The following is a 57,377-nucleotide window of genomic DNA, read 5'->3' on the forward strand; positions in this document are numbered from 1 at the left end:
GGCCGCAGTCAAGAAGGCTGTTGCCAAGAAGGCGGCTCCGGCCGTCAAGAAGGCCGCAGTCAAGAAGGCTGTTGCCAAGAAGGCGGCTCCGGCCGCCAAGAAGGCCGCAGTCAAGAAGGCTGTTGCCAAGAAGGCAGCTCCGGCCGCCAAGAAGGGCCGCCGCTAAACCGGCAGACATCAGCCCGGATTCAGTTCCGGCAGGGAACGCGCCGTGGATCATTTGATCCGCGGCGCGTTTCTCGGTCTGGCCTGACTAACCCCGCGCCAGCGGGCTGCCGATGTGGTCAGCGGCCACGAGGGTGTCGTTCGCCAGTGTCAGCACCCAGGTGCTGCCCTTTCGATTTCGTGACTTGTCCGGCCGCACACCATCACGGTCGCACCACCACGCGATGAGGTCTGGGATCACCTTGCCCTGGGTACAGATCACCGGTGTTGCATCGGACTTCGCGATCTCGGCCAGCCGCAGGCGCCCAGCCTCGGGGTCATCGGCGTAGGCCTCCTCGGACAACGTGGGCTCGTCGGTGATCATCACACCCAACTCCTCGGCCATCGGCTCGAGCGTTTGGTGACAGCGCGTGCGCGGGGCCGCGTGGAGATCGGTGGCGCCGAACGCCAACAACAGCCCGACCAGTGACTCGGCCTGCGCCCGGCCTCTCTTGTCGAGCGGTCGCTCGTTGTCGTTGCCCTTGTAGCGGGCCTTGTTGCCTGCGACGGCGTGCCGAACGATCAGCACGGTTCGAGTGTTGGCTGGATGCTTGGCGAAGCGCCGCAGCACCTTCCGATCGTGCGGGTACTGAAGGCGCTTCATCGCCGCGCTGACCGGCAACCAGAGCAGTTCGTCGACCTCCGAGTTGGGCACGAACTCTCCGCCCAGCGCGCGAGCCGCCCAGTAGCGCACCCTCTTGGTGTTCTGCTCCACGGGATAGCTCACCGACGCCAAACGTCTGCCGAGCTCTGCGGCGTAGCCGGTCTCCTCCTCGACCTCGCGCACGGCGGCGACAGGCTCGGTCTCGCCGGGATCGAGCTTCCCCTTGGGTAATGACCAGTCGTCGTAGCGAGGTCGGTGAACGAGAGCGACCTCCACCGCGTCGGTGGCCGCACCGTCAGCCGTGCTGGGCCGCCACAACACCGCGCCAGCGGCGGGTATCGCGACGCCCGAGCCGTCCTTGCCGGTGGCCCCAGACTTCTTCGACACCTCTACTCCTGCAGGTCATCAGGGGCCGCTGGAAGCCACGCTCCCAGGCCGGCCCTAGGCCACATCGCCACGTCACCGCTGACGGTGACGCTCCATCATCGACACCTGGTGATCGCGAACCGTCTGGCCCGCGAGCGGCAATGCCGTCCAGCGGCCGTCGGTACCGAGTTCCCAGCACCTGGTTGCGGGATCCATCGCCGACTCGAACATGTCGTTGAGCTGAGCGGTCAACCTCGGATCCTTCACCTGTGCCATGACCTCGACTCGACGGTCGAGATTACGATGCATCATGTCGGCACTGCCGATCCAGAACTCATCGATGGCGCGGAAGTGAATAATTCGCGAGTGCTCTAGGAAGCGGCCCAGAATCGATCGCACCGAGATGTTCTCGGAGAAGCCGGGCTCACCGGGGCGCAGCGCGCAGATCCCGCGCACCACGACCTCGACGCGCACACCGGCCTGCGATGCCCGGTACAGGGCGTCGATCACCTGCTCGTCCACCAGTGCGTTGGCCTTCAACCTGATCCGGGCCTCGGCGCCGTCGCGATGCGCGGCGATCTCGCGGTCGATGCGCTCGATGATGCCCTTGCGCACACTGTGCGGCGCGACCAGAAGGTTGCGGTAGGAGACCTTGCGGGAGTATCCGGTCAGCGAATTGAACAGATCGGTCAGATCGGCGCCGATATCGGGTGAGGCCGTCAACAGGCCGACATCCTCGTAGAGTCGCGCCGTCTTCGGGTTGTAGTTGCCTGTGCCGATATGGCAGTAGCGGCGGATCGTTGAACCCTCGCGCCGCACCACCAGGCAGGTCTTGCAGTGCGTCTTGAGCCCGATGAGGCCGTACACCACGTGCACGCCGGCCTGCTCAAGTGCGCGAGCCCACTTGATGTTGGCCTGTTCGTCGAAGCGGGCCTTGATCTCCACAAGGGCGACCACCTGCTTGCCCGCTTCGGCCGCGTCGATGAGGGCGTTGACGATGGGGGAGTCGCCGGAGGTGCGATACAGAGTCTGCTTGATGGCCAGCACGTTCGGGTCCGCCGCGGCCTGCTCGATGAAGCGCTGCACGGTGGTTGAGAACGAGTCGTATGGGTGGTGCACGAGGACGTCTCCGTCGCGCAGGGTCGAGAAGATGCTCTTGGGTGTCTCGCGTTCGCCGAATGCAGGCGGTGTGGCGGGCACGAACGGTGGATCCTTGAGGTCGGGTCTGTCCACGCCGTAGATCTGCCATAGCGACGAGAGATCGAGCAGGCCTGCCACCTCGATGACATCGCCAGGGTGGACGTCGAGTTCGCGCAGCAGAAGCTCGAGCATGTTCTCGGTCATGTCGTCGGCGATCTCGAGGCGCACCGGTGAGCCGAACCGCCGCCGCGCGAGTTCTCGCTCCAGTGCCTGCAGCAGATCCTCGTCGCGGTCCTCCTCGACCTCGAAGTCCGCGTTTCGGGTGATCCGGAAGGCGTGATGCTCAACGATCTCGAGCCCCGGGAACAGCACCGAGAGGAACGCGGCGATCAGTTCCTCCATGGGCAGGAACCGCGCGCCGCCGGGCTCGTCCTCGCGCGGACGGAGTTCGACGAAGCGATCGACGTTGTCGGGCACCTTGATTCGGGCGAAGTGCTGACCACCGTCATCGGGGTGTTTGACCGTGATCGCCAGGTTCAGGCTGAGCCCGCTCACGAACGGGAACGGGTGGGCCGGGTCCACCGCCAGCGGTGTCAACACCGGGAACACCTGCTCGTGGAAGTAGGTGGACAGGCGCTGGCGCTCGGATTCGTCGAGCTCGCTCCACGTGACGATGGAGATGCCCTGCTCGGCGAGCGCGGGCCGGATCAGCTCGCCGAAGACCTTGGCGTGCCGGGTGGCGATCTGCTGGGTCCGCTCACCGATGCGGCGCAACTGCTCACGCGGTGAGAGACCGTCGGCGGAGCGGACGGACAGCCCCATCTCGTCGCGACGCTTGAGGCCGGCGACTCGCACCATGTAGAACTCATCGAGGTTGGAGGCGAAGATCGCCAGGAACTTGGCGCGCTCCAACAGGGGCAGTGACGGATCTGCGGCCAGCGAGAGCACGCGCGCGTTGAAGTCGAGCCAGCTCAGCTCCCGATTGAGGTACCGGTCGTCGGGCAGTCGATCGAGTTGGTGCGTCGTCGCGTCCGCGGTGGCGGCGGGCGGCACGTTGGGGGCCGTGCTTCCCGACAACCACTCGGTATCGGCGATTCGGGTCTCGGCGTCGGTCACACCACCGATCATCCCCCATGGTCCACACGCAGTGCTAGGTGTGCGGAATCACCGATCGCCGCCCGGCACCTCCAGATCGGCGACCGTCCGCTTCGTCGCGGTGCCGACACCGAGCCGCAGCGCTGCCGCAAGATCCTCGGGAGTGTCGATATCGCAACGCAATCCGGGCCACTCCCTGACGAGTGCTATCGCGCCCGAATCCTCATGCCGCCGTGCGGAATTGGAGCCGAATCTGGGATCGAGCGGAACTCCGAATGCGAACAGTGCGGCGGTACCGCTGCCGTGTCGGTCGCTGACGAAGCTGCGCGTGTTGGCACGGGCAGCTGTGAGTGCCTGTGCCAACTCGCGTGCCTGCAGTGCGGGTAGATCACCCTGAAGGACGGCCACGTTCGGCGTCGTTTCCCGTACGGCCGCCTCGGCCGTCGTCAGCGCGGTGTTGAGCGGGTCCGGGTGTCCGTCGGGCGTCGGATCCGCGACGATGCGCGCGCCGAGCCTGCGCGCGGCGTCCGCCGCGGCCGCATCGGGTGTCACGACGGTGATAGTGCTCACGGCGGGGACCGCAGCGGCCGCCGTGATGGTGTCGACCAGCATGGCCAGCACCAGTGCGCTTCGGTCCGGGGCGGGGAACACCGGGGTGAGTCTCGTCTTGGCATGAGACAGTCGCTTGACCGCGATGATCACCCCGACGTCGGTCGAGGCGCGGGCCGTGTTGCCGCTCATGCCTGCCATCCTGCCAGTAGCGCGGTGATGAGCGGTCACGCGAAGAACAATGTGCCAGGAGGCTAGATTTGTTCCCGTGGTCGAAGCGGCAGTGATGGGTGCGGGAGCGTGGGGGACGGCGCTCGCGAAGGTCCTCGCGGATGCGGGGAATGACGTCAGGTTGTGGACGCGGCGTCCTGAGCTGGCCGACGAGATCAACGGCACTCGCAGGAACTCGGCGTATCTCGGCGACGTCGAGCTGCCCACGGGCATCCGCGCCACCAGCGACCCAGCCGACGCGCTGCAGGGCGCGTGCACGGTCCTGCTCGCCGTACCGTCCCAGACGTTGCGCGGCAACCTCGAGGGGTGGCGCGGGCACATCGGCGACGACGCCACGCTGGTGAGCGTGGCCAAGGGCATCGAACTGAACACGCTCATGCGTATGAGTCAGGTCATCGTCGCGGTCACCAATGTCACCCCGGACCGGGTCGCGGTCGTCACGGGCCCGAATCTCGCCAGTGAGATCGCCGATGAGCAGCCCGCGGCGACGGTGGTCGCGTGTACGGACTCCGGCCGCGCCGTCGCACTTCAGCGCGCCTTCTCCACCGGGTACTTCCGGCCCTACACCAATGCCGACGTGGTCGGCGCCGAGATCGGTGGGGCCTGCAAGAACGTCATCGCCCTCGCATGCGGCATGGCGGCGGGTGTCGGGCTCGGGGAGAACACCGCGGCGGCCATCATCACCCGCGGCCTGGCGGAGATCATGCGGCTGGGTATCGCGTTGGGTGCAAAGGGCGCAACTCTCGCCGGTCTCGCCGGCGTGGGCGACCTGGTCGCCACGTGTACGTCACCGCATTCGCGCAACCGCGGCTTCGGCGAGCGCCTTGGCCGGGGCGGCACCATGGAATCGGCATTGCTGGCCGCGGGCGGGCACGTCGCCGAGGGTGTGACGTCGTCTGAGTCGGTGCTCGCCCTGGCATCGAGCTACGACGTCGAGATGCCACTGACGGACGCGGTGAACCGGGTCTGCCACAAGGGGTTGTCCGTCGACGAGGCCGTTGTACTGCTGCTGGGACGCAGCACGAAACCGGAGTAGTGATGGACGGCCGCTATGGGGACTCCACGCGCAGCGTGACCGCATCCGGCGCGCCAGCGGTCCCTGGCGACACCGTGACACCGCCACCGGTGCCCGCAGCCGCCTATCACTTATCGGCGGACGAGTCGGCGCCGCTGGACTACTACGGTCGAGCGTCCAATCCCACCTGGCGGCTGCTGGAATCGGCGCTCGCCGCTCTCGAGAGCGCCACCTCGGCGTTGGTGTTCGGTTCGGGAATGGCTGCGATCACGTCTGTGCTGCGGGTGCTCGCCAAACCCGGTTCCACGCTCGTCGTGCCCGCCGACGGCTATTACCAGGTGCGACGATATGCCAGCGAAAACCTTGCGGCACTGGGAGTCACCGTCATCGAGGCGGCGGCCGCCGACATGTGCGCCGCGGCGCAGAGCGCGGATGTGGTGTTGGTCGAGACCCCTGTGAATCCCACCCTCGATGTCGTGGATCTGTACCGCCTCGCGAGCGTCTGCCGTGGCAAGGGTGCGGTACTGGTCGTCGACAACACCGCGCCGACTCCGCTTGGCCAGCAACCACTCTCGCTGGGCGCCGACCTCGTGGTGGCCAGCGCCACCAAGGGGCTGTCAGGGCACAGTGATCTGGTCGCCGGCTACGTCGCGGGCAGCCAGCCCGCGTTGATGGCGGCGGTCGAACGCGAGCGACTGCTGGCGGGCGCGATCCTGGGACCCTTCGAGGCGTGGCTGGCGCTGCGCAGCATCGGCACCGCGGGGCTGCGCTTCGAACGGCAGTGCCACAACGCGATGGCGGTCGCCACCATGCTGCGGGCGCACCCCGCGGTGCGCGCCGTGCGGTACCCCGGGCTGCCCGACGATCCGTCTCACGATGTCGCACGTGCCCAGATGAAGCGCTTCGGTTCCCTGGTCGCCATCGAACTCGCCGATGCGGCTGCCGTGCACGCCCTCGCCGAACGCAGCGCGCTGCTGGTGGCGGCGACCAGTTTCGGCGGCATCCACACGTCAGTCGACCGACGGGCGCGCTGGGGCGACCCGGTGAGCGAGGGTTTCGCGCGGCTGTCGATGGGGATCGAGGACACCGATGACCTGCTTGCCGACCTCGAGCGGACGCTCCCGTCGTCCTGACCCGGTAGCCTCTCTAGGTTGTGACTGCCCGCACCCGCGTCGCCGTCGTCTACGGCGGACGCAGCTCAGAGCACGCGATCTCCTGCGTTTCCGCAGGCAGCATCCTGCGCAACCTCGATCCAGAGAGGTTCGAGGTGGTCGCCGTCGGCATAACGCCGGAGGGGGCCTGGGTGCTCACCGACGGTCGGCCCGAGACCCTCGCGATCACAGACGGCCACCTTCCGCAGGTGAGCGCGAGTTCAGGCGCCGAATTGGCTCTGACCGCCGATCCGGCCCGACGCGGACAGCTGCTGTCCGTGGGTGAGGGCGCGGGGGAGATGCTCGCCGCCGTCGACGTGGTGTTCCCGGTTCTGCACGGCCCCTACGGGGAGGACGGCACCATTCAGGGCCTGCTCGAACTCGCCGGAGTGCCCTATGTCGGGGCCGGAGTGCTGGCCAGTGCCGCGGGAATGGACAAGGAGTTCACCAAGAAGCTCCTGGCCGCCGAGGGCCTTCCGATCGGCGATCAGGTGGTGCTGCGGTCCGGTGACCAAACGGTGCAACTCGAGGACCGTGAACGCCTCGGCCTGCCCGTGTTCGTCAAGCCCGCACGTGGCGGCTCGTCGATCGGCGTCAGCCGCGTGACGGCGTGGGACCAGCTTCCCTCGGCCATCGAACTTGCCCGCAGACACGACCCGAAGGTCATTGTCGAGGCGGCCATCCCGGGACGCGAACTCGAGTGCGGTGTACTCGAATTGCCTGACGGCTCAGTCGAAGCCAGTACCGTCGGCGAGATCCGGGTGGCTGGGGTGCGGGGCCGGGAGGACGCGTTCTACGACTTCGAGACCAAGTACCTCGACGACGCCGCGGAACTCGACGTGCCCGCCAAGGTTGACGACGACATCGCCGACGAGATCCGGCAATTGGCGATCCGGGCGTTCCGCGCCATCGACTGCCAGGGGCTGGCCCGCGTCGACTTCTTCCTCACCGACGACGGACCGGTGATCAACGAGATCAACACGATGCCCGGGTTCACCACAATCTCGATGTACCCCCGGATGTGGGCCGCGAGCGGAGTCGACTACCCGACGCTGCTGGCCACCATGGTCGACACCGCGATGGTCCGCGGCACAGGCTTGCGCTAACGCACCGGCGGGCCTGAGCGGAGCGACCCGGGAATCAGCGGAGCGGGCCGGGTTTGATCGGCACTTCCGGCATCGCGCTGGCGATGGCTGACGAGATCAGCTGAATCGGGGTTGGTCCCGAGCCGTCGGGCAGCGTCAGGGCGACGTAGACCGGCCGGTCCACCGCGATCCAGGTACTGCGGTCCTGCTCGCCGATGCGGAACCAGTCCACATCGTCCACGGCCTGCACCGGCGTGCCCGCCACGAAGTCGACAGGCCGCTCCAAGCCACAGCGCAGGACGACCGGCTCCGGTTGAGACTCGCTCTGCCACGCGGCGGCGCCGACGGGTGCGGGATCGACGAGCGTCGCGCGCTGGTACTCACCGAGGCTCTCGGGCAGCGCATCGTGCAGGGCCCGGCACGCGTCGTCGTCGGCCTGTGGCGCGGGCACCCCTGCGAGGGCCACGGGGCGGGGCTGCTCGGGTACCTCCCGGACCGCCGCGACGACGAGCAGGGCGACCACCGCGAGCGCGGCGACGGCCAGTGCGGCGATCATCAGAGCCCTTGGCGGTCCATCGTGTTCGTCGGGTCCGTTGTCGGTCACCAGGCAACTCTAAGACGCGGCTAGGGCAGGGCTCCGCCGGCCACCGGACAGGTCAGGGTGCGGGTGATGCCGGTCACCTGCTGCACGCTCGGCGCGATGGTCGACGTCAACTCGGCCGCGGTGGCGGCGCCTATGCGCACGATGACGTCATAGGGGCCGGTGACGTATTCGGAGGACAGCACCCCGGGCAGGCTCGCCAGCGTTTCGGCGACGATCTCGGCGCGACCCACCTCGGTCTGGATCAGCATGAAAGCCTCGACCACCCGCTGTCACCTCCGTGTCGCTGCATAGACTCCACGCCGCAGGGACCAAAGGTACCGCAGGTCGCGCCGGTGTTCAGGGCAGGAAGATCGCACGCGGGAGGACATATGAGCGACGACACAGACGGCGGCACGCCGACATTGGCAGGCCTCGGCGAGTTCGGGGTCATCGACCGGCTGGTCGCCGATCGCCGCCAACCGAGTTCGGTGGTGGTCGGACCGGGTGATGACGCTGCGGTGGTGACTGCCGCCGACGGTCGTACCGTCGTGTCGACCGATATGCTCGTGGAGGGCAGACACTTCCGGCTCGACTGGTCGACACCGCATGACATCGGCCGCAAGGCCATCGCTCAGAACGCCGCGGATATCGAGGCGATGGGCGCGGTCGCAACGGCGTTCGTGGTGTCCTTCGGCGCTCCGGGGGACACAGCGGCCGAGGACGCGCTTGCTCTGTCAGACGGCATGTGGGCGGAGGCGGACCGCAGCGGCGCCGGGATCGCCGGCGGCGACCTGGTGACGGCGCCGCAGTGGGTGATATCGGTGACGGCGCTGGGGGACCTCGCCGGCCGCGCGCCCGTTCTGCTGCGGGGTGCCCGACCGGGGGACACACTGGCCGTGGCAGGGGATCTCGGCCGGTCCGCCGCGGGCTATCAGGTGTGCCTCACGGGCGCGGGCCGTGTGGACGACTCCGGTAGTGAAGCCGACTTCGAGGACCTGCGTCGCAGGCATCTCGTGCCTGAGGTGCCCTACGGGCAGGGTCGGGCCGCCGCGGATGCCGGAGCCACCGCGATGACCGACGTCTCCGATGGACTCATCGCCGACCTCGGGCACATCGCCGACGCGTCAGGTGTCGGGATCGACGTGGCGACGGCGGCGTTGGCGGCTGACCACGACGCTCTGGCCGCGCTGGCAACGGTGACGGGTCACGACCCATGGGCGTGGGTGCTCGGCGGCGGCGAGGACCATGCGCTCGTCGCGACGTTCCCGGCAGCGCCACCGGCGGGATGGCGTCGTATCGGGGTGGTTCTCGACGGCCCCGCCCGCGTGCTGGTCGACGGTTCGGCGTGGCGCGGAAGTCCGGGCTGGCAGTCGTTCTGATCGTCGCCACCAGATAGGTTGACCCACCATGACCGCGCGTCCCCTTCACGAAGTCGTCGAATCGGGCTGGGCCCGTGCACTGCAACCCGTGGCCGGTCGCGTCGCCGAGATGGGGGAGTTCCTGCGCGCCGAGATCGCCGCCGGTCAGGGATACCTCCCCGCGGGCGAGAACGTGCTGCGCGCGTTCACGTTTCCATTCGACGAGGTGCGGGTGCTGATCGTGGGTCAGGACCCGTACCCGACACCGGGCCACGCGATCGGGTTGAGCTTCTCGGTCGCGCCCGACGTGCGTCCGTTGCCGAGGAGCCTGACCAACATCTTCAAGGAGTACGCCACCGACCTGGGCCACCCGGCGCCGTCGACGGGGGATCTGACGCCATGGTCACAGCGCGGCGTGATGATGCTGAACAGAGTGCTCACGGTGCGCCCCGGCACACCGGCGTCGCACCGGGGTAAGGGGTGGGAGGCGGTGACCGAATGCGCGATCCAAGCGCTAGTGGCGCGTCCACAGCCGCTTGTCGCGGTGCTGTGGGGACGCGATGCGGCGACACTGAAGCCCATGTTGAGCGGTGAGCGGTGCGCGACGATCGAGTCGGTTCACCCGTCGCCGCTCTCGGCGTCGCGAGGATTCTTCGGATCGCGGCCGTTCAGCCGAACCAACGAGCTGCTCACCCGGTTGGGGTCAGAGCAGATCGACTGGCGACTGCCGTAGCTCGGCGTGCAGAAGAGCAGGCGCCCAGATGTCGGGCGCCCAGCTGTGGGGCACTTAGCCCCGGGCGACCTTGCCGGCCTTGATGCAGGACGTGCAGACGTTGACGCGCTTCTTGTTGCCGCCCGGGCGGTCCACGGCGCGCACCGTCTGGATGTTCGGGTTCCAGCGACGGCTGGTCCGACGGTGAGAGTGCGACACGGACTTACCGAAGCCAGGGCCCTTGTTGCAGATATCGCACACGGCAGCCATCTCGAACTCCTCAATCAGTACTTGGGGGGTCAACAACCGCAACGCGGGTGACCCAACAACCTGACCAGGATACCGGGCGGCCCGGTTATCGCCAAAATGGCTGTCACGGCCACCGCTGCGGACACCGACGCGCGTGGTGGTGTCAGCGACCGAGGTTAGGCTCAACCCCACCGCGAAGTGTTGGAGGTGGCATGTCGGGTCGTCTGCTGGATGCGGCCGCCTTGCGTGCCTGGGCTCACTGCGCACTCGACGGACTGGTCGCGCACACGGACGAGATCAACCGGCTCAACGTCTTCCCTGTCGCCGATGCCGACACCGGCACGAACATGCTGTTCACCATGCGTTCGGCATGTGTCCAGGCAGACGCACCCGAGGTGGGCGATGACCCGACGGCCGTCATCGCGGCGCTGGCAGACGGCGCACTGCGCGGCGCGCGCGGCAATTCCGGGGTGATCCTGTCGCAGATCCTGCGCGGGCTCGCGGAGGCGACCGCCGAGGCCACCCCCGAATCCTCCGGTACCCGCTCAACCCTGGACACCGCCGCGTTGCGTGCAGGTCTGCGGCACGCCGTCGAGCTGGTCGTCGCGTCGGTGGGCGGAAGCGTCGCGGGCACCATTCTGTCAGTCCTGCAGGCCGCGGCGAGTGCCGCCGAGTCCGTCGCCGCAGAGGGCGCCGACCTGGCCGTGATGGTCGTCGCGGCATCCGATGCGGCGGCGGCCGCCCTGGAAGCGACCACACAGCAACTCGACGTGCTCGCCGCAGCCGGCGTGGTGGATGCGGGAGGCCGCGGACTACTGGTACTCCTCGATGCGATGACTGCCACCGTGACCGGTCAGGCGCCGCACCGCCGTGCCTATGGGGGCGCCTCGGCCGAGTTCACGGGAGCTGCCCCCACTCCGCGGTCCGTCGGGGCGCCGCCGCAGTTCGAGGTGATGTATCTGCTGAGCGGATGCGATCACGCGGGCGTTGAAGCACTCCGCAAGCGTCTCGAGAGTCTCGGTGACTCCGTGGTGATCGCCGCGTCGGGTGCGGGCGGAGACACCGCGGCGCAGTACTCGGTGCACGTCCACGCCGATGACGGTGGTGCTGCCATTGAGGCGGCGCTTGACCTCGGTACGCCAAGTCGTATTCAGGTGACCGCGCTCTCGGCTGGTTCGGCCGGCCGGCCCGCGGGGGTCTGGAGCCGAAGCCGGGCTGTGCTCGCGGTCACCGACGGGGACGGGGCGCGGGAACTGTTCGCCGGCGAGGGGGCTGGGGTGCTGCAACCCGACGGACAGGGACCCGTCACAGCGCACGATCTACTGCACGCACTCATCGACACCGGGGCCGGGCAGGTCATGGTGCTGCCCAACGGTTATGTGGCCGCGGAGGAACTGGTCGCAGGCTGCACGGCGGCCATCGGATGGGGTATCGACGTCGTCCCGGTGCCGACTGGATCCATGGTGGCGGGTCTGGCCGCGTTGGCCGTGCACGATCCCGCCCGCGAGGCCGTCGACGACGGCTACACCATGGCGCGCGCCGCAGGCGGGGCCCGGCTCGGTTCGGTGCGGCTGGCGACGGAGGAGGCGCTGACGTGGGCCGGGGCATGCAAGCCCGGTGACGGTCTCGGCATCGCGGGTGACGAGGTACTGATCGTCGGTGATGACGTGGTCGCCGCGGGCGCGGGGCTCATCGACCTCCTGCTGGTCTCCGGTGGTGAACTCGTCACCGTTCTCACTGGCGTCGACGTTGGCGCCGACGTCGGACCGGCACTGCAGGAACACGTCCATCGCCAGCATCTCGGCGCCGAGATCGTCATCTACCACACGGGACATCGCGGCGACGTGCTGCTGATCGGAGTGGAGTAGACGTGGTTGCGCTCACCGACGCCTTGACGCACGTGATCGGCGCCAAGTCGGCGAAGGCCCTTGAGGAGCACTTCGGCATCGTCACCGTGAACGACCTGCTGCGGCACTACCCGCGCAAGTACAGCCACGGCATGTCGGTGCTCGGTGACGACGGGGAGCTGCCCGAGGAGGGCGAGCACATCACTTTCGTCGACACCATTGCGCGCGCCGACATCCGGTACACCAACCGGCAGCCGAGGCGTGAGTACCTGGTGGTGACGCTGCGCGACCGCAACCCCAAGGTGACCGCCACCTTCTTCAACGCCAAGTACACCAAGAAGACGCTCGTGGAGGGCACCCGACTGATGCTGTCGGGCGAGGTCGGATTCTTCAGGGGTGCCATGCAGTTGACGCATCCGGCGTTCCTGATCCTCGAGGGAGCGGGCCAGGGCAGAGGTTCGAAGAATCTGGCGACGATCGCTGCGTCATCGAAGACGGACGACGGCGAACTCGACATGTCGGCGTTCGAACGGGACTACTTCCCGATCTATCCCGCCAGCGCCAAGGTGCAGAGCTGGGATATCTACGCGTGTGTCCGCCAGGTCCTCGACGTGCTCGACCCCATCGATGATCCGCTGCCGGAATCGATTCGGGAGCACTGGGATCTGATGTCGGAGGACGAGGCACTTCGTGCCATCCACCTCGCCGAGAGCCCCGACGACAGGGAACGCGCCACCGAGCGCCTGGCGTTCGACGAGGCCGTCGGCCTGCAGTGGGCGCTGGTGGTGCGCCGCAACGGCGAACTCGGCGAGACGGGCCCGCCAGCCCCTGCGCGCGGCGGCGGTGTCCTGGCCGCACTGGGCGAGCAGTTGCCGTTCGAACTGACCGCAGGCCAGCGCTCCGTGCTGGAGGTGCTCTCGGCCGAACTGGCCGACACCAAACCGATGCATCGGATGCTGCAGGGTGAGGTCGGCTCCGGCAAGACCATCGTGTCGGTTCTCGCGATGGCGCAGATGGTGGACAGCGGATTCCAGTGCGCCCTGCTGGCTCCCACCGAAGTGCTTGCGGTCCAACATGCCCGGTCCATCCGCCAGGTCCTCGGCCCGTTGGCCATGGCCGGTGAGCTCGGGGGTGAGGCGGGCGCCACCCGGGTGGCCCTGCTCACCGGATCGATGACCGCACAACAGAAGCGGCGAGCGCGTGATGAGATCGCCTGCGGTGACGCGGGTATCGTCATCGGAACGCATGCGCTGATCCAGGACGATGTCGAGTTCCACAATCTCGGTCTCGTCGTCGTCGACGAGCAGCACCGCTTCGGCGTCGCGCAGCGGGATCGGCTGCGCGCCAAGGCCGCCGGCGGTATCACGCCGCATCTTCTGGTGATGACCGCCACGCCCATCCCGCGTACGGTCGCGTTGACCGTCTACGGTGACCTCGAGACATCGGTGCTGCGTGAGCTGCCGCGTGGGCGCCAGCCCATCTCCACCAACACGATCTTCATGCGCGAGGAGCGCCAGAGGTCGTGGCTGGGAAGGGCATGGCTGCGCGTTCGCGAGGAGGTCGCCGCGGGGCGCCAGGCGTACGTGGTGGCCTCCCGTATCGACGAGGCCGACGACGACGGGGCCGCGCCGGGCCAGGACGGGAAGGCGCCGCCCGGGCCACCCCCCAAGACCGTCATCGAGATGTACGAGGGGCTGCGGGGCGGCGAGCTGGCCGGACTGCGCCTTGGGCTGATGCACGGCAGGCTCTCCGGTGACGAGAAGGATGCGGTGATGTCGGCCTTCCGCGCCGGTGACATCGACGTGCTGGTGTGCACCACCGTGATCGAGGTCGGCGTCGACGTGCCCAATGCCACCGTCATGGTGGTGATGGACGCCGACCGGTTCGGTATCAGCCAGCTGCACCAGTTGCGGGGGCGCATCGGTCGCGGTGAGCATCCGAGCCTATGCCTGCTGGCCACCAACATGCCGGAGGGTTCCAAGGCAGGCACGCGCCTGCGTGCGGTCGCGGGCACGCTGGACGGATTCGAGCTGGCTGATCTCGACCTCGCCGAGCGGCGTGAGGGAGATGTGTTGGGGCTCAACCAGTCCGGTAGGCCCATCACGCTCCGGCTGCTGTCCCTGGCCGAGCATCGCGAGGTCATCGAGGCGGCGCGCACGTTCGCCCAGTCGGTCTATGCGGAGGATCCGAGGCTGGTGCAGCATCGGGGACTTCAGGCCCTCGCCGCCCCGTTCACCGACACCGAGCGCGTCGAGTACCTGGACAAGGCGTGAAGCGGCTGGCCTGGCTCACGGCGGCGGTGATCCTCTCGGTGGCCGTCGCCTATCAAACGGTGGCCGCCTCTCGCGAGCGCTCCGAGATGTTCGTCGCGTCGGCCGATATGCCCACCGTCACCGCCGGTGCCGACGTGCTGGCTGGTGTGGCGGTGATCCCGACCCGCACCCGTGGCCACGACTACCGCCGGGCCGCGTTCGGCGAATCGTGGACCGATGACAACAGCGCGCCCGGCGGCCACAACGGGTGCGACACCCGCAATGACATCCTCGACCGCGACCTCGTCGACAAGGTCTACGTCGCCATCAAGCGGTGCCCGAGCGCTGTGGCCACCGGGGCGCTGCATGACCCCTACACCAATGCGGTGATCTCGTTCACGCGTGGCAATCAGGTGGGCGCGTCGGTGCAGATCGATCACCTCGTCCCGTTGGCGTTGGCGTGGGATCTCGGCGCCCGGGACTGGACCGACGAGATGCGGGTGCGGTTCGCCAACGACCCGGCCAACCTGCTGGCGGTCGCGGGCGGCGCGAACCAGGACAAGGGCGATTCCGAGCCCGCCGACTGGATGCCGCCCAATCAAGCCTTCTGGTGCCAGTACTCGGTGCAGTTCGCCGACGTGCTGCGCGGATACGGGCTGCCGATCGACCAGCGCTCGGCGGTGGTGCTGCGCGAGGGTGCGGCGACGTGCCCGGTGGGCTGAGCAGACATCGGCTGCCTCGACTGCGCGCGGAGCGCCTGCGGGACGGTGGACTGCGGCTAGATTGTGGGAGACGGCCGGGAGGTAGGGATGCAGCAGCGAGGATTCGGTGACCTCGAGGCAACTGTCATGGAACGGGTGTGGGACCGCGAGGACGGCGTGACCGTTCGCCAGGTCTTCGAGGAGCTGGCCGACACACGTCAGATCGCCTACACGACCGTGCTCTCGACGCTGGACAACCTGCACCGCAAGGGCTGGGTGAGGCGGGAACGCGAGGGCAAGGCGTACCGGTACTGGCCGATGATGACGCGGGAGGAGCGCTCGGCCAACCTGATGCGCGCGGCGTTCAGCGATGGCGGCGACCGTGAGGCGGTTCTCGCGTTCTTCGTCGAGCAGATGACCGCCGAGGAGTCCGCTCAGTTGAAGGCGGCGCTTCGGGAGAAAGCGGCACCGCGCCATTCCGACAGCCCCAAGCGGCGTCGATGACAACCGCTGCCTGCCTGTTGGTCTACGCAGCCATGGTGACGTGGTTGTCGCCGCCGCTGCTGGCACGGCTCACTCGCCGTGGCATGAGCCCGCGACTCGGTGTCGCCGCGTGGTTGACGGCCATCGTCGGAGCGCTGCTCGCATGGACGGCGGCGATCACGCTCATCGTCGTGACGGGCCTGCGCGGGCTTGAGGGTTCCTCGGCAGTGGTGCTGTGCCTGGAACTTCTCGGTATGCCCGAACGAGTGGCGACTCCGGGACGCTTGAGTTTGGCGGTTCTCATCATTGCGGGCCTGGTGATCTCGACGGTCGTGACGGTGAAGGTGAGTAGATCGGTGCTGGGCTCGCGGTCGCTGAGTCGAGAGCACGCTCACGCCGCCCGAATCATCGGAGTGCCCACCGGGCGGCCCGACGTCTTCGTGGTGCCCGCCGCGCGGCCGGCCGCGTACTGCGTTGTGGGCCGGCCGAATGCCATCGTGGTCACCACGGCGGCAATGGAGGCGCTCGACGACTCGCAGCTCGCGGCGGTGCTCGCGCACGAGGACGCCCACATCTCCGGGCGGCATCACCACGTCGTGATGGTGTTGCGCGCGCTCGCAGGCAGCCTGACGCGTCTGCCGCTGTTCACACGCGGCGCCGCGGCGGTCACCGAACTGTTGGAGATGTGTGCCGATGACGCGGCGGTCCGTCGTCACGGCACGACATCACTCGTGGCGGGGATGGTCATGCTGGCCGGCCCACTACCGGTGCGCACCGGAGGTCTTGCGGTCGCCGCCACAGCAGTGGCCGCGCGTGCCAACCGGCTACTGGACCCGGTGCACAGCGGGACGCGTTGGTGTCACCAGGCGTTGGTGGCGGCCACGATGACCGTGACGGTCACCGCGCCCATCGTGATCAATGTGGTCTGTCACCACTGATCTCGCTACACCGTGGCGTTGCCCTTGCGCCACTGCTCCCACGGGATGTTCCAGTCGCCGAGGCCGTCGGTTCCGGACAGGGTGGACCCGACGGTGTTGATGACCTCGACGATGTCACCGCGTCTGGTGTTGTCGAAGAACCACCGGGCGTTATCGGGACTGACGTTGAGGCATCCGTGGCTGACGTTGGCACGACCCTGGCTGCCGACCGACCATGGCGCTGAGTGGACATAGATCCCGCTGTAGGACATCTGGGTGGCCCAGTTGACCTCGGTGCGGTATCCATCGGGGGAGTTCACCGGCACGCCGTAGGTCGAGGAGTCCATGACGAGGAACGAGGACCGGTCGCCGATGATGTAGGTGCCGTTATCGGTGGGGGTCTTGTTCTTGCCCATCGAGATTGGCATCTGCTTGACCACGTCCCCATTCACTCGGACGGTCATTGTCTTGGTGGCGTCGTCGGCGGTCGCGATGACCTCATCGCCGATCGTGAAGCGGCTCGCGACGTCGTCCTGACCGAATAGGCCGTCACCGAGATGAGCGCCATATGTCTTCACCGCAACCTCGACTGTTGTTCCGGGCTTCCAGTACTGCGCTGGGCGCCAGCGGACTTCGCGGTTGTTCAGCCAGTAGAAGGCACCTTCGACCTCAGGCGTGGTCGTGACCGTGATCGCCTGCTGGGCTGCGAGGCGGTCGGGGATGTTCTCGTCGAAGCGCACCGCGATGGGCTGTCCGACGCCGACGACCGCACCGTCGGTGGGAACCACGTAGGGCATGGTCAGGTTCTCCGGCGAATGCGTCTCGAACGTGGCGCTGGTGTGAGTCACACCGCCCAGACCCGACGCCTCGGCGTTCAGGGTGTACTCCCGGTTGTAGCCAAGCGGTTCCGCGGAGCGCCACGTGACGCCGTCGGCGCTCAGCTCGCCCCTGACCTCGCGGCCCTCCTCGTTGACGAGGCTCACTGCGCCCAGCACACCCCCGCCTGCGCTGACGGTGACTGGCGACTCGACGGGGACACCGATGGCACCGTCGGTGACCGACGTCTGCAACTCGGGGATGAGTAGATCGTCGTAGGGGGTGCCCTTGTCGATGATCGACTGGGGTTCCGACGGCGGCGGGGGCGTAGCGGTTCCGCACGAATTCAGGCCAAGCACCACGACGGTGATCGTCATCAGTGCCGCCGTCGTCCACCAGATCCCGCGTCGGCGCCGGATCGCCGAGGGGTGGCCAAGCCTCATGAGAGTCATCCCGTCGCTCGCCGAACATCAGTTGCGCTACCATCCTACGTAGTCACTACGTAGATGCAGGTCCGGCGCACTGCACACAGACATGAGCTTGGGAGAGAACTCTTGCTGCGAACACGTACCGGCCGGACGCTGCTGACAGTGGTCGCGATCGCCGTCATCGCCGCAATCACGGTCTTCCTCCTCGTGAGTCGAGGCGATTCCGATACGGCCGGCGAGCCGTCGGCGGACTCGGCCCCCGGGCAGGTGGTCCGTGAGAACAGTCATCGACTGAACGACGCTCCCGACGCTGCCGTGACGTTCGTCGAGTTCCTGGACTTCGAGTGCGAGGGATGCCGGGCGGCATACCCACTCGTCGAACAGCTGCGCGCCGAGTACGGCGATCGCGTCGAGTTCGTCCTGCGCTACTTCCCGCTGGGTGGGCACTTCAACGGCGAGCGCGCCGCGCGAGCGGTGGAGGCCGCCGCGCAGCAGGGGCAGCTCGAGCCCATGTATCACAAGATGTATGAGACTCAGGCGCAGTGGGGGGAGAAGCGCACGCCTGCCGACGACGTGTTCCGCGGCTTCGCATCAGAACTGGGCCTGGACATGGCGGCGTTCGATGCGGCGTACAACGACCCCGCCACACTGCAGCGCATCCGCCTGGACGTCAATGACGGCGAGGCGCTCGGCGTCCAGGGCACCCCGACGTTCTTCGTCAACGGCGATCAGGTGCCGGTGCAGAGTCCGGACGATCTCCGCAATGCGATTGAGAACGCGCTTCAATAACGTCGACACGCGTCATCGAACAGTCTCGTGCAGCGACTACCGTGCTACGACTACGTGGTAGGCCCGTGGATTCGCGCGGTGTCGCAGCCGAAGTGGGGTGCCAGCCAATGCTCGTGCGTGTGCTCGCAGTGCTTTCCAGCGTTGTGGTGCTGCTGATCGGCAGTGCGACAGTGCAACCCGTCGCGACCGCGGCATGTGCTGCCTCCGACACCCAGTGTGGGTTGCGCGAGCGCATCGCGGAGGCCGAGCAGTACGTCGCGACGCGGCCCGGCACCGTTGGATTCGTGTTGCGCGATCGAGTGACGGGTGCCAAGTACCGCAGCGCTCATGCCGCCACTCCGATCTGGACGGCATCGACTATCAAGCTGGCGATGGTCGCCGACCTGCTCACGCGTGAGCGGGCCGGTGCGATTCGGCTCAGTGACGCCGACCGACGCCTCATGGTCGCGATGCTGCAGAAATCGGATAACGCGGCAACTGACACGCTGTGGGCGCGCTACGGCGGAACCGATGGTGTGTTCAACGCGAACTTCCCGCGCTATGGGATGCCAAATGTGCGCCCTGTGCCCGGATTTGGCGACGTGTTCCCATATTGGGGCTTTCAGAAGGCCACGGCCGATGACTTCGATGGGCTGATGAACTACGTGTTGACCGGTTTGGCGCCGGCCGACGCCGCCGCGGTGGTGGCGGAGATGCAGCGAGTCGACGGTCAGCAGCAGTGGGGAGTCTGGGGCGCAGGCGCTGCGATGGCGCCGGGCAACAAGAACGGGTGGTCGCAGGAGGAGGGTGGTTGGGTGGTCAACACCGTGGGCTTCGCCGGGCCCGCCCAGCGCTACACCTTGGCCGTCATGAATGCGCTAGGCGATGAGGGTGGCTATGACGACGGTGTCACCACCACGACGCAACTCAGCCGAATACTGCTCGCGCGAGGTTAGTGCCGCGAGCCGTACGTCGGGGTTCTGATTGACTTTTCACGGGCCGCGGGCTTCTAATGGTCAGCGCGCAGAGGTCCTGCGGTAGCAGCGGGTTGCACGATGAGAGCGAGGTGAGCGGCACATGCCGGACGACAGTATCAACGGACGGAGTGGGGCCTCCCTCGCGGAATCCACCCGTCCGGGTCCACGCTGACCTTGGCCTAGGCGTCGATCGACACATGTCGATCGCCCCTCGGACTCATCTGATCTCCAGCCGCACCCCCGAACCAATGGGGGATGTTGCGGCGTCATCACACATGCCTCGACCGGTGCGGTCGGCGCACCCCTGACCTGTGCTCGCACACGCCCGGGTTCGGGCGAAATCTGTCTAACCTCAACATGATTGGAGCATCGCCATGCCCACGTTGACCAAGCGGTCCGAAACCACCCGTCGGGCGCCGAATCTGGAACGGCAGGCGATCTGGTTCACGGTCGCGTTGTATCTGCTCATCAGTGCCGGACTGCTCGCGATGCACTACGCCCACCCGCAGCGCGAGGTCGGCTCGTCGTCGAACTCACCGGCGCACTCGACATACGGCCAGTAGGCGGCCGATCGCGCCGCCACACCTTCGGAGGACATCTCATGCAAACACCAGTGACCACCGACCGATTCGACACCGACGTGCTGCGGCGGGTCTGGATCCAGTTGCCGACATCCGATGCGGACGCGGCAGCAGAACTGCGCGGGCGTCTTGGCGTCGACTTCGCAGCGGCACGGAGCCGAGTCTGGGAGACCGACAACTTCATCTACCTGCCGGTTGTGGTGAACTTCAAACGCGGCGACACCATCGACCGCGCCACGATCGTGTTCGCCCTCGGCGCTGACGTTGTGGTGACCCTGCAGCCTGAGGGCCACTTCACGCCGTTCGACAAGGCCATCGCCAAGATGCGGCGCACCCCAGATCTGACGGGCTCCCCGCATGGGGTGATGTACGCGTTGTTGTGGGCGCTCAATGAGGCGTCTGAGCGGGTCATCGACTACGCAAGCGACGCGGTCGAGGCGATGAACGACGATATCGAGTTTGCGACCCAGGGCCATGACGGCCGCGGGCGTGAGATTGGCGTGATGGACATGCGCGACACGATGGCGCGGATGAACGGCGCCGAGGAGATCGTGTCACGCACACAGGAGACGCAATTGTCGCTGGCCCGGGCCGCCCGCCACTTGATCGCTGAAACACCGGGAAATACAAGCGATCTCGATGATCTGATCAACATCCTGATCGCCGACATCGACGGAGTGAAACAGCACGCCAGTTTCGAGCATGACAAGCTGCGCTATCTGCAGCAGTCCGTGATGACCTGGCTCAACGTCAAGCAGAACCAGATCGTGAAGGTTTTCACCATCATCACCGCGGTGTTTCTGCCGCCCACGCTGATCGCCACCTTTTACGGCATGAACTTCACGTGGATGCCGGAACTGGAATGGGAGCACGGGTTCCTCGCGACGACGCTGATGACGCTTGTCGCGGCGTTGATTCCACTGGCCTACATCAAGCAGAAGGGGTGGCTGCGATGATCCCGTCCGGCCGGTCTGTCAGTGCTTGACGCGTCGCCAGATTGCCTTTGCATAGATACATGCGCATGTTGCTATGTATTGTGAGTCGCGTCTGGTTCCTTGGCTGACACGGAAAGGCGGCCATGTCATGGAGATTGCAGCGCTGACGCTCTACGGGGTGTTCGTCATCCTCGGCTTCGGGTGGCGGAGCTATCGGCAGTGGCGCCGCACCGGATCGACCGGGATGCGCGGGATCCATGGCAGGCCAGGATCATTGGAATGGCTGGCAGGGGTGGGGTTCGTCGCAGCGATGGCGATCGGCGTGCTGGCGCCGGTCCTCCAACTGACGGGAGTCCTGGCCCCGGTCGCCGTTCTCGATCATCGCGCCGTGGGCCTGGTGGGTGGGGCCGCGGCGATTCTGGGTATCGCGGCGACGCTGTGGGCGCAGGAGTCAATGGGTGACTCGTGGCGCATTGGTGTCGATCGCGGTGAGACGACCCAGTTGGTTGAGCGCGGAGTGTTCACGATCGTTCGCAACCCCATCTTCACCGCCATGCTGGTGTTCGGCGGCGGCGTGACACTCATGGCCCCGAATGCGCTGGCACTGGCGGGTTTCGGCCTGTTGCTCCTGGCCATCGAGGTGCAGGTGCGCACGGTCGAGGAGCCATATCTGCGCGCCACACACGGACAGCGCTACGGCGACTACGTGGCGCGAGTGGGACGCTTCATTCCAGGTGTTGGACGGGTGTCTGCACAGGCTTGACCGTCGCGGCTGTGTCGGTGCCCGTTTTGTCCGAGGGCCGCTTCTGCCACGGCCACGTTCCCGTCATCTCCAATTGCAGCGAGAAGCTCAGGAATGTTCGGATGAGCACGATGCCCGCCAGCACGGCGACGCTCTGTGCGTCGGGGGCCGCCACGGTCCGGATGATGTCGGCGGCCACCAGAAACTCCAGGCCCAGCAGGATCGCCCGGCCGAGCTGTCGCCGGAAGTACTCGTAGGCATCGACACGGTGCCTACGCACCCACGTCAGCGCGAGCGCGACGATGGCACCGACCGCGATGACGGCGACACCGATGGCGTCAATGGCCGTGCCGGTCACCTCGATGAACTCAGCGACCGACATCGTCAAACCCCTAGGTGCCGGTGTAGGTCTCGGGGTCCGGCCGGAACCGGGTGCCGTCATCGAGTGCGTTGAGGGCCTCCATATGCGACGCCGACAGCTCGAAGTCGAACACGTCGACGTTCTCCGCGATGCGCTCGGGCTTGGAGGAACGGGGGATCACCACGTTGCCCAGCTGGATGCTCCAGCGGATCAGGGTCTGCGCAGGCGTCTTGCCGTACTCGCCGGCGACCGAGACCACCGTGGGGTTCTCCACCAGCCTGCCGACCCCGAGCGGCCCGTAGGCCTCGGTGACGATGCCGTGCTCGGCGTTGACCGCACGCAGGTCCGCCTGATTCAGCAGCGGATGCAGCTCGATCTGGTTCACCGCGGGGACGAAGAACGACAGGTCGATGACGTTGGAGAGATCCTCGGGCGTGAAGTTGGCCACGCCAATCGACCTGGTGTGGCCGACCTCGCGGGCCTTCATCATTCCGCCCCAGCTGTCGACGTACTTGCCGGGATCGCCGGCCGGCCAGTGAATGAGGTACAGGTCGACGTAGTCCAGGCCCAGGCGTTCCACGCTTGCCTCGCACGCGTCGCGTGACGACTTGAAGCCCTGGTTCTCAGTGGCGAGCTTCGTGGTGACGAAGATCTCGGCGCGCGGGACACCCGAGGCGGCGATGGCACGGCCCACGGCCGCTTCGTTGCCGTACGCGGCGGCGGTGTCGATCAACCGGACGCCGATCTCCAGCGCCGCGGACACCGCCTGCTCGGTCTGCGCCTCGGACAGTTCACCCACGCCGATGCCGAGCACGGGGATCGTGTTCTCGTCATTGAGTGAGACGTTGGGGATGGATGCCGCCGAGCTCATGTCACCTAGCCTGTGAAGTTGAAGGTTCGCGGATCGGGCCCCTGTCGAGTGCCGTCCTCCAGCGCCGCGATGGACGATATGCCCTGCTCGCTTCGCTCAAAGTCGAACACGTCGAAGTCACTCACAATCCTGTCGGGGTTCACCGATTTCAGAATGACGATATTACCGAGCTGGTTACCCCACCTAATCATGACCTGTGCTGGGGTTTTGGTGTGGTAGCCACGCCGAGGCAGGCATGCGCGTGGCGTTTTGCGCATCGCAGCAGAAGTGGGTGCAGCTCAACCTGATTGATGGCCGGGCGATATCCTCGGCGTCGATCGGCCCTGTGCGGATGCTCGGGGCTGAAGTTGCTGGCGCGGTGGCGCGGTTGGCACCCCCGCGAGGTGTCCGCCAAAAACCCGCCCGATGGCGGGGATCGAATTACCGTCGTTGAGCGTGACCGAGGGAGTCGAGGGATCAACCATGACGTCGAGTCAGCCAGCAGCAAGCCAACCCGGGAGAGTGCCTGCGCCTGTCGCCGATCCCGGTGCGGGTCGGCCCGGACGGGCCAAGCTGGCCGCCGTGAACGCGGCCAGCGGTGTCATGCTGCCGGTGCTCAAGCGGCTCCCGGATCGGGTCAAGCGGCTGATGCTTGGGGGACGTGCCGTCACCGTGGACGGCAACACCCTCGACACCACGCTGCAGTTGGTGCTCGCCGTGCAGCGGGCTTCTGGAGTCGGTGGCCTGGTGGCCAGCGACGACCTGGCGGTGGCACGCGCCCAACTGCGCAAACTCGCCGCGCTCGTCGACTCCAGTGTGGCGGTGGGGGTGCGGAACCTCTCGATACCCGGTCCGGCGGGGGCAATGCGGGCCCGGCACTACACGCCTGTGAATGACGCTCCGGTCGGCAGCCCTGGCGGCCCCACCCGGTCAGAACCGCTGCTGGTCTTCTTCCACGGCGGCGGCTTCGTGGTCGGCGACCTCGAGACCCACGACGGACTGTGCCGACTTATCTGCCGTGACGCGGGAATCCACGTCCTGGCGCTCGACTACCGCCTCGCGCCCGAGCACAAGGCACCGGCCGCCATCGAGGACTGCTACGCCGCCTACCGCTGGGCCGTTGAACACGCTGCGGAGCTGGGCGCAGACCCGCAGCGGGTGGCCGTCGGCGGCGATAGCGCGGGCGGGAACCTCGCCACCGTGGTGTCGCACCTCGCGCGCGACGACCGGGACCGGGGAGTGCCGCTGCCCGCCCTGCAGCTGCTCATCTATCCCGTCACGAACTTCGCGAGCGAAACCCGCTCCAAGGCGCTGTTCGCCGACGGCTTCTTCCTGACCAAGGCCCACATGGACTGGTTCAGGGACAGCTATCTGAACGGGGCACCGATCGAGGTCTCGGACCCGCGGATCTCGCCGCTGCTGGCCGACGATCTCGCGGGCCTGCCGCCCGCGCTCGTACTGACCGCGGGCTTCGACCCGCTTCGGGACGAGGGAAACCTGTACGCCGAGGCGCTGACGGCGGCCGGGGTGGCGGTCGATCACCGTCAATACGGGTCGATGGTGCACGCGTTCACGAATTTCTCCGCACTCGGCGGCGGCAGCGCGATCGCCACCGCGGACATGGTCTCGGCGCTCAAGGCGCACCTCTGCCGCTGCTGAGTGGGGGTTTCGGAGCGCACTGAGCTCGCCGGTACTCTTGTCCCGTGGCCACCAAACCCAAGAAGCCCCAGAGCTACGACCTCAAGGCTGCGGATCGCAAGCGCAATCTGCTGATCCAGATCGGGCTCACCGCGGTCGTCGTGATCTTCGCGGTCGCTCTCGTCCTCTACATCGTGTTGTCCGGCGAGACCAAGCCGTCGGCCGACGAGGGGCAGTCGATCCGCGTGACCTCCAGCAAGTTGGTCACCAAGGAGGGCACCGACGAACCGAAGGTCGTGCTGGGTCTTTACGAGGACTTCCTCTGCCCGGCGTGTGGCGCATTCGAGCAGCGGTTCGGCCCGACGGTCAGCGCTCTGATCGACAGTGGGGCCATTGCGGCGGATTACTACATGGTGGCGATCCTGGACCGAGCGGCGAACAAGAACTACTCGTCGCGCGCCGGCGCCGCGGCGTACTGCGTCGCCGACGAGTCGAAGGAGGCCTTCCGCCGCTTCCACGCCGCGCTGTACGCGCAGCAGCCCAGCGAAGTCGGAACCTCATTCCCCACCGATGAGCAGTTGATCGAGACCGCCCGTCAAGCCGGTGCGGCGGGTTCGGTCCCGGCCTGCATCAACAGTGGGCGCTACCTCGACATGGTGGGCGGCCTGGCCAAGGCGACCGGAGTCACCGGAACCCCGACCATCCGGATCAACGGTGAGGACTACAAGTACTCGACGCCCGACGCACTGGTCGCCAAGGTCAAGGAGACGGTCGGTGACCTGCCCGGTATGACCGCCGTTCCGGCCGCGCCGCTGCCCGGTCAGGCACCCGCGGCGCCGTGACCACCACCGCGCCAGATTCCGCTCCCGTCGCCGAACCGTCGGCGTCCGCCGGGGCCACGGCGCGCGTGCGCACCGCAAGCGCGGTGTGGGTCCTCATCGCAGGCGTGCTCGGTCTCGCCGCGTCGCTGGTGTTGACGATCGAGAAGGTCGAACTCCTGATCAACCCGGCCTACGTGCCGTCGTGCAGCATCAACCCGGTGCTGTCCTGCGGCTCGGTGATGGTCACCCCGCAGGCCTCGGCCTTCGGCTTCCCCAACTCGCTGATCGGGATCGTCGCGTTCAGCGTCGTTCTCGTCACGGGTGTGCTTGCGTTGGCCAAAGTGCCACTGCCGCGGTGGTATTGGGCAGGCCTTGCGGCGGGAACGCTGCTCGGCACGGTTTTCGTGCACTGGTTGATCGTGCAGAGCCTCTATCACATCGGCGCGCTGTGCCCCTACTGCATGGTGGTGTGGGCCGTGACCATTCCGCTGCTCGTCGTGACGTCCTCAATCGCCTTTGCATCATCGTCCGGCAATCGCATCGCGGGCTTCGTTGCGCAGTGGCGCTGGTCGTTGGTGGCGCTGTGGTTCACCGCAATCTTCCTGATGATCCTGGTGCGATTCTGGAGTTACTGGTCCACACTGCTGTAGCGCCCATCCGCATGTAACCCCCGGGTAACACCGGCGAAGTTAGGGTGACCTCGTGATTTCAAAACTCCTGGTGGCTAACCGCGGCGAGATCGCGGTTCGCTCGTTCCGGGCGGCCTACGAAATGAACATCGCCACGGTTGCGGTGTATCCGTATGAGGACCGCAACTCGCTGCATCGACTGAAGGCCGACGAGTCCTATCAGATCGGCGAGCCCGGCCATCCGGTACGGGCCTACCTGTCAGTCTCCGAGATCATCCGAGTCGCCAAGCACGCCGGTGCGGACGCGGTGTATCCCGGTTATGGCTTCCTGTCCGAGAATCCGGAGCTGGCGGCGGCGTGCGCGGCCGAGGGAATCACATTCGTCGGGCCCCGTGCCGATGTTCTGGAGTTGACCGGCAACAAGGCGCGCGCGATTGCCGAGGCGCGGGCCGCGGGCCTGCCGGTCCTGGCGTCCTCGGAGCCGTCGGCATCGGTTGAGGAGCTGCTTGCCGCGGCTGAGAACTCTACGGAGATGACTTTTCCGTTGTTCGTCAAGGCAGTGTCCGGCGGTGGCGGCCGCGGGATGCGCCGCGTCGCGGACGCCTCGGGGCTGGCCGAGGCGATCGAGGCGGCAAGCCGGGAGGCCGAGTCGGCGTTCGGTGATCCGACGGTGTACCTGGAACAGGCGGTGATCAACCCGCGCCATATAGAGGTGCAGATCCTCGCCGACACGCACGGCAACGTCATCCACCTGTTCGAGCGGGACTGCAGCGTGCAGCGCCGCCATCAGAAGGTCATCGAGCTGGCGCCGGCGCCGAACCTGGATCCGGCGGTGCGCGAGAAGATCTGTGCCGACGCGGTGGCGTTCGCCCGTCAGATCAACTACACGTGCGCAGGCACCATCGAGTTCCTGCTCGATGAGCGCGGCCATCACGTCTTCATCGAGTGCAATCCGCGCATCCAGGTCGAGCACACCGTGACCGAGGAGATCACCGACGTCGACCTGGTCTCCAGCCAGCTGCGGATCGCGGCGGGGGAGTCGCTGGCCGATCTCGGGCTGAGCCAGGAGTCGGTGCACATCCGTGGCGCGGCAATGCAGTGCCGCATCACCACCGAGGACCCGGCCAACGGATTCAGGCCCGACACCGGACGCATCACCGGCTACCGATCCCCGGGAGGGGCGGGTATCCGGCTCGACGGCGGCACGCATCTCGGCGCGGAGATCAGTCCCCACTTCGACTCGATGCTGGTCAAGCTGACCTGTCGGGGCCGTGATTTCGCATCGGCCGCCACCCGGGCGCGCCGTGCACTGGCAGAGTTCCGCATCCGCGGGGTGTCGACGAACATCCCGTTCCTGCAAGCGGTTCTGGACGACCCCGACTTCGAGGCGGGCCGCGTCACCACCTCGTTCATCGATGACCGACCGCAGCTGCTGACGGCACACACGCCGGCTGACCGCGGTTCGCGCATCCTCAACTACCTGGCCGACGTGACGGTCAACAAGCCGCACGGTGAGCGGCAGGCAGCGGTGTACCCGCATGACAAGCTGCCGCCGCTGGACCTCAAGACGCCGCCACCCGCGGGCAGCAAGCAGCGGCTCACCGAACTGGGCCCGGAGGGTTTTGCGACCTGGCTGCGGGACTCCCCGGCACTGGGCGTCACCGACACCACATTCCGTGATGCACACCAGTCGCTGCTGGCCACCCGAGTGCGCTCCAACGGTCTGCTCCTGGTGGCGCCCCACATCGCCAGGATGACACCGCAGCTGCTGTCGGTGGAGTGCTGGGGCGGAGCGACTTACGATGTGGCGCTTCGCTTCCTCAAGGAGGACCCGTGGGACCGGCTGGCCGCGCTGCGCGAGGCGATGCCCAACATCTGCCTGCAGATGCTGCTGCGGGGACGCAACACCGTCGGCTACACCCCGTACCCGGAGACGGTGACCAAGGCGTTCGTGGCTGAGGCCACCGCAACGGGTATCGACATCTACCGAATCTTCGACGCGCTCAACAACGTCGAGTCGATGCGCCCGGCAATCGACGCGGTTCGCGAGACCGGCACCTCGGTCGCCGAGGTCGCCATGTCCTACACCGGCGACCTGTCCAACCCCGCCGAGAACCTCTACACCCTGGACTACTACCTCAAGCTCGCCGAGCAGATCGTCGACGCAGGCGCGCACGTGCTGGCCATCAAGGACATGGCCGGGCTGCTGCGCCCGCAGGCGGCCACCGCCCTGGTCGGTGCGCTGCGGTCACGGTTCGACCTGCCCATCCATGTGCACACCCACGACACCCCGGGCGGGCAGCTGGCCACCTACCTGGCGGCGTGGACCGCCGGCGCCAGCGCCGTCGACGGGGCATCGGCGCCGCTGGCGGGCACCACGAGTCAACCCGCGCTGTCGGCGATCGTGGCCGCGACCGCGCATACCGCCTTCGACACCGGCCTGGATCTGAACGCGGTGTGTGACCTGGAACCGTACTGGGAGGCGCTGCGCAAGGTGTACGCGCCGTTCGAGGCCGGGCTGCCTGCCCCGACCGGGCGGGTGTACTCCCACGAGATCCCCGGCGGGCAGCTCTCCAACCTGCGCACGCAGGCCGTCGCGCTCGGGCTCGGCGACAGGTTCGAGGAGATCGAGACCAACTACGCCGCCGCCGATCGGGTGCTTGGCCGGCTGGTCAAGGTCACCCCGTCTTCGAAGGTGGTCGGCGATCTCGCGCTGACACTGGTCGGTGCCGGGATCACCGCAGACGAGTTCGCCGCGGATCCGGGGCGCGTCGACATCCCCGACAGCGTGATCGGGTTCCTGCGCGGTGAATTGGGGGACCCGCCAGGAGGCTGGCCGGAACCGTTGCGCACCAAGGCACTTGCGGGTCGCGCCCCGGCGAAACCGGAGACCCCGCTGGCTGCCGAGGACGAGGTGGCGCTTGGCACCGGGGGCCGGCACCGGCAAGAGGTGCTGAACCGGTTGCTGTTCCCCGGCCCGACCAAGGAATACGAAACCCACCGCGAGCTCTACGGTGACACCTCGCGACTGTCGGCGAACCAGTTCTTCTACGGGCTGCGCCAGGGTGAGGAACACCGCGTGGTGCTGGAACGCGGCGTCGAACTGCTGATCGGCCTGGAAGCGGTGTCCGATGCCGATGAACGCGGTATGCGCACGGTGCTGTGCCTGCTCAATGGTCAGCTGCGCCCAGTGCTGGTCCGCGATCGCAGCATCGCCACCGACATCCCGGTCGCCGAGAAGGCCGACAAGACCAACCCCGACCACATCGCAGCCCCGTTTGCCGGAGTTATCACCGTCGGTGTGGCCGTCGGTGACACGGTGTCCGCCGGACAGACCATCGCCACGATCGAGGCGATGAAGATGGAGGCCGCCATCACCGCGCCAAAGGCGGGCACCGTCGACCGCATCGCGGTCTCGGCCACCGCGCAGGTCGAGGGCGGTGACCTGCTGGTGGTGGTCGGTTCGGCGGGCAGGAGCGCAGCGACCGGGGGATCACACTGACCCGTATCATCGGCGGCGAGTTCGGCGGCAGACGGATCACGGTGCCGCAGCAGCGATCCGGGTCGGGCACCCGCCCCACCACCGACCGGGTCCGCGAGTCGTTGTTCAACGTGCTGACGTCGCGGCTCGACTTCGACGGTTGCCACGTACTCGACCTGTACGCGGGGTCGGGCGCGCTCGGACTCGAGGCGTTGTCACGCGGCGCGGCGTCGGCGGTGTTCGTCGAGTCCGATCGGCGCGCGGCAGACGCGATCGCCGCGAATGTGTCCGCGCTCGGTGTCCGAGGCGCGTCAGTGCGGCGCGGGTCGGTCGACGCGGTGCTCGCCTCGGCCCCGACCCGTCCCGTCGATCTCGTGTTCGCCGATCCGCCGTACGAGGTGCCGACGTCAGACGTCGAGACGGTGATCGCTGCGCTGGGCGCGGGATGGGTCACCGCGGGCGCCGTGGTGGTTCTCGAGAGGCCCGCCGCGTCCGATCCCGTGCAGTGGCCCCAGAGGTGGACTGCCTGGCCGCAACGACGCTATGGCGACACCCGCGTCGAGTTCGGCGAGTTCGACGCGTAGCCTCCACCACCATGAGTGGCGCGGTATGCCCAGGATCTTTCGACCCGGTGACCCTCGGTCACGTGGACGTCTTCGAGCGGGCGTGTGCCCAGTTCGACGAGGTGATCGTCGCCGTGCTGGTCAATCCCAACAAGAAGGGCATGTTCAGCGCCGATGAGCGCATCGAACTCATCCGCGAGTCGACAGTGCATCTGCCGAATCTGCGGGTCGAGTCCGGTTCCGGCCTGGTGGTGGACTTCGTCAAACACCACGGTTTCACGGCGATCGTCAAGGGGCTGCGCACCGGCACCGACTTCGAGTACGAGCTGCAGATGGCGCAGATGAACAAGCACGTCGCGGGCGTGGACACTTTCTTCGTCGCGACCACGCCGCAGTTCTCGTTCGTGTCGTCATCGTTGGCCAAGGAGGTCGCGACGTATGGCGGTGACGTGTCCGCACTGCTGCCGGAGCCCGTGAACGTCCGTCTGCGAGCAAAGATCGCAGACGGCAGCGGTTAGACACCGCGACACACCGACGGTAAAGCCGAGTCACAGGCGTAACACCAGGCACACTGGTATCACCAACTACGCCTGGGAGGGTGTTGCCGTGTACCGAGTATTCGAAGCGCTCGACGAGCTTGGGGCAATTGTCGAGGAAGCTCGTGGCGTGCCGATGACGGCCGGCTGCATGGTGCCCCGCGGTGATGTCCTCGAGCTGCTCGACGACATCAAGGACGCGATCCCCGGTGAACTCGACGATGCCCAGGACGTCCTCGACGCCCGCGACGGCATGCTGCGCGAGGCCAAGGAACACGCCGACAACATGGTGAACAGCGCCACCGCCGAGGCCGACTCCCTGATCAACCACTCACGCGCTGAGGCCGACCGGCTGCTCGCCGATGCCAAGGGACAGGCCGACCGGATGGTCGCAGAGGCCCGCCAGCACAGCGAGCGGATGGTCGGCGAGGCCCGTGCTGAGGCCGAGCGCATCGCGGCGACCGCCAAGCGTGAGTACGACGCCAGCACCGGCCGCGCGAAGTCCGAGGCCGACCGCCTGATCGAGAACGGCAACCTGTCCTACGAGAAGGCCGTTCAGGAGGGCATCAAGGAGCAGCAGCGCCTGGTGCACCAGACCGAGATCGTCCAGACGGCCACGTTGGAGGCCACCAGGCTCATCGACACCGCCCACGCCGAAGCGGACCGACTGCGCGGCGAGTGCGATATCTACGTCGACAGCAAGCTCGCCGAGTTCGAGGACTACCTCAACGGCACACTGCGCTCGGTGGGTCGGGGACGGCACCAGTTGCGTACCGCCGCGGGCACTCACGACTACGCACAACGCTGACCGTCGGCGGCAGCGGACGCGAGGAGCAAATCAAGGGCAGGTCAGGCGCGGTTCGGGCGGCCAGCGATAGCCGTAGGATTGCGGCCATGGCTGCCACGACTGGACGTAGAGCACGGCGAGGTCCTCGGTCGCCGTTCGTCATCGACACTCTGGGTCTGGGGCGTCGCCCCGGATCGATGCAGGAGATTCACGAGACCGTTGGCGCGCCAGCGCGCATTGGGATGCAGCTCATCGCGATTGAACGCGATGCACCCGTCGAACTGGATCTGAGGCTCGAGTCGGTATCGGAGGGTGTGCTGGTCACCGGCACGGTGTCGGCACCGACAGCGGGCGAGTGCGGCCGGTGCCTGACCCCGGTCGCTGGGGACGTCGAGATCGAGCTGACGGAGCTGTACGCCTATCCCGACAGCGTGACGGAGGCGACCACCGACGCCGACGAGGTCGGACACGTCATCGACGACACCGTCGACCTGGAGCAGCCGATAATCGACGCCATCGGGCTCGCGCTGCCGTTCACGCCGCTGTGCGTGCCGGACTGCCCAGGGTTGTGCCCCGACTGCGGGACGCCGCTGGCTGACGCCGGACCCGACCACCACCACGACAAGATCGATCCACGGTGGGCCAAGTTGTCCGCGATGCTGCCCGATGTGCGGAAGTCGGCGTCGGAGGACGACGGAGCCGGCGCGTGACGGCCGATCGGACACCGCTCCTCGAAGCGCTCGGCGTGGATCTGCCCGAGGACATCCTTACGGTGGCGCTGACCCACCGCAGCTACGCCTTCGAGCACGGTGGCCTGCCCACCAACGAGCGCATGGAATTCCTCGGTGACGCGGTCCTCGGGCTGCTCATCGCCGATATCCTCATCCACCGCCACCCCGACAGTCCCGAGGGTGAACTGGCCAAACTGCGCAACAGCATCGTCAACACCCAGGCGTTGGCCAATGTGGGCCGCGGGCTCACCGACACCGGGCTGGGTTCATTCCTGCTGCTGGGCCGCGGCGAGGTCGTGACGGGCGGTCACGATAAGGCCAGCATTCTGGCCGACGGCGTCGAGGCGCTGCTTGGGGCGGTCTACCTGCAACACGGCTTCGACGTGTCGCGCGATGTGGTGTTGCGCCTCTTCAGTGAACTGCTCGATACGGCGCCCTCCCTCGGTGCAGCCCTGGAGTGGAAGTCGAGCCTGCAGGAACTCGCGGTGGCGCGCGGACTCGGCATGCCCAAGTACGTCGTCACCTCCGACGGACCCGACCACGACCGGGTGTTCACCGCCTCAGTCCTGGTCAACGGCCAGGAATACGGCAGCGGCGTCGGCACCTCCAAGAAGGAGGCGGAGGTCAAGGCGGCCGCGCAGGCGTGGACGGCGTTGGACTCCGAGACTGTGTTGGACTCAAACGCGGCGGGGGATTCAGATCCACCGCCCACCGCCAATGCCTGAGCTGCCCGAGGTCGAGGTGGTGCGGCGCGGCCTGGACGCCCATGTCACCGGGCGCAGCATCGCGGCGGTCCGGGTCAACCACCTGCGCGCGGTCCGGCGACACGAGGCGGGGCCCGCGGATCTGACGGCACGCCTGCTGGGTGCCGAGATCGTCGGGACCGGGCGGCGCGGAAAGTTCCTGTGGCTCGTTCTCAACCACGGTGATGAGGCTCTCGGGCGAAGCGCAGAGGAACGGGAGGCGCTCGTGGTGCATCTCGGGATGAGCGGGCAGATGCTGCTGGGGCCGGTCACGCGCACCGAGCACCTTCGCATCGCCACCCTGCTCGACGACGGCACCGCGCTCAGCTTCGTCGACCAGCGCACGTTCGGCGGGTGGATGCTGTCAGATCTCGTCACGGTCGACGGTACCGAGGTCCCAGAGCCGGTCGCGCACATCGCGCGCGATCCGCTCGACCCTCGCTTCGACCGCGACGCGGTGGTGAAGGTGTTGCGGCGCAAGCACTCCGAGATCAAACGTCAGCTGCTCGACCAGACCGTGGTGTCGGGAATCGGCAACATCTACGCCGACGAGGCGCTGTGGCGGGCGCAGGTGAACGGCGCGCGTCTGGCCGAGACGCTGACCAAGCCGAAACTGGCGGCGATCCTCGACCACGCCACCGACGTCATGCGGGACGCGTTGGATCAGGGCGGCACGTCGTTCGACTCGCTCTATGTCAACGTCAACGGCGAGTCGGGATACTTCGACCGGTCACTCGATGCGTACGGCCGCGAGGGTGAGCCGTGTCACCGGTGCGGTGCGGCGATACGACGCGAGAAGTTCATGAACCGATCGTCGTATTACTGCCCGCAGTGCCAACCAAAACCACGCCAGCCGAGGCCCCGTCGTTGACAACCAAGCAGTGCGCAAGCAGAGGAGACACATGACCGAACTGTGGGTCGAGCGGACGGGGGTGCGCCGCTACACCGGGCGTAGCTCGCGTGGTGCCGAGGTACTGATCGGATCCGAGGATGTCGAGGGTGTCTTCACCCCCGGCGAGCTGCTCAAGATCGCGTTGGCCGCATGCAGCGGGATGGCCAGCGACAGTCCCTTGCGGACCAGGCTGGGTGACGACTACCAGACCACCATCCGGGTATCCGGCCCCGCCGACCGGGAGCAGGAGCGCTATCCGCACCTCGAGGAGACCCTCGTGGTCGACCTGTCGGGGCTCAGCGACGCCGAGGTGGCCAAGCTGAGGGTCGTCGTCGAACGCTCGATCGACAAGGTGTGCACCGTGGGGCGCACGCTGAAGTCGGGCACCGAGGTGAGCTTCAAGGTCGCCGATGAGCCGCTTGCGCGAAGAGAATCAGCTTCCGATGAGCCGCTTGCGCGAAGAGAATCAGCTTCCGATGAGTCGCTTGCGCGAGTAGAAGCAGCTTCCGATGAGCGCCGCGCCTGACGATCCCGACGAGGTAGTGCGGCTGAGCGCGTGGGTGCACGGCCACGTGCAGGGTGTGGGTTTCCGCTGGTGGACCAGGTCGCGCGCACTTGAGCTGGGACTGACCGGATTCGCCGCGAACTGTTCCGGCGGTCGTGTGCACGTTGTCGCCAGGGGCCCGCGATCGGACTGTCGCCGCCTGCTGGACCTGCTGGAGGGCGGCGGCACGCCTGGCCACGTGGATGTTGTCGTCGCGGACTGGTCCGCCGCAGGTGAGCGGTTCGAGGGCTTCATCGAGAGATGACGGGCGCGGGCTGTGCCCAAAGGTAATGTGGCACCCCATGCATCTCAAGAGTCTGACGCTGAAGGGCTTCAAGTCCTTCGCCTCGCCGACGACTCTGCGCTTCGAGCCAGGCATCACCTGTGTCGTGGGACCCAACGGATCGGGAAAGTCCAACGTCGTCGACGCATTGACGTGGGTCATGGGCGAGCAGGGCGCCAAGACGCTGCGTGGCGGCAAGATGGAGGACGTCATCTTCGCCGGCACGTCATCGCGTGCCCCGCTGGGCCGCGCCGAGGTGACGCTGACAATCGACAACTCCGACAATGCGCTGCCCATCGAGTACTCCGAGGTGTCGATCACGCGCCGGATGTTCCGCGACGGCGCAGGAGAGTACGAGATCAACGGCACCAGTTGCCGGCTGATGGACGTGCAGGAACTGCTGAGCGACTCCGGCATCGGCCGTGAGATGCACGTCATCGTCGGCCAGGGCAAGCTGTCGGAGATCCTTGAGTCGCGCCCCGAGGATCGCCGCGCCTTCATCGAGGAGGCGGCCGGTGTGCTCAAGCACCGCAAGCGCAAGGAGAAGGCGGTCCGCAAGCTCGACTCGATGCAGGCCAACCTCGCCCGGCTCACCGACCTCACCACCGAACTTCGCAGGCAGCTCAAGCCGCTGGGCAGGCAGGCCGAGATGGCCCGACGGGCCCAGACCATCCAGGCCGACCTGCGCGACGCCCGGCTACGCCTGGCAGCCGACGACCTGGTCACCCGGCAGTCCGAGTTCGACGACACCAATCAGGCCGAGACCTCACTGCGGCGCGAGCACGACGAGATCACCACGCGCCTGGAGGCCGCCACGCTCGAACTCGCCGCACACGAGGAGGCGGTGAACGCTCTGACCGGCCGCGCCGAGTCCGCTCAGCAGACCTGGTTCCGGTTGTCCGCACTGGCCGAACGTGTCGGTGCGACGGTGCGCATCGCGGCCGACAGGGCGCAGACATTCGATGCCGACGTCGAGGTCTCCTCAGGCGCGGATCCCGACGAGTTGGAGGCTGAGGCCGAAGAGGTCGCCGCGCACGAGGAGGAACTCCTCTTCGAGCTCGAGGAGTGCCGCATGCGCCTGGAGGCGGCACGCGCCGAACTGGCCGAGCGCGAACGCGTCGCCGCCGACGCTGAACGCGCGCACATGGCGGCGGCGCGAGCGGAGGCCGACCGCCGTGAGGGTGTGGCACGGCTGGCCGGTCAGGTCGACACCATGCGCACGCGCGTCGAGTCGACAGACGAGGGCGTCGCCCGCCTCACCGTCGGCATTGAGGAGGCGGCCGCCCGCGCCCAGACCGCCAAGGCGGAGTTCGAGACGGTCCAGAGCCGGGTCGGGGAACTGGACGCCGGTGAGATGGGTCTCGACGAGCACCACGACCGCTCGGTGACTGCGCTGCGACTGGCTGACGAGCGGGTGGCCGAACTGCAGGCCGCCGAACGTGGCGCCGAGCGTCAGGTGGCGTCCCTGCGTGCCAGGATCGACGCGCTGGCCGTCGGCATGGACCGCCGCGACGGCGCCGCCTGGCTGCAACAGAATCACGGTGGCGCAGGTCTTTTCGGCACGGTGGCCAAACTGGTCCGGGTGCGCACCGGTTACGAGGTCGCGGTGGCCGCGGTGCTGGGTACGGCCGCCGATGCGCTGGCCGCCGATGACTCCGGTGCCGCGCGTGCCGCGGTCGCCGCGCTCAAGGAAGCCGACGGTGGTCGGGCGGCGATCGTGCTGGGGGACTGGCCCGAGGACACCGCCGTCCGAGACGGTGACGGTGAACTGCCTGCGGGTGCACTGTGGGCACTTGATCTGGTTGAGACACCGGCCAGGTTGCGGGGCGCGATCGCTGCCCTGCTCGGCCGCGTCGTCGTGGTCGAGGACCTGGCTGCCGCCTTGGCGCTGGTGACTGCCCGGCCTGCGCTGCGCGCCGTCACCGCAGACGGCGACCTGGTGGGTGCGGGCTGGGTCAACGGCGGATCGGACCGCAAGGTCAGCACCCTGGAGATCGCGTCCGAGATCGACAAGGCGCGCGCCGAGCTCGAGGCCTCCGAACGTCAGGTCGGCGACCTGTCGGCGGCGCTCTCCGGTGCGCTCGCCGAGCAGTCGGCCCGCCAGGACGCCGCCGAGCAGGCGCTCGCAGCGCTGAGTGAGTCCGACGCGGCGATCTCGTCGATCTACGAGACTCTCGGCCGGCTGGGGCAGGAGGCCCGCATTGCCGACGAGGAGTGGCAGCGCCTCATACGTCAGCGTGAGGAGCTGGAGACGGGCCGCGCAGGCACCGTGGAGGAACTCGTCGAGTTGGAGGAGCGGCTGCACAACGCGCAGCAGGCGCCAACCTTCGAGGCTCAGCCCGACAGTCGTTCGGAGTCGGTGACCGCTGCCGAGGCGGCCCGCGCCACCGAGGTGGAAGCCAGGCTGTCGGTGCGAACCGCCGAGGAGCGCGCGAACGCCGTTCGGGGACGCGCTGATTCGCTGCGCCGCACTGCGGCTGCCGAGCGGGAGGCCCGGCTTCGCGCGCAGCGCGCCAAGCAGGCCCGCGAACAGGCCGCGAAGATGGCCGCAGCCGTGGAGGAGTCGGGCCGACTGGTGGCAACCAGGCTCGCCGAGGCGGTCGCTGTGTCATCACGCCGCCGCGATCAGCTGGCCGAGGAGCGCAGGCTGCGCGGTGAGGGGCTGACCCGTGCGCGCACGGAGGTCAACGAACTCGCTGCGCGTATCACCGCGCTGACCGATGCGCTGCACCGCGATGAGGTCGCCAAAGCCCAAGCGGCACTTCGCATCGAGCAGCTCGAGCAGCAGGCGCTCGAGCAGTTCGGCATGGCAGTGGCCGATCTCGTCGCCGAGTACGGACCGGACGTGTCGTTGCCGCCATCGGAACTCGAGATGGCCGAGTACGAGCAGGCCCGCGAACGCGGTGAACAGGTCACCGCACCCGCGCCGATGCCGTATGACCGGCCGACCCAGGAGCGGCGTGCCAAGAAGGCCGAACGCGAACTCTCCGAACTCGGCCGCGTTAACCCGCTGGCGCTCGAGGAGTTCGCGGCGCTCGAGGAGCGCTACAACTTCCTGTCGACCCAACTCGAGGACGTCAAGGCGGCCCGCAAGGATCTGCTGGATGTCATCGCCGACGTCGATGACCGCATCCTGCAGGTGTTCGCTGAGGCCTATGCCGACGTGGAACGCGAGTTCACCCAGGTGTTCGCCACGCTGTTCCCAGGTGGTGAGGGACGGCTGCTGCTCACCAATCCCGATGACATGCTGACGACCGGCATCGAGGTCGAGGCGCGCCCGCCCGGAAAGAAGATCAAGCGGTTGTCGCTGCTGTCCGGTGGCGAGAAGTCGCTGACCGCCGTGGCGATGCTGGTGGCGATCTTCCGCGCGAGGCCGTCACCGTTCTACGTCATGGACGAGGTCGAGGCCGCCCTCGACGACGTCAACCTGCGCCGCCTGATCAGCCTGTTCGAGCAGCTGCGCGAGGTCTCCCAGCTCATCGTCATCACCCACCAGAAGCCGACGATGGAGATCGCCGACGCGCTGTACGGCGTGACCATGCGTGACGACGGCATCACGACCGTCATCTCGCAGCGGATGCGCGGCCAGGAACTGGTGTCACCGAGCGGCTGATGACCGCCCTGGGCCGGGGCAGGTCAGTTCGGCCCGACACCCCTGAGACAATGGCGCGGTGTCCGAAGGTCTCTGGATCGCACTCGCGGTCGTCGCAGTACTTGTCATAGCAGCCCTGGTCGTCGGACTGGTGCGCTACCGCCGCCGCCGAATCAGTCTCTCGTCACCCGATACCACCACGTCGCTGGACAAGTCCGGCGGCTACAACGCGTCCTCCGGAATCACGTTCAGTCAGTCATCGACGACCACGGCGCCGCCTGCCGGGCGGCTGGACACCAGCGGTCTGCCCGCAGTCGGTGACGACGCAACCATTCCGCGTGACGCGCCGAAGCGCCCAATCGCCGATGTCGCCCTACCTGACCCCGTAACGGCGCCAGAGGCTCCCGCAGAGCCCGCTGCAGAGGCTCCCGCAGAGCCCGCTGTCGAGCTCCCGGCGGTCGAGACGGTGTCGGCCCCGCCTGCCGATGCCGTGCTTCCCGCGGTGGAGGAGATCGTGCCCGCCGAGGGCCGGCTGGAGCGTTTGCGCGGACGGCTCGCCAAGTCGCAGGGGGCGCTGGGCCGCAGCATGCTCGGCCTGCTGGGTGGTGGCGACCTCGACGAGGACTCCTGGGAGGCGATCGAGGACGTCCTGCTGATGGCTGACCTCGGCCCCGTCGTGACCGAGTCCGTCGTGAAGGCCCTGCGCTCGCGGATGGCGAGCGCCAGCGTGCGCAGTGAGGCTGAAGCCCGTGCCGTGCTGCGCGAGGTGCTCATCTCCGAGCTGCACCCCGAGATGGACCGGTCGATCAAGGCGTTGCCGCACGAGGACAAACCGTCGGTGCTTCTGGTGGTCGGGGTGAACGGGACCGGCAAGACGACAACCGTCGGCAAGTTGGCGCGGGTCCTGGTGGCAGATGGCAGGCGGGTCGTCCTCGGTGCCGCAGACACCTTCCGCGCCGCCGCTGCCGATCAGTTGCAGAGCTGGGCGGCCAGGGTCGGAGCCGAGGTGGTTCGCGGGCCGGAGGGCGCCGATCCGGCATCGGTGGCCTTCGACGCCGTCGACAGGGGTGTCGCCTCCGGCGCCGACGTGGTCGTTGTCGACACCGCGGGGCGCCTGCACACCAAGACCGGCCTGATGGACGAGCTCGGCAAGGTCAAGCGGGTCGTCAGCAAGCGCGCCGCGGTCGATGAGGTGCTGCTGGTTCTGGACGCGACGATCGGGCAGAACGGGCTGCCGCAGGCCCGCGTGTTCGCCGAAGTCGTCGACATCACTGGCGTCGTGCTGACCAAGCTGGACGGAACGGCGAAGGGCGGAATCGTCTTTCGCGTGCAACAGGAACTCGGTGTGCCCGTCAAGCTGGTCGGGCTCGGGGAGGGCCCCGATGATCTGGCACCGTTCGAGCCCGCCGCGTTTGTCGACGCGCTTCTCGGTTAGCGAGTTCTCCTCGGTTAGCGGGCGCTTCTCGGTTAGCGAGTTCTGCCCGGTTAGCCGGGAAACACAGGTGTAACAGGTACGGCCGATCCGTTCACTTGGACGAAACGCATGTGAACCACGGATGAAACCGCGGCCGTCGAGTCTCATCGGGAGGCCGATTCGTGTCGGCGCCATTCTCGAGGAGGTTCACGCAAAGTGGTCTTAGCCTTACCTGACGAAATGTTCGCGCCATTCGGCGCGGGCGACGGCATGCTGAGTTCCGGTGATACGGCCTGGGTCCTCACCGCGGCCGCGCTGGTGCTGTTCATGACACCGGGCCTGGCGTTCTTCTACGGCGGCCTGTCGCGGCAGAAATCCGTCCTGAACATGATGATGATGTCCTTCGGGTCTCTGGGCCTGGTCAGCGTCATCTACGTGCTGTGGGGCTACTCGATGTCGTTCTCCTCGGCGCACACCGGAGAGAGCGATATCGCCGGAATCTTCGACAATCCGTTCTCGCTGTTCGGTGTGAGCCAGCTGCTTGAGTCCAAAGAACTTCCCGACGGGACGACTGGTTTTGTGACCGGCGGCTTCGGCACGGTGCCTGCCATTGTCTGGGTCGGCTTCCAGTTGACCTTCGCGGTCATCACCGTCGCGCTCATCAGTGGTGCGGTCGCCGAACGCATGAAGTTCGGCACCTGGATGCTGTTCGGTGGCATTTGGGTCACGCTGGTGTACTTCCCTCTGTCGCATATGGTCTGGGGCGGCGGTCTCCTCTCGGGTAGCGAGAAGGGTATTGCAGCCAAGTTGTTCGGCGTCGACGAGGAGGGCGCGGCCAACGTGGCGCCGATCGACTTCGCCGGTGGCACCGTGGTCCACATCAACGCCGGTATGGCCGCACTGGTTCTGGCGGTTCTGCTGGGCAAGCGTGCGGGATTCGGCAAGACCGCCTTCCGGCCGCACAACATTCCGTTCGTCATGCTGGGTGCTGCCATCCTGTGGTTCGGGTGGTTCGGCTTCAACGTGGGTTCGGAAGGCGCGGCCGACATGATCGCCGGTCAGGTGTGGGTCAACACCACCGCGGCCACCGCTGCGGCGATGCTCTCCTGGTTGGTGGTTGAGCGCATCCGCGACGGCCACGCCACCAGCGTGGGTGCCGCTTCGGGTGTCGTCGCCGGCCTGGTCGCCATCACCCCGGCGTGTGGCGCCCTGACACCGGTCGGCTCGCTGATCCTCGGTGCGGTCGCGGGTGTGCTCTCGGCACTGGCCATCGGCCTGAAATACAAGTTCGGCTATGACGATTCGCTCGACGTCGTCGGTGTGCACCTGGTCGCAGGTCTTTGGGGCACCATCGGCATCGGGTTCCTGGCCTACTCCGCCGACGGTTCACCGGGCCTGTTCTATGGTGGTGACTACAAGCAGCTCGTCGTTCAGACAATCATCGCGGTCGCCGCGGTGACGTTCACCGGCATCATGACCCTGATCATCGCCTTCATCGTCAAACCGCTTGGTTGGCGGGTAACCAAGGAAGATGAGCACACCGGGATCGATGAGACGCAGCATGCGGAAACTGCTTATGAACTCGTCTGATCGGGAATCATTCACAGGGGCACACAAGGTTATCCGGGAAGGGATCGACTAAATGAAGCTGATCACAGCGATCGTCAAGCCGTTCACGCTCGAAGATGTCAAGACTGGCCTCGAGCAGACCGGCATCCTCGGAATGACCGTCAGTGAGGTCCAGGGTTACGGACGTCAGAAGGGTCACACCGAGGTCTACCGCGGCGCGGAGTACTCCGTCGACTTCGTCCCGAAGGTGCGGGTCGAGGTTCTGGTGGACGACTCCGCCGTCGACAAGGTGGTGGACGTCATCGTCCAGGCCGCCCGCACCGGAAAGATCGGTGACGGAAAGGTCTGGGTCAGTTCTGTGGACACCGTGGTGCGGGTTCGTACCGGTGAGCGGGGGACCGACGCCATCTGATGGGCCACGAGATTCTCTAGCTCCGTCTCCCGGACGGGCACGAGCGATAACTGACCGCACGTCCGGGGAAGGATTGAGATGGCAAAGCAGACACCAGATCCCGCCGCCGGGGCCTCTCGTTGGGAGGCTCCGCCGGCGGGATCGTCGCGTCCAGCCAACGATCTGACCGCCGCAGCCGAGCAGCTGCTCACCGGGGGTGCCAGGCAACTGGATTCCGGTGCCCTGCGCCAGGCACTGCTCGATCTGCACGAGTTCTGGCTGACCACCAAGGCGGCCGAGATCGGCATCACCGAGACGAGTGGCTTCGCCATTGTCGCCACCGGCGGGTTGGGGCGCGGCGAGTTCCTGCCCTACTCGGACCTCGATCTGACACTGCTGCACGACAACATGCCTCGCGAGATCGTCACACAGGTCGCCGAACTGCTCTGGTATCCGTTGTGGGACGCGAACATCCCACTTGATCACAGCGTTCGGACCGTACCGGAGGCGCTGCATGTGGCCAGTGCGGACATCTCCGCCGGCCTGGCCATGCTCGACGCCAGGCATATCGCGGGCGACGCCGACCTGTCGGCGTTGCTCATCGGTGGCGCTCGCCGTCAGTGGCGCACCGGAATCGCCTCGCGTTTCGATGAGCTGGTCGAACACGCCGAATCCCGTTGGCAGCGCAGCGGACAGATCGCGCACCGCGCCGAGCCCGATCTGAAGAATGGTCGCGGAGGCCTGCGCGACGTACAACTCCTCAACGCGTTGGCCATCGCGCAATTGGCCGACGTGTATCCCAGCCGGTCACTGGCCTCCCCGACCGGAACGCTGGGCGGAGCCCATCTTTCGCTGCTGAACGTCCGCACCGAGCTGCACCGCGTCTCGCGGCGCGGACGCGAGATGTTGTTGGCGCAGTACGCCGATGAGATCGGTGCGTCGTTGCACATCGGCGACCGATTCGACCTGGCCCGCACGCTCAGCGACGCGGCCCGCACCATCAGCTACTACGTCGACGCCGGGTTGCGCACGGCGGCCAACGCGCTGCCGCGCCGGGGTTTCGCCGCCCTGCGCCGGCCGGTCCGCCGGCCACTCGACGAGGGCGTCATCGAGTTCAACGGTGAGGTCATCCTGGCCCGAGATGCGCGACCCGCGCGCGATCCCGGCCTGATCCTGCGCGTCGCCGCGGCGTCGGCCACCACCGGGCTGCCGATGGCAGCCTCGACGCTGAGCCGGTTGTCCGAGGCGGCACCGGAACTGCGCACACCGTGGCCGCGGCCGGCACTCAAGGATCTGCTGGTGATGCTCGCAGCCGGGCCACCCGCTGTGGCCACAATCGAGGCGCTCGATCGAACCGGACTGTGGGGCAGGCTGTTTCCCGAATGGGGTGCGGTGCGCGACCTTCCGCCACGCGACGTGGTTCACATCTGGACGGTGGACCGTCACCTCGTCGAAACAGTCTCCCGCGCAAGTGCGTTCACGACGCGAGTGTCACGACCTGACCTGCTGGTACTCGGGGCGCTGTGTCACGACATCGGTAAGGGGCGTGGCGGAGACCACAGCGACATCGGTGCCGACCTGGCGACGCAGATCGGCACCCGGCTGGGGCTGTGGCCCGACGATGTCGAGCTGCTGTCCAAGATCGTGCGCTATCACCTGCTGCTGCCCAACACTGCGACCCGACGCGATCTGGGTGACCCCAAGGTGATCTCTGGCGTCGTCGACGCGCTCGGCGGCGATCCGGTGCTGTTGGAACTGCTGCATGTGCTCGCGGAGGCCGACTCGTTGGCGACGGGACCCGGGGTGTGGGGGGACTGGAAGGCGTCGCTCATCGGGGATCTGGTGCGCCGGTGCCGCATGGTGATGGCCGGTGAGCCGCTACCGCAGCCCGATCCTGTTGAGCCGCGCTATGTCGCGTTGGCCGCCGACGGTGGTGTACACGTCGACATGGTTGTGGTCGACGCACACGTCTACAACGTGACGATGATCGCCCCGGACCGTCGCGGCCTGCTGTCCAAGGCAGCCGGCATCCTGGCGCTGAACTCGCTGCGGGTGCACTCGGCGTCGGTCAACAGTCGCGACGGCGTGGCCATCAACACGTTCGCGGTCTCGCCACGCTTCGGCGAGCCGCCAGCGGCCGAGCTGCTACGTCAGCAGTTCATTCGGGCTCTCGACGGCGACCTGGACGTGATCGGCTCACTCGATCAGCGCGACGCCGAAGCCGGCGCGACCAACACCACCCGCGCCGGCGAGATCCCCGCCGCCGTGCCAGTCACCCCGGCGCCCGCGCCGCCCCGGATCCTGTGGTTCGACGGCACGTCGCCGGGGGAGTACGTGGTCCAGATCAGAAGCGTGGACAGGTCCGGTCTTCTGGCCAGGCTCACGGCCGTCATCGATCGCGACGGACTCGACATCGCCTGGGCGAAGGTCACGACGCTGGGCTCCTCGGTCGTCGACGTCTTCGGGCTCGTCGTCCCCGAGGCGACCCCGGACGCGGCGGCCCAGCACCTGGAGACCCGCGAGGAGTTGGAGCGCGAGATGTACGCGGTGCTGCCCGCGCCGCCGCCTGCCAAGCCGGTACCCGAGGCCAGCTGAGGCGCGCTGATCCTCTCGACTCCTCTCAACGGCCGGCCATCGAGCGCGTCACGTTAGGCTGGTCGGGTGTTTGAATCGCTGTCTGACCGGTTGACCGGGGCGCTCACGGGCCTGCGTGGCAAGGGGCGGCTCTCTGATGCCGACATTGACGCCACCGCTCGCGAGATCCGCCTGGCGCTGCTCGAGGCCGACGTCTCGCTGCCCGTCGTGCGTGAGTTCATCAACCGGATCAAGGAACGTGCCAAGGGCACGGAGGTCTCCGGCGCGCTCAACCCCGCGCAGCAGGTCGTCAAGGTCGTCAACGACGAGCTCGTCGGCATCCTCGGCGGGGAGACCCGGCAGCTGACGTTCGCCAAGACGCCGCCGACCGTGATCATGCTGGCTGGCCTGCAGGGTTCCGGTAAGACCACGCTTGCAGGCAAGCTCGCCAAGTGGCTCAAGGGACAGGGCCACACGCCGCTGCTGGTGGCGTGTGACCTCCAGCGGCCCGGCGCGGTCACACAGCTCAAGATCGTCGGCGAACGGGCCGGTGTCGCGGTGTTCGCGCCGCATCCCGGTGTATCGCCCGACGGCGAGACCATCGAGCAGATGACGGCGGGCAACCCCGTCGAGGTCGCCGCGGCCGGCCTTGCCGAGGCCAGGGCCAAGCACCACGACGTGGTCATCGTTGACACCGCAGGCCGCCTCGGCATCGACGAGGAACTGATGAGCCAGGCCGCGGCCATCCGCGCGGCCGTCAATCCCGACGAGGTGCTGTTCGTCCTCGACGCCATGATCGGCCAGGACGCCGTGGCGACCGCAGGCGCGTTCCGCGAGGGCGTCGGGTTCACCGGTGTCGTGCTGACCAAGCTGGACGGCGACGCCCGCGGTGGCGCCGCGCTGTCGGTGCGCGAGGTCACCGGCGTGCCGATCCTCTTCGCGTCCAGCGGTGAGAAGCTCGAGGACTTCGACGTCTTCCACCCCGACCGCATGGCCAGCCGGATCCTCGGCATGGGCGACGTGCTGTCGCTCATCGAGCAGGCCGAGCAGGTGTTCGACGCCGACCAGGCCGAGGCCGCCGCCGCGAAGATCGGCTCGGGCGAACTCACGCTGGAGGACTTCCTCGAGCAGATGCTGGCGATCCGCAAGATGGGTCCCATCGGCAACCTGCTGGGCATGCTGCCCGGTGCGGGGCAGATGAAGGATGCGCTGGCCGCCGTCGATGACAAGCAGCTCGACCGCGTGCAGGCCATCATCCGGGGCATGACGCCTGCCGAGCGCGACGACCCCAAGATCATCAACGGCTCGCGCCGGCTGCGTATCGCCAACGGGTCGGGTGTGAGCGTTGGTGAGGTCAACCAGCTCGTCGACCGGTTCTTCGAGGCACGCAAGATGATGTCGTCGATGGCCGGTCAGATGGGTATGCCGTTCGCTCGCAAGAGCGCCACGCGTAAGGCTGCGAAGGGCAAGAACAAGAAGGGTAAGAAGGGCGCACGCGGGCCGACGCCGCCGAAGGTGCGCAGCCCGTTCGGCATGGACCCCGGTGGCATGCCCGCAGGGTTCCCCGATCTGTCGAATATGCCCAAGGGCCTTGACGAGCTGCCGCCCGGTTTGGCCGACTTCGATCTGTCCAAGCTGAAGTTCCCCGGCCAGAAGTAGCATGCCGGCCCTCCATCTGCGGGGCAGGGGGCTGCCCGACGGTGAGGCCGTTGAGTGGTGGGTGGCCGATGGAGTGCTGAGCGCAGAGCGGATCAACAACGCCGACACCGTATTTGACGGCGGCTGGATCATCCCCGGGCTGGTCGACGCGCACTGTCACGTGGGGCTCGGGCACAATGGCGCAACGGGTATCGACGAGGCGATCAGCCAGGCGCAGACCGAACGGGACGCCGGGGCCCTGCTGCTGCGCGACGCCGGTTCGCCGCTGGACACCCGCAGCCTCGACGAGCGCGAGGACCTGCCGCGCATCATCCGCGCCGGCCGGCATCTGGCCCGGCCCAAGCGCTACTCGCAGGGGCTGCCGATCGATATCGAGGACGAGTCGCAGTTGCCCGCCGCGGTCGCCGAGCAGGCGCGCTGGGGTGACGGCTGGGTCAAGCTCGTCGGCGACTGGATCGACCGTGGTGTCGGGGATCTCGCGCCGCTGTGGTCCGATGACGTTCTCGTCGAGGCGATCGCCGCCGCCCACGCCGAGGGTGCGCGGGTCACGGCGCACGTGTTCGGCGAGGACGCGCTACCCGGTCTGATCAACGCGGGCATCGACTGCATCGAGCACGGCACCGGCATCACCGACGACATCATCGCGCTGATGCTCGAGCACGGCACCGCGCTGGTCCCGACGCTCATCAACATCGAGAACTTTCCCGGAATCGCCGACGCCGCAGGCAAGTACCCCAACTACGCCAAGCACATGCATGACCTGTACCGGTCATGTCATCAGCGGGTGGGCTCGGCGCACGACGCAGGCGTACCGATCTACGCGGGCACCGACGCAGGCAGCATGGTCGCCCACGGCCGCATCGCCGACGAGATCGCCGCACTACAGACCGTCGGTATGAGCGCGACCGATGCGCTGGGCGCGGCGTGCTGGGATGCCCGCGCCTGGCTGGGCAGGTCGACACTCGAGCACGGGGCCTCGGCGGATCTGGTCTGCTACGCCGAGGACCCCCGGACACCGGGCGTGCTAGACCACCCTGATCTGGTGTTGTTGCGCGGCAGGGCCTTTCGCTAATTCCTGCGGGCCTCGAGCGCGTCGAGAATGAGATCGAGGCCGTAGTCAAACTCTGCCGTGTGGTCGTAGCCCGGCTGTAGGGCGTGGTCGACGATCATCTCCCTCAGATACGGCCACTGGCCGGGCGGCAGACGCTCGAGGATGCTGCCCGCCACTTCCTCGACATCCTCGGGTGTCGTGATCGGAAGACTTGCCTCCTGGAGGACGTACCCGCTGATGTAGCTGTCGATGAGGGAGACTGCGTGCGCGGCGATCGGCAGCGTGAAACCCGCTGATCTGAGGACGCCGAGGACGGCGTCGTGATGGCGTAGCGTGGCCGGCCCCGGGTTACGCCGAGAGTCCATCAGGCCAAGTGCCCACCTGTGCTGCGACAGAATCAGACGCGCGGAGGCCGCGCGCGCACGGATCGCGTCGCGCCAGTCCCCGCATCCGACGGGTGGTAGCTCGATGGCCGCGAACACCATGTCGACCACCCCGTCGAGAATCGCGTCCTTGGTAGGCACGTGGTGGTACAGCGACATGGCCTCCACACCGAGCTCTTTCGCGACCCGTCGCATCGTGATCGCCTCCACGCCACCGCGATCCGCGACGCGAATCGCGGCTTCCAGTACCCGATCACTGCTGAGCGGTAGCGGTCGACGTGACATGGCAACTCCCGAGGCGAATGTGTTGACAGCCTTACGTGCGTAAGTCTACCTTACGGGTGTAAGTCTGATCGTGCGGATGCACGCCAACGCCGCTGAGGTGAGAGAAGGAGATCGCAATGCCGATGCCGAGGTGGTGGGGGCATGTGAACAAGCGGGTGTTCAACCCGCGCGCAATCGTGGGAGGGAAGTGGCCCGTGCTGACACACGTCGGCCGCACCTCTGGCGCGACGTACCGCACGCCGCTCGATGCCCATCCGGTCGACGACGGCTACCTGTTCATTCTGGTGTACGGATCGGGCTCGGACTGGGTGCAGAACACGCTGAAGGCCGGCGCCGCACAACTCCGGATCGGTGAACGGGACGTGAGACTCACCGCCCCACGCCTTGTCTCCGAACTCGAGGCGTTCCAGGCTCTCTCCGACGAGGTGGCGCGTCCGCCGAGGCTGCTCCGCATCACCGAGTTCCTCCGGATGGATCTGGTCGCAGGCTGAAGGGAGTGCCGGCCGCCAGGGCGCTAGTAGACGTCGCGCACGTAGCGGTGGGTCTTGATGAGGTCGTTGACGTAGGCGTGCGCGGCCGCGGCGTCCATGCCGCCACAACGCGCCACGATATCGTGCAACGCCGTATCGACGTCCTTGGCCATCTGCTTCTCGTCACCGCACACGTACAGGTGCGCACCGTCCTGTAGCCAGCCGAAGAGCTCGCTGGCGTTGTCGTGCATGCGGTGCTGGACATAGACTTTCGAGCCGTCTGCGCGATCGCGTGAGAAGGCCACGTCCAGGCGGGTGAGTGTGCCGCCCGCCGCGAACGCCTCGAGCTCGGAGCCGTAGAGGAAGTCGGTGGCCCGGCGCCGGTCGCCGAAGAACAACCATGACCGCCCCGTCGCGCCGGTGGCCTGGCGCTCCTGCAGGAACGCGCGGAAGGGGGCGATGCCGGTTCCCGGGCCCACCATGATGATCGGCACGTCGGCCGCGGGTAGCCGGAAGTTGTGGTTGGGACGCAGGTGCACGCGCAGCTCGTCGCCGCGCTCGGCAAGGAACGTCGAGGCCACGCCGCCGTGTTGACGGTCACCCGCGGCGTACCGCACGGTCGCCACCGTCAGGTGCACGTGATCGGGATGCGCAAGTGGACTCGAGGCGATGGAGTAGTCGCGGAACTGCAACGGCCGCAACGTGTCCACGACGTCGTCGACGCTCAGGTCGGCCAGCCGGATCAGGTCCAGGACGTCCCTGCCGTAGGCCCACGATCCCGGCGCCGCGATGGCAGGCTCGGCACCGCCGAGCGCGGCCGCGGCATCGGTGTCGCTGGTGCGCGCCGCCACCAGGGCCTGCAATGCGCGCGACGGTGTCCGGATCTCCAGACGCTCGGTGAGCAGGACACCGAGTGGCTCGTCGTGATCGGGGACCGGGTGGTCCGCGCCGACACCCAATTGGGTCAACAGGGCGTCGACGAGCACGGGATCGTTGGTGGCATGCACGGCGATCGAATCGCCTGCGTGGTAACTGATTCCGGAGCCGGTCAGGTCCAGCTCGTAGTGGCGGACTTCCTTGTCGGATTCCGGCGAGTTGAGCAGTCGGTTCACGACGAGGCGCACGTCAACCGGTAGGTGGCGCTCCCGGGTCGACGGCTCGGAGGCACCGACGGCGACAGCGGTGTCGGCGACGGCGGTGTCGGTGGGCGCGGCGCCGGCCATGTCGGCCTGCAGCACCTTGATGACGTCGGCCGTCCATGCGGCGGCGGGCTTCTCGTAGTAGCCGTCAACGTCGACGCGGTCGACCATCCTGGTGCCGCCGAGTGTCCCGAGGCGTTCGTCGAGGAGCTTGCCTGCGTGGCAGAACAGTTCGTATGAGGTGTCTCCGAGCGCGAGGACCGCAAAGCGCAGGTGCTCGAGCCGATCCGTCTCGGCGCTGATCGCCTCCCAGAACAACGTCGCGTTATCGGGGAACTCGCCCTCACCGAACGTCGAGGTGACGACGACGAAGTGGGTCGCGGTGCTCAGATCGGCGAGTTCGACCTGGTTGAGCTCGATCGCCTCGACATCGATGCCGATGGCGGCGACGGACTCGGCGAACGTCATGGCCGCGTCCTCGGCGTTACCCATATCGGTGCCGTAGCCAACGATCAGCGACACATCGCTCTGGCCAGTGATGATCGTCCCCCTCGGTGAAGAATTTAGGGCGACCTTACTTGGGTGTGGGCGGTGGTGGGGGCGTCCCTCTGGCACGCTCGCTGACATGGCTGACCATCGCGCCCATTTCGACTTCGAGATCCACTTCGCCAATGGCGGGGATCTGACCGGCACGGGGTTCCGGTTGGACCTGCCCTCGGCCGATCTCGACGCGACGGCGATCGGGCGGCTGCTGATCGTCCACCTCGGACTCGCCCTCGTCGACACCGTGGAACTACGCGAGATTCGGGTCGTGGAGGAACCCCACCGCGGCAGCCGCGGGGTGGCGCGGGAGTCCGCGGGCTCGTCAAGCCGCGTCATCGACCTCAGTCACCCGATTCGCGCGGGGTTGATCACCTATCCGGGTCTGCCGGCCCCCGTCATCGCACCGCACCTCACGCGGGCGGACTCACGGTCGAAGTACGCGCCGGGAACCGAGTTCGCCATGGACGTCATCACCATGATCGGCAACACCGGCACCTACCTCGACTCGCCGTTTCACCGCTATGCCGACGGTGCCGACCTCGCCGGGCTGGACCTGGCGACGCTGGTCGGGCTGCGCGCCGAGGTGTTTCACCTCACCGACGCGTGGGACGCGACGCGCCGTGGCATCGGTGCCCAGACGTTGGCCGATCGGGACGTGGCCGGTGCTGCGGTGCTGCTGCACACCGGGTGGGACCGGCACTTCGGCACGGCTGCCTACGGTCTCGGCGCGCCGTTCCTGACCGCCGAGGGCAGCCAGTACCTGATCGACGCGGGTGCGGTGCTGGTCGGCATCGACTCGGTCAACATCGACGACACGGAGTCGGGAGGCGAGCGCCCCGCGCACACCCTGCTGCTCGGTGCGGGTGTCCACGTCGTCGAGCACCTCACCGGTTTGGAGGCGCTGCCTCCACGGGGCGCCCGGTTCACGGCGGCGCCGCCGGCCGTCGAGGGATTCGGAACGTTCCCGGTCCGCGCGTTCGCCGAGGTGCCGGGCGACTAGCGGGACTGGGAAAAGCCCCAGTCGAACAGGCCGATCGCCTGGCCGTACAGGTCGCCCGTGCCGTACATCTGCACGACCACAAGGCGGCGGTTACCGCGCTGCGCGGCGCCGACGTAGGTCTTGCGGGCGAGATTGGTGTAGCCGGTCTTGCCGCCGAGATCGCCGGGGTAGCGCGCCAACAACTCGTTCTGGTTGGTGATGACCTTGCCGGGAAACTCGGCAGAGGGTTGCCGCAGGATGTGCGCGATCAGCGGATAGCCCAATGCTGTCCGGAAGATCACCGCGAGGTCGTGCGGGGTGGTGATCGATTCCCAGCCGGGCCCGTCGAGACCCGAAGGCGACGATGCCCTGGTACTGGCGGCGCCAATGCTGGCGGCCTTGCGGTTCATCGCCGCGACCGCGACACGTTGTCCACCCAGCATGTCGGCCAGCATGTTGGCGGCGTCGTTACCCGACACCATCAGCAGCGCCTCGAGTAGTTGGCGCGTGGTGTAGGGCTGACCCGGTTTCAGGCCCACACACGAACACTCGATCTTGGTGTGCGAGGCATTGGGGCGGGCGAAGTCACCAGGCCGCAGGTTGTCGGCCACGACCATCGCCAGCAGAACCTTGATGGTGCTGGCCGGCGCGTAGCGGCCGGTGGCGTTCTTCGCCGCGAGCACCTGACCGGTGTCGAGGTCAGCGACCAGCCAGGCCTGGGCGGGTCCGTCCGGCGGCGCGCCGACAACCCCGACCGCCGCCACGTCCGGCGCGGCCGTGGCAACAGGTGCGGTCGACACCGTCAGCGTCGTGATGAGGGCGAGCGCCGTCGCCGCGAACAGTCCTCGCACGATGCGAGCGTAGGGCTGGCAGGACTCGGACAGCCCTCGATCAGGTCTCCGTCAGGTATCGACGGCGTGGTTGCGCTCAGCGCCCGCTGATGGTGTCTGCGAGCTGAGCGATGACGGAGGTCCGGCCGCCACCGCGCGCTTCACGACGGTCAGCCCAGCTGTAGGCCTTATAGATGCCGTGAATGCCCAACCACCGCAATGGCTCTGGCTCCCAGCGCCTCGTCTGCTGGTTCACCCAGGGCAACCGGGTCCGTTCGGTGTCCTCGGCCAGGATCAGCTCCGCCAGGGTGCGGCCGGCGAGATTGGTTGCGGCGACGCCGGTACCGACGTAGCCGCCGCCCCAGCCAAGCCCTGTGCTCGGGTCGTAGCCGACCGTGGCACGCCAATTGCGCGGCACCCCCAGGACGCCGCTCCAACCGTGGGCGATCGGGATGTCCCGTGCGGCCGGGAACCATGCGCGCAGGATCGCGGCGAGCGCGGCGACCGTGGAGGCCGCGATGTCGCCGTCATTGTCGGTGCGGGAACCCCACCGGTAGGGATTGCCGCGGCCTCCGATCGCAATCCGCCCGTCGAGCGTGCGCTGTGCGTAGGAGTACACGTGTGACAGGTCTTCAAGCGTGTCGTACTGCTGCCAACCGATGGCCTCCCACGCCTTGGGAGGCAGCGGTTGAGTGATGATCATCGACGAGTTCAGCGGCGCCCACGTCCGTTTCTCCCCGGCCAGCGCGGCTGTGAAACCCTCTGTGGCACGGATGACGTGGGTCGCGCTTACGATGCCCCGATCGGTGACGGCTTGATGAGGTGTGATCCGTTCGACGCGGGTCTTGTCGTGAATGCGGACCCCGAGGCCCCGTACCACCTGCGCCAAACCCTGCGCGAGCTTGGCGGGATGGATGCGGGCACAGTGCGGTTGCCATAGACCGCCGAGTGCTCCGTCGACACGGACCCGCTCGACTGTCTCGGCGGCGCTCATCCGCGCGTAGCCCTCCTCCGGCCACTGCTCGGCGTGACGGACATGGGCGTCGACGCGCCGAAGTTGAGCCGCGTTGCGCGCCACCAGGAGGCTCCCGCCCTTTCGGACCTCGGCGTCGATACCCTCCCGCTCGGTCACCGCGATCACCTCGTCGACGGTGTCGTTGAGCGCCAACTGGAACGCCCGGGTGGCGTCCCGGCCGAACTCCGCGGCATAGCCGTCCTGGCCGCCGGTGATCGTGTTTGTCAGCCAGCCGCCGTTGCGGCCGGACGCGCCGTAGCCGGCGAACTCCTGCTCCAGAATGCGGATCGACAGCTCAGGGCGAGCCCTCTTGAGGTAGTACGCCAACCACAGGCCGGTGTAGCCAGCCCCCACGATCGCCACGTCGGCATCGGCCGGCCCGTCGAGGACATCGGTGGGTGTGGGCCGCCCGATCTGGCTGTACCAGAACGACACACCGCCGGTCGTGGCGATCTCGCGGTCACCGTCTCGACTCATACGACAAACAGGTCGTGCTCGAGCGCTGTCATCGTGCGCGGCCCGGTGGAAGTGCACTCGACCGTCTCGCCCAGCTTCAACCCGAAACCCTCCTCCGGGAGATGCAGGTTGGGCTCGACCGTGAAGGACATCCCCGGCGCGAACCGATGGGGGTCGCCCTGCACCATCGTCATGGGCTCCAGCCATCCCGGCGGGTAGGCGACACCGAGGCTGTAGCCGATCCGGTGGCACCGATTGCCGTGCAGCCCTGCGGGTTCGAGCACCGCGCGGGCCGCGTCCTCGGGCTCCTGTACGGCGTTTCCTGGCGCCGTCTTGGCGACCGCGGCGAGGTGGGCCTGCTTCTGCAGCTCGGCGACCTCACGCACGCGCGGTCCGGGCTCCCCGACGGTGGCGGTGCGCATGAGGACGGCGTGGTAGCGGTGTACCACGCCCGCGAGTTCAATGCAGACCACGTCGCCGCGGCCGAGCACACGCCGGCTGGCCATACAGTGCACCAGGGCGCTGCGCTCGCCGGACACCACCATCGGCGGAATGGCGGCGTGCTCACCACCGGCCTCACCCAATGCCCTCGCGGCAATGCCGGCGAGGTCCAACTCGGAGATGCCGGGGCGGACACGGCTGAGTACCTCGCTCATGGCGTGATCGGCGATCGCCGCGGCCTGGCGCTGGTAGGCGAGTTCGGCCTCGGTTTTGACCAGCCGAGCCTCTGGCACCACATAACTGCAATCGCTGACGGTGGCGTTCGGGAAGGCCGCGACGATACGCAGGTAGGTCGACGGCAGCATGGTGAAGGCGTCGGTCTCCAAGCCGAGTCGGGCGCTGCCGAATCCGAGATCGGAGACCGCGCTGATCAACGCATCCACCGGGTCGGTCACCGAGATGTCATAGAAGCGGCGCTGGCTCAGCCACGAACACGCGTCGACGCCGGGCGCCTCTGTGGTTCTGGTGACGAAGGTCGGTTCGCTTCCTGCGTCGGCGGGGACGATGAGCGCCTGCGGCCAGAGATAGCCGACGGAGTCCACCCCGGTCAGCCAATGCACGGCGTCCGGCATGGATACGAGCATCGCGTCGAGACCGGCCTCCCTCATCCGGGATTGCACATCCGCGAGGCGGTGGTGGTAGGTGGCGATCGGAAAGGCGCTTTGCAGCATGGGTGTTCCTAGCTTTCTCGGGGTGGGGGCGGATACCTCAGCCGCGCCGAAGCGCAGGCCAGGTTTCCTGGTGATTGGCGACGACATCGGCAAGTGCCTCGTCGAGGCCGAGAGTCTGGTCCGGTATGTACGCCAGCGGGTCCTTGGTCGGCACCGCCGTGCCGAGCAGCCCCTCGATGGTGGCCAGCAGGCAGTACGGGGCGTAGGACGGGTTGTAGCCGCCCTCCTGTACGAGCACCACGCGTCCGTCGCAGTGCGCTGCCGCGAGTGCCGAAAGTCGTTCGCCGATCGCGCGGAATCCCGCCATCGTGACGTTGTGCCTGCCGTTGGGGTCAAAGGCGCTGGCGTCCTGACCGCTCGCCGCGATGATGAGCTGCGGTTGATAGGCCTGGGCGATCGGGGTGACGATCTCGTCGATGGCCCTGAGGTACCCGGTGTCTCCGACCCCAAGGGGGAGCGGGATGTTCACGTTGTGGCCGATCCCGCTGTCCGCTCCGACCTCATCGGCCCACCCGGTCTGGGGATGGGTCGGGCCCCACGGCCCGTGATTCATGTGAATGCTCGTCGTCAGGACATCGTTTCGACCATAGAAGATGTCTTGAGTTCCGTTGCCGTGGTGTACATCCCAGTCGATCGTCAGGATCCTGTGGAGGCCGGAGCGCAGTGCGAGCTCGGCGATGAGAGCGGCATGATTGAACATGCAGTAGCCGTCGGCCTGAGCCACTTGGGCGTGATGGCCCGGCGGTCGAACCAGTGCGTACGCGATCTGGGAGCGGCCATCGAGGACGGCTGCTCCAGCCTCCAGGGCGGTGCCCGCTGCCGCGCACAATGCTGGGTAGGAGTCCGCGCCCACCCTGGTGGTGCCCGTTATCCATCCACCGCCCGATGAGCTCAGGTCCTTGATCTGGTTGAGGTACTCCGCCGGGTGCACGGTGCACAGTTCCTCGTCGCTCGCGAGCCTGCCAGCGCCCCAGGTCAATTGGGATGCGACGGGTCCGGAGCGCAGAACGGAGTGCATCGCCCGCAGCCGCGCCGGTCCCTCCGTGTGGGATTCGGGCATGGTGATCCACGGGCTCGGGGCGACTTCGTGCAGTGCCGTTCCGGTGTCGTGGTCGAGGACGCGTTCGTCCCAGAAGACGGTCAGCATGTGCACTGCCTCACTCCTGCGCTGGGGTCATGTTGTAGACGAAGAACGCCGGCTTGTCACTGATGTTGGCCAGGTGGTACTTCCACCCCGGTGCGAGATACACGGTGTCGCCGGGGTGGAGGTCGACGACCTCATCACCCCAGGTGAATCGCAGCGTTCCCTCGACTATGTAGTAGGTCTCGTCGACCGGGCCGTACCAGTGCTCACCCGGCTCGGTGTCGTCCTCGGCAGCGCTGGACCAGCGGTTGGTCTCGTCGCCGGGGTCCATCCAGCAGACGCCCTGGGTCAGATTGCTGCCGTGTGCGGCTCGCGTGATGATTCGGCTGATCCGCACCTTCGTCGGCGCGCTCTCGGCGGCGACGGGGATGACGTCCCTAAGCGGGATGACGACGGGCCGGGGATGCTCTGGCACCTTGCTCCTATTCCTGGGTTGGGTTGCTGATGAAGGGGTTTCAGTCGAGGAAGTAGCGGGCGCCGTCCGGTGCCCAGCTGAGGGTCACGGGCTCGCCGGGGGCCGGGGTGCTGTCGGTGGCCGGCACGCGCGCGATCAGCTCGCCGACGGCGGTGGTCGCGACGATGCGGCGGTCGGTGCCGAGATACACGACGTCGGACACAGTCCCGTCCACTGTCGCCGAGCCACTTGAGGCGCTGGGACCCACGGTGATTCGCTCCGGCCGCACCACCAGACGCCCCGTCCCGTCCGCAGCGTCGCCTGCGGGCAGTCGCACGCCGTGCTCGGTGGTCAGCACTCCCTGGCGGGTCACTCCCGGTAGCACGTTCGATTCGCCGAGGAACGTTGCGACGTGCAGGGTGCCGGGGGAGTCATAAAGGTCCTCCGGGGTGCCGAGCTGTTCAATCCGGCCCCGCTCGAACACCGCGATTCGATCGGACATGGTCAACGCCTCTTGCTGATCGTGGGTTACGAAGACGATCGTGACCCCCAGATCCCGGTGGATCCGACGGACCTCCTCCTGCATGCGTTCGCGCAGGGCGCGGTCCAGGGCGCCGAACGGTTCGTCCATCAGCAGCACTGTGGGGGAGAAGACAAGCGCGCGGGCCAACGCGATTCGCTGCTGCTGACCGCCGCTGAGCTCGGTCGGCCGGGCGTCGGCCTTTTGGCTGAGTTCGACCACCTCGAGCGCCTGCATCGCCAAACGTCGGCGCTCTGCCCGGGACACCCCACGCTGCTTCAGCGGAAACTCGACGTTGACAAGGACACTCATGTGCGGGAACAGCGAGTACTGCTGGAACACCATGCCGATGTTGCGCCGGTGCGGTGGTATCCCGGTGATGTCGTCGCCGGCCACCGTGACGGTTCCCGATGTCGGGGTGGTGAATCCGGCGATCATCGACAGCAATGTGCTCTTGCCGGAGCCGCTCGCTCCGAGCAGCGTCAGCAGCTCCCCGGCGTGGATATCCAGGTCGACGCCATTGACGGCCACGTTCTCGCCGAACTGCTTGGTCAGCTTCTCGATGCGCACCGGTCGGCCGCGCTGGCTGAGCCGCGGACTGGCGTCAATGGGAGGGGTCGACTTCTGCGAGATCACTTGTTTTCCTTCGGGACTGAAGATCGGCGCGTACGGACGATGGACACGAGCCTGGGGGTCAGGATCACTGCGGTCGAGAACAGCAGGACGAGCGTGGCGGCCACCGCGATCGCTGGATCGGTCTCAACGGTGACTGAGCTGTACATCTTGACCGGCAGCGTGCGCACGGTGGGAGACTGCAGGAAGTACGACACCACCACCTCGTCGAGGCTCGTGACGAATGCGAACACGAAGCCCGTGGCGATGGCGGGAGCGAGCAGCGGGAGCTGAATTTGGCGGAATCGACCCAGCGGACTCGCCCCCAGTACCGCCGCGGCACGATCCAGAGTCGGGTCCAGTCCCTGCATCGCGGTGTTGACGGGGATGATGACGAAGGGAATCGCCAGCACCGTGTGTGCGAGCATCAGGCCGAGCATCGTGCCGGACAGGCCCCAACCGAGGTAGGTGCCGAAGATCGCCACGGCGGCAACGATTCCGGGAATGGCGATTGGCACCATGAGAAGACCCCGCGCC

53 protein-coding genes and 2 pseudogenes (1 of these 55 running past the window's edge) are annotated in these 57,377 nt (G+C 67.5%); 36 read left to right on the forward strand and 19 right to left on the reverse strand.

Going from position 1 to position 57,377, the window contains the following annotated elements:
* Positions 1-253 precede the first annotated feature (253 nt).
* The 3 genes from mutT1 to cofC form a co-directional block, all read right to left on the reverse strand.
* Positions 254-1,195: an 8-oxo-(d)GTP phosphatase MutT1 gene (gene mutT1 / locus ABIA65_RS22340; protein WP_354524943.1), complete on the reverse strand. Its 942-nt coding sequence runs from the start codon at positions 1,193-1,195 to the stop codon at positions 254-256.
* Between the two features lie 72 nt (positions 1,196-1,267).
* The gene (locus ABIA65_RS22345) at positions 1,268-3,442 is read right to left on the reverse strand and encodes an RNA degradosome polyphosphate kinase (protein ID WP_354524944.1); all 2,175 of its coding nucleotides are present in this window, start codon (positions 3,440-3,442) and stop codon (positions 1,268-1,270) included.
* Positions 3,443-3,478: 36 nt separating this feature from the next.
* The gene (cofC, locus tag ABIA65_RS22350; RefSeq protein WP_354525200.1) at positions 3,479-4,159 is read right to left on the reverse strand and encodes a 2-phospho-L-lactate guanylyltransferase; all 681 of its coding nucleotides are present in this window, start codon (positions 4,157-4,159) and stop codon (positions 3,479-3,481) included.
* Between the two features lie 67 nt (positions 4,160-4,226).
* On the opposite strand from cofC, the gene ABIA65_RS22355 reads away from it, so the two are divergent.
* From ABIA65_RS22355 to ABIA65_RS22365, 3 genes are read left to right on the forward strand one after another with little or no spacing between them, the layout of a single operon-like run.
* On the forward strand, positions 4,227-5,225 hold the full coding sequence (locus ABIA65_RS22355) for an NAD(P)H-dependent glycerol-3-phosphate dehydrogenase (protein ID WP_241399859.1): 999 nt from the start codon (positions 4,227-4,229) through the stop codon (positions 5,223-5,225).
* 2 nt (positions 5,226-5,227) lie between these two features.
* Positions 5,228-6,337 (forward strand): cystathionine gamma-lyase, encoded by a 1,110-nt coding sequence (locus ABIA65_RS22360; protein ID WP_241399858.1) that lies wholly within the window; start codon positions 5,228-5,230, stop codon positions 6,335-6,337.
* A gap of 20 nt (positions 6,338-6,357) precedes the next feature.
* Positions 6,358-7,461, forward strand: a complete 1,104-nt coding sequence (locus ABIA65_RS22365) for a D-alanine--D-alanine ligase family protein (RefSeq protein WP_354524945.1) — start codon at positions 6,358-6,360, stop codon at positions 7,459-7,461.
* A 34-nt stretch (positions 7,462-7,495) separates the two neighbouring features.
* On the opposite strand, the gene ABIA65_RS22370 is transcribed toward ABIA65_RS22365, so the two are convergent.
* Together ABIA65_RS22370 and ABIA65_RS22375 are read right to left on the reverse strand one after the other, a co-directional pair.
* Positions 7,496-7,996, reverse strand: coding sequence for a DUF3515 domain-containing protein (locus ABIA65_RS22370; protein WP_354525201.1), 501 nt, complete (start codon positions 7,994-7,996; stop codon positions 7,496-7,498).
* Positions 7,997-8,064: 68 nt separating this feature from the next.
* The gene (locus ABIA65_RS22375; RefSeq protein ID WP_241399854.1) at positions 8,065-8,307 is read right to left on the reverse strand and encodes an Lrp/AsnC ligand binding domain-containing protein; all 243 of its coding nucleotides are present in this window, start codon (positions 8,305-8,307) and stop codon (positions 8,065-8,067) included.
* Between the two features lie 105 nt (positions 8,308-8,412).
* On the opposite strand from ABIA65_RS22375, the gene ABIA65_RS22380 reads away from it, so the two are divergent.
* Positions 8,413-9,402, forward strand: a complete 990-nt coding sequence (locus tag ABIA65_RS22380; RefSeq protein WP_241399853.1) for a thiamine-phosphate kinase — start codon at positions 8,413-8,415, stop codon at positions 9,400-9,402.
* Positions 9,403-9,430: 28 nt separating this feature from the next.
* Entirely contained in the window at positions 9,431-10,114 is a 684-nt protein-coding gene (locus tag ABIA65_RS22385; RefSeq protein WP_241399852.1) for a uracil-DNA glycosylase, read from the forward strand.
* A 54-nt stretch (positions 10,115-10,168) separates the two neighbouring features.
* Here the strand turns inward: ABIA65_RS22385 and rpmB are convergent, their stop codons facing one another.
* Positions 10,169-10,363, reverse strand: coding sequence for a 50S ribosomal protein L28 (rpmB, locus tag ABIA65_RS22390; protein WP_241399851.1), 195 nt, complete (start codon positions 10,361-10,363; stop codon positions 10,169-10,171).
* A 191-nt stretch (positions 10,364-10,554) separates the two neighbouring features.
* On the opposite strand from rpmB, the gene ABIA65_RS22395 reads away from it, so the two are divergent.
* The 5 genes from ABIA65_RS22395 to ABIA65_RS22415 all read left to right on the forward strand — a co-directional run bounded on the left by ABIA65_RS22395 (position 10,555) and on the right by ABIA65_RS22415 (position 16,563).
* A complete protein-coding gene (locus ABIA65_RS22395; protein WP_241399850.1) occupies positions 10,555-12,210 on the forward strand; it encodes a fatty acid kinase ATP-binding subunit FakA in 1,656 nt (551 codons plus the stop codon).
* A gap of 2 nt (positions 12,211-12,212) precedes the next feature.
* Positions 12,213-14,462 carry an ATP-dependent DNA helicase RecG gene (gene recG, locus ABIA65_RS22400; RefSeq protein WP_241399849.1) on the forward strand — a complete coding sequence of 750 codons (2,250 nt, stop codon included), beginning with the start codon at positions 12,213-12,215 and terminating at the stop codon, positions 14,460-14,462.
* Positions 14,459-15,163 carry an HNH endonuclease family protein gene (locus ABIA65_RS22405; RefSeq protein ID WP_241399848.1) on the forward strand — a complete coding sequence of 235 codons (705 nt, stop codon included), beginning with the start codon at positions 14,459-14,461 and terminating at the stop codon, positions 15,161-15,163. The genes recG and ABIA65_RS22405 overlap by 4 nt, the downstream gene beginning before the upstream one ends.
* Positions 15,164-15,250: 87 nt before the next feature.
* Complete coding sequence (locus ABIA65_RS22410; protein ID WP_354524946.1) at positions 15,251-15,646, forward strand: BlaI/MecI/CopY family transcriptional regulator; 396 nt, start codon at positions 15,251-15,253, stop codon at positions 15,644-15,646.
* Positions 15,643-16,563, forward strand: coding sequence for a M56 family metallopeptidase (locus ABIA65_RS22415; protein ID WP_241399845.1), 921 nt, complete (start codon positions 15,643-15,645; stop codon positions 16,561-16,563). Before ABIA65_RS22410 ends, ABIA65_RS22415 begins: the two co-directional genes overlap by 4 nt.
* 5 nt (positions 16,564-16,568) lie before the next feature.
* On the opposite strand, the gene ABIA65_RS22420 is transcribed toward ABIA65_RS22415, so the two are convergent.
* Positions 16,569-17,801 (reverse strand): L,D-transpeptidase, encoded by a 1,233-nt coding sequence (locus ABIA65_RS22420; RefSeq protein ID WP_371747125.1) that lies wholly within the window; start codon positions 17,799-17,801, stop codon positions 16,569-16,571.
* 111 nt (positions 17,802-17,912) lie between these two features.
* On the opposite strand from ABIA65_RS22420, the gene ABIA65_RS22425 reads away from it, so the two are divergent.
* From ABIA65_RS22425 to ABIA65_RS22445, 5 genes are all read left to right on the forward strand, one after another.
* Positions 17,913-18,575: a DsbA family protein gene (locus ABIA65_RS22425; protein ID WP_354524947.1), complete on the forward strand. Its 663-nt coding sequence runs from the start codon at positions 17,913-17,915 to the stop codon at positions 18,573-18,575.
* Between the two features lie 107 nt (positions 18,576-18,682).
* Positions 18,683-19,510 carry a serine hydrolase gene (locus tag ABIA65_RS22430; RefSeq protein WP_241399844.1) on the forward strand — a complete coding sequence of 276 codons (828 nt, stop codon included), beginning with the start codon at positions 18,683-18,685 and terminating at the stop codon, positions 19,508-19,510.
* A gap of 395 nt (positions 19,511-19,905) precedes the next feature.
* Positions 19,906-20,094, forward strand: a complete 189-nt coding sequence (locus ABIA65_RS22435; RefSeq protein ID WP_241399843.1) for a hypothetical protein — start codon at positions 19,906-19,908, stop codon at positions 20,092-20,094.
* Between the two features lie 38 nt (positions 20,095-20,132).
* Entirely contained in the window at positions 20,133-21,068 is a 936-nt protein-coding gene (locus tag ABIA65_RS22440) for a CorA family divalent cation transporter (RefSeq protein ID WP_241399841.1), read from the forward strand.
* Positions 21,069-21,195: 127 nt separating this feature from the next.
* Positions 21,196-21,810 (forward strand): methyltransferase family protein, encoded by a 615-nt coding sequence (locus tag ABIA65_RS22445; protein WP_241399840.1) that lies wholly within the window; start codon positions 21,196-21,198, stop codon positions 21,808-21,810.
* Here the strand turns inward: ABIA65_RS22445 and ABIA65_RS22450 are convergent.
* The 3 genes and pseudogenes from ABIA65_RS22450 to ABIA65_RS22460 form a co-directional block, all read right to left on the reverse strand.
* Positions 21,773-22,171 (reverse strand): DUF1622 domain-containing protein, encoded by a 399-nt coding sequence (locus tag ABIA65_RS22450; protein ID WP_241399838.1) that lies wholly within the window; start codon positions 22,169-22,171, stop codon positions 21,773-21,775. The two genes, ABIA65_RS22445 and ABIA65_RS22450, sit on opposite strands and share 38 nt — an antisense overlap.
* Positions 22,172-22,181: 10 nt before the next feature.
* Positions 22,182-23,021, reverse strand: a complete 840-nt coding sequence (locus ABIA65_RS22455) for an aldo/keto reductase (RefSeq protein WP_241399836.1) — start codon at positions 23,019-23,021, stop codon at positions 22,182-22,184.
* A 5-nt stretch (positions 23,022-23,026) separates the two neighbouring features.
* Positions 23,027-23,373 (reverse strand): annotated as a pseudogene (locus tag ABIA65_RS22460) (aldo/keto reductase); the annotation flags it as partial.
* 110 nt (positions 23,374-23,483) lie between these two features.
* On the opposite strand from ABIA65_RS22460, the gene ABIA65_RS22465 reads away from it, so the two are divergent.
* The 19 genes and pseudogenes from ABIA65_RS22465 (at position 23,484) to ABIA65_RS22555 (ending at position 46,919) form a co-directional block, all read left to right on the forward strand.
* The gene (locus ABIA65_RS22465; protein ID WP_502919610.1) at positions 23,484-24,659 is read left to right on the forward strand and encodes an alpha/beta hydrolase; all 1,176 of its coding nucleotides are present in this window, start codon (positions 23,484-23,486) and stop codon (positions 24,657-24,659) included.
* Positions 24,660-24,703: 44 nt separating this feature from the next.
* On the forward strand, positions 24,704-25,480 hold the full coding sequence (locus ABIA65_RS22470) for a DsbA family protein (RefSeq protein ID WP_354524948.1): 777 nt from the start codon (positions 24,704-24,706) through the stop codon (positions 25,478-25,480).
* Positions 25,477-26,109, forward strand: a complete 633-nt coding sequence (locus ABIA65_RS22475; RefSeq protein ID WP_354524949.1) for a vitamin K epoxide reductase family protein — start codon at positions 25,477-25,479, stop codon at positions 26,107-26,109. The genes ABIA65_RS22470 and ABIA65_RS22475 overlap by 4 nt, the downstream gene beginning before the upstream one ends.
* A gap of 52 nt (positions 26,110-26,161) precedes the next feature.
* Positions 26,162-29,590: a pyruvate carboxylase gene (locus ABIA65_RS22480; RefSeq protein WP_354524950.1), complete on the forward strand. Its 3,429-nt coding sequence runs from the start codon at positions 26,162-26,164 to the stop codon at positions 29,588-29,590.
* Positions 29,587-30,153, forward strand: a complete 567-nt coding sequence (gene rsmD, locus ABIA65_RS22485; RefSeq protein ID WP_354525203.1) for a 16S rRNA (guanine(966)-N(2))-methyltransferase RsmD — start codon at positions 29,587-29,589, stop codon at positions 30,151-30,153. The genes ABIA65_RS22480 and rsmD overlap by 4 nt, the downstream gene beginning before the upstream one ends.
* Before the next feature lie 11 nt (positions 30,154-30,164).
* On the forward strand, positions 30,165-30,650 hold the full coding sequence (coaD, locus tag ABIA65_RS22490) for a pantetheine-phosphate adenylyltransferase (protein WP_241399828.1): 486 nt from the start codon (positions 30,165-30,167) through the stop codon (positions 30,648-30,650).
* An 88-nt stretch (positions 30,651-30,738) separates the two neighbouring features.
* Entirely contained in the window at positions 30,739-31,476 is a 738-nt protein-coding gene (gene sepIVA / locus ABIA65_RS22495; RefSeq protein WP_241399827.1) for a cell division protein SepIVA, read from the forward strand.
* Between the two features lie 86 nt (positions 31,477-31,562).
* A complete protein-coding gene (locus ABIA65_RS22500; RefSeq protein ID WP_241399826.1) occupies positions 31,563-32,165 on the forward strand; it encodes a YceD family protein in 603 nt (200 codons plus the stop codon).
* Positions 32,162-32,911 carry a ribonuclease III gene (gene rnc / locus ABIA65_RS22505; protein WP_354524951.1) on the forward strand — a complete coding sequence of 250 codons (750 nt, stop codon included), beginning with the start codon at positions 32,162-32,164 and terminating at the stop codon, positions 32,909-32,911. Before ABIA65_RS22500 ends, rnc begins: the two co-directional genes overlap by 4 nt.
* On the forward strand, positions 32,904-33,800 hold the full coding sequence (mutM, locus tag ABIA65_RS22510) for a bifunctional DNA-formamidopyrimidine glycosylase/DNA-(apurinic or apyrimidinic site) lyase (protein ID WP_354524952.1): 897 nt from the start codon (positions 32,904-32,906) through the stop codon (positions 33,798-33,800). The genes rnc and mutM overlap by 8 nt, the downstream gene beginning before the upstream one ends.
* Before the next feature lie 31 nt (positions 33,801-33,831).
* Positions 33,832-34,233, forward strand: a pseudogene (locus ABIA65_RS22515) (OsmC family protein); the annotation flags it as partial.
* Positions 34,234-34,330: 97 nt separating this feature from the next.
* Entirely contained in the window at positions 34,331-34,630 is a 300-nt protein-coding gene (locus tag ABIA65_RS22520; RefSeq protein ID WP_241399820.1) for an acylphosphatase, read from the forward strand.
* Between the two features lie 37 nt (positions 34,631-34,667).
* Positions 34,668-38,261, forward strand: a complete 3,594-nt coding sequence (smc, locus tag ABIA65_RS22525; RefSeq protein WP_241399819.1) for a chromosome segregation protein SMC — start codon at positions 34,668-34,670, stop codon at positions 38,259-38,261.
* Positions 38,262-38,319: 58 nt separating this feature from the next.
* Complete coding sequence (gene ftsY / locus ABIA65_RS22530) at positions 38,320-39,675, forward strand: signal recognition particle-docking protein FtsY (protein WP_241399818.1); 1,356 nt, start codon at positions 38,320-38,322, stop codon at positions 39,673-39,675.
* A 195-nt stretch (positions 39,676-39,870) separates the two neighbouring features.
* The gene (locus ABIA65_RS22535) at positions 39,871-41,244 is read left to right on the forward strand and encodes an ammonium transporter (protein ID WP_241399817.1); all 1,374 of its coding nucleotides are present in this window, start codon (positions 39,871-39,873) and stop codon (positions 41,242-41,244) included.
* Positions 41,245-41,296: 52 nt separating this feature from the next.
* The gene (locus tag ABIA65_RS22540; RefSeq protein ID WP_163798060.1) at positions 41,297-41,635 is read left to right on the forward strand and encodes a P-II family nitrogen regulator; all 339 of its coding nucleotides are present in this window, start codon (positions 41,297-41,299) and stop codon (positions 41,633-41,635) included.
* 78 nt (positions 41,636-41,713) lie between these two features.
* Positions 41,714-44,209, forward strand: a complete 2,496-nt coding sequence (locus ABIA65_RS22545; protein WP_354524953.1) for a [protein-PII] uridylyltransferase — start codon at positions 41,714-41,716, stop codon at positions 44,207-44,209.
* Positions 44,210-44,275: 66 nt separating this feature from the next.
* Complete coding sequence (gene ffh / locus ABIA65_RS22550) at positions 44,276-45,847, forward strand: signal recognition particle protein (RefSeq protein WP_241399815.1); 1,572 nt, start codon at positions 44,276-44,278, stop codon at positions 45,845-45,847.
* 1 nt (position 45,848) lies between these two features.
* Positions 45,849-46,919, forward strand: a complete 1,071-nt coding sequence (locus ABIA65_RS22555; protein WP_354524954.1) for an amidohydrolase family protein — start codon at positions 45,849-45,851, stop codon at positions 46,917-46,919.
* On the opposite strand, the gene ABIA65_RS22560 is transcribed toward ABIA65_RS22555, so the two are convergent.
* On the reverse strand, positions 46,916-47,566 hold the full coding sequence (locus tag ABIA65_RS22560; protein WP_354524955.1) for a TetR/AcrR family transcriptional regulator: 651 nt from the start codon (positions 47,564-47,566) through the stop codon (positions 46,916-46,918). The two genes, ABIA65_RS22555 and ABIA65_RS22560, sit on opposite strands and share 4 nt — an antisense overlap.
* A 116-nt stretch (positions 47,567-47,682) precedes the next feature.
* Here ABIA65_RS22560 and ABIA65_RS22565 point away from each other — a divergent pair, with 116 nt between their 5' ends.
* Positions 47,683-48,057 carry a nitroreductase family deazaflavin-dependent oxidoreductase gene (locus ABIA65_RS22565; RefSeq protein WP_241399812.1) on the forward strand — a complete coding sequence of 125 codons (375 nt, stop codon included), beginning with the start codon at positions 47,683-47,685 and terminating at the stop codon, positions 48,055-48,057.
* Positions 48,058-48,080: 23 nt separating this feature from the next.
* Here ABIA65_RS22565 and ABIA65_RS22570 read toward each other — a convergent pair whose 3' ends face one another.
* Entirely contained in the window at positions 48,081-49,715 is a 1,635-nt protein-coding gene (locus ABIA65_RS22570) for a diflavin oxidoreductase (protein WP_354525204.1), read from the reverse strand.
* 85 nt (positions 49,716-49,800) lie between these two features.
* Here ABIA65_RS22570 and ABIA65_RS22575 point away from each other — a divergent pair, with 85 nt between their 5' ends.
* A complete protein-coding gene (locus ABIA65_RS22575) occupies positions 49,801-50,718 on the forward strand; it encodes a cyclase family protein (RefSeq protein ID WP_354524956.1) in 918 nt (305 codons plus the stop codon).
* On the opposite strand, the gene ABIA65_RS22580 is transcribed toward ABIA65_RS22575, so the two are convergent.
* From ABIA65_RS22580 to ABIA65_RS22610, 7 genes are all read right to left on the reverse strand, one after another.
* Positions 50,715-51,548, reverse strand: a complete 834-nt coding sequence (locus tag ABIA65_RS22580; protein ID WP_354524957.1) for a D-alanyl-D-alanine carboxypeptidase family protein — start codon at positions 51,546-51,548, stop codon at positions 50,715-50,717. The genes ABIA65_RS22575 and ABIA65_RS22580 overlap by 4 nt on opposite strands.
* A 76-nt stretch (positions 51,549-51,624) precedes the next feature.
* Positions 51,625-53,019 (reverse strand): NAD(P)/FAD-dependent oxidoreductase, encoded by a 1,395-nt coding sequence (locus tag ABIA65_RS22585; protein WP_354524958.1) that lies wholly within the window; start codon positions 53,017-53,019, stop codon positions 51,625-51,627.
* Positions 53,016-54,170 (reverse strand): M24 family metallopeptidase, encoded by a 1,155-nt coding sequence (locus tag ABIA65_RS22590; RefSeq protein ID WP_354524959.1) that lies wholly within the window; start codon positions 54,168-54,170, stop codon positions 53,016-53,018. The genes ABIA65_RS22585 and ABIA65_RS22590 overlap by 4 nt, the downstream gene beginning before the upstream one ends.
* 37 nt (positions 54,171-54,207) lie before the next feature.
* Positions 54,208-55,317 (reverse strand): arginase family protein, encoded by a 1,110-nt coding sequence (locus ABIA65_RS22595; protein WP_354525205.1) that lies wholly within the window; start codon positions 55,315-55,317, stop codon positions 54,208-54,210.
* A gap of 10 nt (positions 55,318-55,327) precedes the next feature.
* Positions 55,328-55,729, reverse strand: a complete 402-nt coding sequence (locus tag ABIA65_RS22600; RefSeq protein ID WP_354524960.1) for a cupin domain-containing protein — start codon at positions 55,727-55,729, stop codon at positions 55,328-55,330.
* A gap of 40 nt (positions 55,730-55,769) precedes the next feature.
* A complete protein-coding gene (locus ABIA65_RS22605) occupies positions 55,770-56,864 on the reverse strand; it encodes an ABC transporter ATP-binding protein (protein ID WP_354524961.1) in 1,095 nt (364 codons plus the stop codon).
* A protein-coding gene (locus ABIA65_RS22610; protein ID WP_354524962.1) for an ABC transporter permease crosses the window boundary here: on the reverse strand, positions 56,861-57,377 show its 3' portion. Its footprint extends 299 nt past the window's final position; the window shows 517 of its 816 coding nt (coding positions 300-816); its start codon lies beyond the right edge, outside the window — the gene reads right to left on this strand; the stop codon is at positions 56,861-56,863. Before ABIA65_RS22610 ends, ABIA65_RS22605 begins: the two co-directional genes overlap by 4 nt.

This window comes from Mycolicibacterium sp. 624, assembly GCF_040548615.1.
Classification (GTDB): Bacteria; Actinomycetota; Actinomycetes; order Mycobacteriales; family Mycobacteriaceae; genus Mycobacterium.

Coding starts and splice junctions, on each gene's coding strand:
- ABIA65_RS22450 (WP_241399838.1), bottom strand. CDS start 22,171: ATGTCGGTCGCTGAGTTCATCGAGGTGACCGGCACGGCCATTGACGCC.
- ABIA65_RS22560 (WP_354524955.1), bottom strand. CDS start 47,566: ATGTCACGTCGACCGCTACCGCTCAGCAGTGATCGGGTACTGGAAGCC.
- ABIA65_RS22455 (WP_241399836.1), bottom strand. CDS start 23,021: ATGAGCTCGGCGGCATCCATCCCCAACGTCTCACTCAATGACGAGAAC.
- ABIA65_RS22420 (WP_371747125.1), bottom strand. CDS start 17,801: ATGAGGCTTGGCCACCCCTCGGCGATCCGGCGCCGACGCGGGATCTGG.
- ABIA65_RS22565 (WP_241399812.1), top strand. CDS start 47,683: ATGCCGATGCCGAGGTGGTGGGGGCATGTGAACAAGCGGGTGTTCAAC.
- ABIA65_RS22585 (WP_354524958.1), bottom strand. CDS start 53,019: ATGAGTCGAGACGGTGACCGCGAGATCGCCACGACCGGCGGTGTGTCG.
- ABIA65_RS22435 (WP_241399843.1), top strand. CDS start 19,906: ATGCCCACGTTGACCAAGCGGTCCGAAACCACCCGTCGGGCGCCGAAT.
- mutM (WP_354524952.1), top strand. CDS start 32,904: ATGCCTGAGCTGCCCGAGGTCGAGGTGGTGCGGCGCGGCCTGGACGCC.
- ABIA65_RS22520 (WP_241399820.1), top strand. CDS start 34,331: ATGAGCGCCGCGCCTGACGATCCCGACGAGGTAGTGCGGCTGAGCGCG.
- ABIA65_RS22370 (WP_354525201.1), bottom strand. CDS start 7,996: ATGATCGCCGCACTGGCCGTCGCCGCGCTCGCGGTGGTCGCCCTGCTC.
- ABIA65_RS22540 (WP_163798060.1), top strand. CDS start 41,297: ATGAAGCTGATCACAGCGATCGTCAAGCCGTTCACGCTCGAAGATGTC.
- ABIA65_RS22445 (WP_241399840.1), top strand. CDS start 21,196: ATGGAGATTGCAGCGCTGACGCTCTACGGGGTGTTCGTCATCCTCGGC.
- ABIA65_RS22500 (WP_241399826.1), top strand. CDS start 31,563: ATGGCTGCCACGACTGGACGTAGAGCACGGCGAGGTCCTCGGTCGCCG.
- ABIA65_RS22440 (WP_241399841.1), top strand. CDS start 20,133: ATGCAAACACCAGTGACCACCGACCGATTCGACACCGACGTGCTGCGG.
- ABIA65_RS22395 (WP_241399850.1), top strand. CDS start 10,555: ATGTCGGGTCGTCTGCTGGATGCGGCCGCCTTGCGTGCCTGGGCTCAC.
- ABIA65_RS22380 (WP_241399853.1), top strand. CDS start 8,413: ATGAGCGACGACACAGACGGCGGCACGCCGACATTGGCAGGCCTCGGC.
- ABIA65_RS22430 (WP_241399844.1), top strand. CDS start 18,683: ATGCTCGTGCGTGTGCTCGCAGTGCTTTCCAGCGTTGTGGTGCTGCTG.
- coaD (WP_241399828.1), top strand. CDS start 30,165: ATGAGTGGCGCGGTATGCCCAGGATCTTTCGACCCGGTGACCCTCGGT.
- ABIA65_RS22465 (WP_502919610.1), top strand. CDS start 23,484: ATGACGTCGAGTCAGCCAGCAGCAAGCCAACCCGGGAGAGTGCCTGCG.
- ABIA65_RS22345 (WP_354524944.1), bottom strand. CDS start 3,442: ATGATCGGTGGTGTGACCGACGCCGAGACCCGAATCGCCGATACCGAG.
- ABIA65_RS22385 (WP_241399852.1), top strand. CDS start 9,431: ATGACCGCGCGTCCCCTTCACGAAGTCGTCGAATCGGGCTGGGCCCGT.
- ABIA65_RS22360 (WP_241399858.1), top strand. CDS start 5,228: ATGGACGGCCGCTATGGGGACTCCACGCGCAGCGTGACCGCATCCGGC.
- ABIA65_RS22415 (WP_241399845.1), top strand. CDS start 15,643: ATGACAACCGCTGCCTGCCTGTTGGTCTACGCAGCCATGGTGACGTGG.
- ABIA65_RS22590 (WP_354524959.1), bottom strand. CDS start 54,170: ATGCTGCAAAGCGCCTTTCCGATCGCCACCTACCACCACCGCCTCGCG.
- ABIA65_RS22595 (WP_354525205.1), bottom strand. CDS start 55,317: ATGCTGACCGTCTTCTGGGACGAACGCGTCCTCGACCACGACACCGGA.
- ABIA65_RS22555 (WP_354524954.1), top strand. CDS start 45,849: ATGCCGGCCCTCCATCTGCGGGGCAGGGGGCTGCCCGACGGTGAGGCC.
- ABIA65_RS22545 (WP_354524953.1), top strand. CDS start 41,714: ATGGCAAAGCAGACACCAGATCCCGCCGCCGGGGCCTCTCGTTGGGAG.
- rpmB (WP_241399851.1), bottom strand. CDS start 10,363: ATGGCTGCCGTGTGCGATATCTGCAACAAGGGCCCTGGCTTCGGTAAG.
- cofC (WP_354525200.1), bottom strand. CDS start 4,159: ATGGCAGGCATGAGCGGCAACACGGCCCGCGCCTCGACCGACGTCGGG.
- ABIA65_RS22575 (WP_354524956.1), top strand. CDS start 49,801: ATGGCTGACCATCGCGCCCATTTCGACTTCGAGATCCACTTCGCCAAT.
- smc (WP_241399819.1), top strand. CDS start 34,668: ATGCATCTCAAGAGTCTGACGCTGAAGGGCTTCAAGTCCTTCGCCTCG.
- ABIA65_RS22410 (WP_354524946.1), top strand. CDS start 15,251: ATGCAGCAGCGAGGATTCGGTGACCTCGAGGCAACTGTCATGGAACGG.